This is a genomic window from Rhizobium sp. KNZ2-6A (genome assembly GCF_056755475.1).
On the sequence record NZ_JBNDIC010000045.1, the window covers coordinates 1 to 56,915 of the forward strand.

54 protein-coding genes and 1 tRNA gene are annotated in these 56,915 nt (G+C 60.1%); 31 read left to right on the forward strand and 24 right to left on the reverse strand.

The window, feature by feature from the left end; all coding sequences use genetic code 11:
• A partial coding sequence (locus tag ACPYOP_RS25200) for an FAD binding domain-containing protein (RefSeq protein WP_481413007.1) occupies positions 1-666 on the forward strand: 666 nt, incomplete at its 5' end.
• 3 nt (positions 667-669) lie between these two features.
• The gene (gene xdhB, locus ACPYOP_RS25205) at positions 670-3,006 is read left to right on the forward strand and encodes a xanthine dehydrogenase molybdopterin binding subunit (RefSeq protein ID WP_481413008.1); all 2,337 of its coding nucleotides are present in this window, start codon (positions 670-672) and stop codon (positions 3,004-3,006) included.
• Between the two features lie 403 nt (positions 3,007-3,409).
• Here the strand turns inward: xdhB and ACPYOP_RS25210 are convergent, their stop codons facing one another.
• Positions 3,410-3,613, reverse strand: a complete 204-nt coding sequence (locus ACPYOP_RS25210; RefSeq protein ID WP_481413009.1) for a hypothetical protein — start codon at positions 3,611-3,613, stop codon at positions 3,410-3,412.
• Between the two features lie 102 nt (positions 3,614-3,715).
• Between ACPYOP_RS25210 and ACPYOP_RS25215 the strand changes: the two genes are divergently transcribed.
• Positions 3,716-4,612, forward strand: coding sequence for a LysR substrate-binding domain-containing protein (locus tag ACPYOP_RS25215; protein ID WP_481413010.1), 897 nt, complete (start codon positions 3,716-3,718; stop codon positions 4,610-4,612).
• 3 nt (positions 4,613-4,615) lie between these two features.
• Here ACPYOP_RS25215 and ACPYOP_RS25220 read toward each other — a convergent pair whose 3' ends face one another.
• Positions 4,616-4,951, reverse strand: coding sequence for a hypothetical protein (locus ACPYOP_RS25220; RefSeq protein WP_481413011.1), 336 nt, complete (start codon positions 4,949-4,951; stop codon positions 4,616-4,618).
• Between the two features lie 215 nt (positions 4,952-5,166).
• Between ACPYOP_RS25220 and puuD the strand changes: the two genes are divergently transcribed.
• The 5 genes from puuD to ACPYOP_RS25245 all read left to right on the forward strand — a co-directional run bounded on the left by puuD (position 5,167) and on the right by ACPYOP_RS25245 (position 9,693).
• The gene (puuD, locus tag ACPYOP_RS25225) at positions 5,167-6,405 is read left to right on the forward strand and encodes a urate hydroxylase PuuD (RefSeq protein WP_481413012.1); all 1,239 of its coding nucleotides are present in this window, start codon (positions 5,167-5,169) and stop codon (positions 6,403-6,405) included.
• A complete protein-coding gene (gene guaD, locus ACPYOP_RS25230; RefSeq protein ID WP_481413013.1) occupies positions 6,402-7,709 on the forward strand; it encodes a guanine deaminase in 1,308 nt (435 codons plus the stop codon). Before puuD ends, guaD begins: the two co-directional genes overlap by 4 nt.
• Before the next feature lie 31 nt (positions 7,710-7,740).
• Positions 7,741-8,058: a type II toxin-antitoxin system HigB family toxin gene (locus tag ACPYOP_RS25235; protein WP_481413055.1), complete on the forward strand. Its 318-nt coding sequence runs from the start codon at positions 7,741-7,743 to the stop codon at positions 8,056-8,058.
• Positions 8,055-8,477, forward strand: a complete 423-nt coding sequence (locus ACPYOP_RS25240) for a DUF1508 domain-containing protein (protein WP_481413014.1) — start codon at positions 8,055-8,057, stop codon at positions 8,475-8,477. Before ACPYOP_RS25235 ends, ACPYOP_RS25240 begins: the two co-directional genes overlap by 4 nt.
• A 76-nt stretch (positions 8,478-8,553) precedes the next feature.
• Positions 8,554-9,693 (forward strand): alpha-hydroxy acid oxidase, encoded by a 1,140-nt coding sequence (locus ACPYOP_RS25245; protein WP_481413015.1) that lies wholly within the window; start codon positions 8,554-8,556, stop codon positions 9,691-9,693.
• Here ACPYOP_RS25245 and ACPYOP_RS25250 read toward each other — a convergent pair.
• From ACPYOP_RS25250 to ACPYOP_RS25285, 8 genes are all read right to left on the reverse strand, one after another.
• Positions 9,690-10,430, reverse strand: a complete 741-nt coding sequence (locus tag ACPYOP_RS25250) for a metallophosphoesterase family protein (RefSeq protein ID WP_481413016.1) — start codon at positions 10,428-10,430, stop codon at positions 9,690-9,692. The two genes, ACPYOP_RS25245 and ACPYOP_RS25250, sit on opposite strands and share 4 nt — an antisense overlap.
• Positions 10,431-10,433: 3 nt before the next feature.
• Positions 10,434-10,790, reverse strand: a complete 357-nt coding sequence (uraH, locus tag ACPYOP_RS25255) for a hydroxyisourate hydrolase (protein ID WP_481413017.1) — start codon at positions 10,788-10,790, stop codon at positions 10,434-10,436.
• A complete protein-coding gene (locus tag ACPYOP_RS25260) occupies positions 10,787-11,287 on the reverse strand; it encodes an ureidoglycolate lyase (protein ID WP_481413018.1) in 501 nt (166 codons plus the stop codon). The genes uraH and ACPYOP_RS25260 overlap by 4 nt, the downstream gene beginning before the upstream one ends.
• Positions 11,288-11,294: 7 nt before the next feature.
• On the reverse strand, positions 11,295-11,657 hold the full coding sequence (locus ACPYOP_RS25265) for a HepT-like ribonuclease domain-containing protein (RefSeq protein WP_481413019.1): 363 nt from the start codon (positions 11,655-11,657) through the stop codon (positions 11,295-11,297).
• Between the two features lie 60 nt (positions 11,658-11,717).
• Positions 11,718-12,215, reverse strand: a complete 498-nt coding sequence (gene uraD / locus ACPYOP_RS25270; protein ID WP_481413020.1) for a 2-oxo-4-hydroxy-4-carboxy-5-ureidoimidazoline decarboxylase — start codon at positions 12,213-12,215, stop codon at positions 11,718-11,720.
• Between the two features lies 1 nt (position 12,216).
• Positions 12,217-13,140: an allantoinase PuuE gene (gene puuE / locus ACPYOP_RS25275; RefSeq protein WP_481413021.1), complete on the reverse strand. Its 924-nt coding sequence runs from the start codon at positions 13,138-13,140 to the stop codon at positions 12,217-12,219.
• A gap of 105 nt (positions 13,141-13,245) precedes the next feature.
• The gene (locus ACPYOP_RS25280; RefSeq protein WP_481413022.1) at positions 13,246-13,953 is read right to left on the reverse strand and encodes a DUF1045 domain-containing protein; all 708 of its coding nucleotides are present in this window, start codon (positions 13,951-13,953) and stop codon (positions 13,246-13,248) included.
• A gap of 102 nt (positions 13,954-14,055) precedes the next feature.
• Positions 14,056-15,240 carry an NAD(P)/FAD-dependent oxidoreductase gene (locus tag ACPYOP_RS25285; protein ID WP_481413023.1) on the reverse strand — a complete coding sequence of 395 codons (1,185 nt, stop codon included), beginning with the start codon at positions 15,238-15,240 and terminating at the stop codon, positions 14,056-14,058.
• Here ACPYOP_RS25285 and mnmC2 point away from each other — a divergent pair.
• The gene (mnmC2, locus tag ACPYOP_RS25290) at positions 15,239-15,973 is read left to right on the forward strand and encodes a tRNA (5-methylaminomethyl-2-thiouridine)(34)-methyltransferase MnmC2 (protein WP_481413024.1); all 735 of its coding nucleotides are present in this window, start codon (positions 15,239-15,241) and stop codon (positions 15,971-15,973) included. The genes ACPYOP_RS25285 and mnmC2 overlap by 2 nt on opposite strands.
• Positions 15,974-16,018: 45 nt before the next feature.
• On the opposite strand, the gene ACPYOP_RS25295 is transcribed toward mnmC2, so the two are convergent.
• Positions 16,019-16,954, reverse strand: coding sequence for an AraC family transcriptional regulator (locus ACPYOP_RS25295; RefSeq protein WP_481413025.1), 936 nt, complete (start codon positions 16,952-16,954; stop codon positions 16,019-16,021).
• 77 nt (positions 16,955-17,031) lie between these two features.
• On the opposite strand from ACPYOP_RS25295, the gene ACPYOP_RS25300 reads away from it, so the two are divergent.
• Positions 17,032-17,859, forward strand: coding sequence for an oxidoreductase (locus ACPYOP_RS25300; RefSeq protein WP_481413026.1), 828 nt, complete (start codon positions 17,032-17,034; stop codon positions 17,857-17,859).
• Between the two features lie 67 nt (positions 17,860-17,926).
• Here the strand turns inward: ACPYOP_RS25300 and ACPYOP_RS25305 are convergent, their stop codons facing one another.
• Positions 17,927-21,175: a response regulator gene (locus ACPYOP_RS25305; protein WP_481413027.1), complete on the reverse strand. Its 3,249-nt coding sequence runs from the start codon at positions 21,173-21,175 to the stop codon at positions 17,927-17,929.
• A 216-nt stretch (positions 21,176-21,391) separates the two neighbouring features.
• Between ACPYOP_RS25305 and ACPYOP_RS25310 the strand changes: the two genes are divergently transcribed.
• From ACPYOP_RS25310 to ACPYOP_RS25320, 3 genes are all read left to right on the forward strand, one after another.
• Positions 21,392-22,978, forward strand: a complete 1,587-nt coding sequence (locus tag ACPYOP_RS25310; RefSeq protein WP_481413028.1) for a trimethylamine methyltransferase family protein — start codon at positions 21,392-21,394, stop codon at positions 22,976-22,978.
• 145 nt (positions 22,979-23,123) lie between these two features.
• The gene (locus ACPYOP_RS25315) at positions 23,124-23,441 is read left to right on the forward strand and encodes a hypothetical protein (protein WP_481413029.1); all 318 of its coding nucleotides are present in this window, start codon (positions 23,124-23,126) and stop codon (positions 23,439-23,441) included.
• 331 nt (positions 23,442-23,772) lie between these two features.
• A complete protein-coding gene (locus ACPYOP_RS25320) occupies positions 23,773-25,476 on the forward strand; it encodes a DEAD/DEAH box helicase (protein ID WP_481413030.1) in 1,704 nt (567 codons plus the stop codon).
• Positions 25,477-25,525: 49 nt separating this feature from the next.
• On the opposite strand, the gene ACPYOP_RS25325 is transcribed toward ACPYOP_RS25320, so the two are convergent.
• Positions 25,526-26,419: a DMT family transporter gene (locus tag ACPYOP_RS25325; protein ID WP_481413031.1), complete on the reverse strand. Its 894-nt coding sequence runs from the start codon at positions 26,417-26,419 to the stop codon at positions 25,526-25,528.
• A 398-nt stretch (positions 26,420-26,817) separates the two neighbouring features.
• Between ACPYOP_RS25325 and ACPYOP_RS25330 the strand changes: the two genes are divergently transcribed.
• The 3 genes from ACPYOP_RS25330 to ACPYOP_RS25340 are packed head-to-tail and all read left to right on the forward strand — an operon-like array spanning position 26,818 to position 30,007.
• Positions 26,818-28,227, forward strand: coding sequence for a circularly permuted type 2 ATP-grasp protein (locus tag ACPYOP_RS25330; RefSeq protein WP_481413032.1), 1,410 nt, complete (start codon positions 26,818-26,820; stop codon positions 28,225-28,227).
• Between the two features lie 7 nt (positions 28,228-28,234).
• Positions 28,235-29,176 (forward strand): alpha-E domain-containing protein, encoded by a 942-nt coding sequence (locus tag ACPYOP_RS25335; protein WP_481413033.1) that lies wholly within the window; start codon positions 28,235-28,237, stop codon positions 29,174-29,176.
• Positions 29,177-29,188: 12 nt separating this feature from the next.
• Entirely contained in the window at positions 29,189-30,007 is an 819-nt protein-coding gene (locus ACPYOP_RS25340) for a transglutaminase family protein (RefSeq protein ID WP_481413034.1), read from the forward strand.
• Between the two features lie 12 nt (positions 30,008-30,019).
• Here ACPYOP_RS25340 and ACPYOP_RS25345 read toward each other — a convergent pair whose 3' ends face one another.
• From ACPYOP_RS25345 to chvE, 8 genes are all read right to left on the reverse strand, one after another.
• Entirely contained in the window at positions 30,020-30,430 is a 411-nt protein-coding gene (locus tag ACPYOP_RS25345; RefSeq protein ID WP_481413035.1) for a type II toxin-antitoxin system VapC family toxin, read from the reverse strand.
• Entirely contained in the window at positions 30,427-30,672 is a 246-nt protein-coding gene (locus tag ACPYOP_RS25350) for a type II toxin-antitoxin system Phd/YefM family antitoxin (protein ID WP_481413036.1), read from the reverse strand. Before ACPYOP_RS25350 ends, ACPYOP_RS25345 begins: the two co-directional genes overlap by 4 nt.
• 131 nt (positions 30,673-30,803) lie before the next feature.
• The gene (gene araD / locus ACPYOP_RS25355; protein ID WP_015340744.1) at positions 30,804-32,549 is read right to left on the reverse strand and encodes an L-arabinonate dehydratase; all 1,746 of its coding nucleotides are present in this window, start codon (positions 32,547-32,549) and stop codon (positions 30,804-30,806) included.
• 63 nt (positions 32,550-32,612) lie between these two features.
• Positions 32,613-34,046 (reverse strand): aldehyde dehydrogenase family protein, encoded by a 1,434-nt coding sequence (locus ACPYOP_RS25360; protein WP_481413037.1) that lies wholly within the window; start codon positions 34,044-34,046, stop codon positions 32,613-32,615.
• 65 nt (positions 34,047-34,111) lie between these two features.
• The gene (gene araD1, locus ACPYOP_RS25365) at positions 34,112-35,110 is read right to left on the reverse strand and encodes an AraD1 family protein (protein WP_481413038.1); all 999 of its coding nucleotides are present in this window, start codon (positions 35,108-35,110) and stop codon (positions 34,112-34,114) included.
• 118 nt (positions 35,111-35,228) lie between these two features.
• Positions 35,229-36,437: a multiple monosaccharide ABC transporter permease gene (gene mmsB / locus ACPYOP_RS25370; protein ID WP_149634652.1), complete on the reverse strand. Its 1,209-nt coding sequence runs from the start codon at positions 36,435-36,437 to the stop codon at positions 35,229-35,231.
• Positions 36,434-37,972 carry a multiple monosaccharide ABC transporter ATP-binding protein gene (mmsA, locus tag ACPYOP_RS25375; protein ID WP_481413039.1) on the reverse strand — a complete coding sequence of 513 codons (1,539 nt, stop codon included), beginning with the start codon at positions 37,970-37,972 and terminating at the stop codon, positions 36,434-36,436. Before mmsA ends, mmsB begins: the two co-directional genes overlap by 4 nt.
• 105 nt (positions 37,973-38,077) lie before the next feature.
• On the reverse strand, positions 38,078-39,142 hold the full coding sequence (gene chvE / locus ACPYOP_RS25380) for a multiple monosaccharide ABC transporter substrate-binding protein (protein WP_168838479.1): 1,065 nt from the start codon (positions 39,140-39,142) through the stop codon (positions 38,078-38,080).
• 273 nt (positions 39,143-39,415) lie between these two features.
• Here chvE and ACPYOP_RS25385 point away from each other — a divergent pair, with 273 nt between their 5' ends.
• Together ACPYOP_RS25385 and ACPYOP_RS25390 are read left to right on the forward strand one after the other, a co-directional pair.
• On the forward strand, positions 39,416-40,423 hold the full coding sequence (locus ACPYOP_RS25385; RefSeq protein WP_481413040.1) for a LysR family transcriptional regulator: 1,008 nt from the start codon (positions 39,416-39,418) through the stop codon (positions 40,421-40,423).
• A gap of 75 nt (positions 40,424-40,498) precedes the next feature.
• Positions 40,499-40,966 (forward strand): hypothetical protein, encoded by a 468-nt coding sequence (locus tag ACPYOP_RS25390; RefSeq protein WP_481413041.1) that lies wholly within the window; start codon positions 40,499-40,501, stop codon positions 40,964-40,966.
• Here ACPYOP_RS25390 and ACPYOP_RS25395 read toward each other — a convergent pair whose 3' ends face one another.
• The gene (locus ACPYOP_RS25395) at positions 40,967-41,218 is read right to left on the reverse strand and encodes a hypothetical protein (RefSeq protein ID WP_481413042.1); all 252 of its coding nucleotides are present in this window, start codon (positions 41,216-41,218) and stop codon (positions 40,967-40,969) included.
• 232 nt (positions 41,219-41,450) lie between these two features.
• On the opposite strand from ACPYOP_RS25395, the gene iolG reads away from it, so the two are divergent.
• The 4 genes from iolG to ACPYOP_RS25415 all read left to right on the forward strand — a co-directional run bounded on the left by iolG (position 41,451) and on the right by ACPYOP_RS25415 (position 43,939).
• Positions 41,451-42,443: an inositol 2-dehydrogenase gene (gene iolG / locus ACPYOP_RS25400; RefSeq protein WP_481413043.1), complete on the forward strand. Its 993-nt coding sequence runs from the start codon at positions 41,451-41,453 to the stop codon at positions 42,441-42,443.
• A gap of 157 nt (positions 42,444-42,600) precedes the next feature.
• Positions 42,601-42,915: an ArsR/SmtB family transcription factor gene (locus ACPYOP_RS25405; protein WP_481413044.1), complete on the forward strand. Its 315-nt coding sequence runs from the start codon at positions 42,601-42,603 to the stop codon at positions 42,913-42,915.
• Entirely contained in the window at positions 42,912-43,271 is a 360-nt protein-coding gene (locus ACPYOP_RS25410; protein WP_481413045.1) for an SRPBCC family protein, read from the forward strand. Before ACPYOP_RS25405 ends, ACPYOP_RS25410 begins: the two co-directional genes overlap by 4 nt.
• A 44-nt stretch (positions 43,272-43,315) precedes the next feature.
• On the forward strand, positions 43,316-43,939 hold the full coding sequence (locus ACPYOP_RS25415) for an ATP-dependent Clp protease proteolytic subunit (RefSeq protein WP_481413046.1): 624 nt from the start codon (positions 43,316-43,318) through the stop codon (positions 43,937-43,939).
• 54 nt (positions 43,940-43,993) lie between these two features.
• Here ACPYOP_RS25415 and ACPYOP_RS25420 read toward each other — a convergent pair whose 3' ends face one another.
• A complete protein-coding gene (locus tag ACPYOP_RS25420) occupies positions 43,994-45,235 on the reverse strand; it encodes an ROK family protein (RefSeq protein WP_481413047.1) in 1,242 nt (413 codons plus the stop codon).
• 222 nt (positions 45,236-45,457) lie between these two features.
• On the opposite strand from ACPYOP_RS25420, the gene xylF reads away from it, so the two are divergent.
• The 8 genes from xylF (at position 45,458) to ACPYOP_RS25460 (ending at position 55,892) form a co-directional block, all read left to right on the forward strand.
• Positions 45,458-46,498 carry a D-xylose ABC transporter substrate-binding protein gene (gene xylF / locus ACPYOP_RS25425; RefSeq protein ID WP_481413048.1) on the forward strand — a complete coding sequence of 347 codons (1,041 nt, stop codon included), beginning with the start codon at positions 45,458-45,460 and terminating at the stop codon, positions 46,496-46,498.
• A 291-nt stretch (positions 46,499-46,789) separates the two neighbouring features.
• On the forward strand, positions 46,790-48,103 hold the full coding sequence (locus ACPYOP_RS25430) for a sugar ABC transporter permease (RefSeq protein ID WP_481413056.1): 1,314 nt from the start codon (positions 46,790-46,792) through the stop codon (positions 48,101-48,103).
• A gap of 15 nt (positions 48,104-48,118) precedes the next feature.
• Positions 48,119-48,901, forward strand: a complete 783-nt coding sequence (locus ACPYOP_RS25435; protein WP_112340578.1) for an ATP-binding cassette domain-containing protein — start codon at positions 48,119-48,121, stop codon at positions 48,899-48,901.
• Between the two features lie 161 nt (positions 48,902-49,062).
• A tRNA-Arg gene (locus tag ACPYOP_RS25440) sits at positions 49,063-49,136 on the forward strand.
• A gap of 900 nt (positions 49,137-50,036) precedes the next feature.
• Entirely contained in the window at positions 50,037-50,888 is an 852-nt protein-coding gene (locus ACPYOP_RS25445; RefSeq protein WP_481413049.1) for a HamA C-terminal domain-containing protein, read from the forward strand.
• Entirely contained in the window at positions 50,885-52,978 is a 2,094-nt protein-coding gene (locus ACPYOP_RS25450; RefSeq protein ID WP_481413050.1) for a DEAD/DEAH box helicase, read from the forward strand. The genes ACPYOP_RS25445 and ACPYOP_RS25450 overlap by 4 nt, the downstream gene beginning before the upstream one ends.
• 95 nt (positions 52,979-53,073) lie before the next feature.
• Positions 53,074-53,709, forward strand: a complete 636-nt coding sequence (locus tag ACPYOP_RS25455; protein ID WP_481413051.1) for a hypothetical protein — start codon at positions 53,074-53,076, stop codon at positions 53,707-53,709.
• Between the two features lie 497 nt (positions 53,710-54,206).
• Positions 54,207-55,892, forward strand: a complete 1,686-nt coding sequence (locus ACPYOP_RS25460) for a flagellin N-terminal helical domain-containing protein (protein ID WP_481413052.1) — start codon at positions 54,207-54,209, stop codon at positions 55,890-55,892.
• On the opposite strand, the gene ACPYOP_RS25465 is transcribed toward ACPYOP_RS25460, so the two are convergent.
• Positions 55,876-56,466, reverse strand: coding sequence for a recombinase family protein (locus ACPYOP_RS25465; RefSeq protein ID WP_481413053.1), 591 nt, complete (start codon positions 56,464-56,466; stop codon positions 55,876-55,878). The genes ACPYOP_RS25460 and ACPYOP_RS25465 overlap by 17 nt on opposite strands.
• A gap of 34 nt (positions 56,467-56,500) precedes the next feature.
• Between ACPYOP_RS25465 and ACPYOP_RS25470 the strand changes: the two genes are divergently transcribed.
• Positions 56,501-56,915 (forward strand): hypothetical protein (locus ACPYOP_RS25470; protein WP_481413054.1); only part of this gene is annotated, 415 nt, incomplete at its 3' end.

The window sequence follows — 56,915 nt, forward strand, 5'->3', positions numbered from 1 at the left end:
ACCTATAGCCGCGCCTTTGCTGTGATCAGTGAAAAGATCCCGGCATTTACCAAGCTCATCAACCGCATCGGCGGCGAGCAGGTGCGCAATATGGGCACCATCGGCGGCAATATCGCCAACGGCTCGCCGATCGGCGACATGCCGCCGCCGCTGATCGCGCTCGGCGCAACCGTCAAACTTCGCTCGACGGCAGGCACGCGCAGCCTGCCGGTGGAGGATTTCTTCATCGATTACGGCAAGCAGGATCGCAATCCCGGCGAGTTCGTGGAAAGCATCTTTGTACCCTACCCCGCCGATGATGCGCATTTTGCCGTCTACAAGATCTCCAAGCGCCGCGACGAGGATATTTCGGCCGCTTGCGGCGCTTTCCATCTGTCATTGGATTCAGCCGGTAATGTCGCAGATATCAGCATCGCCTTCGGCGGCATGGCCGGTACCCCGAAGCGCGCCCGCACCGTCGAGGCCGAATTGATCGGCAAGCCGTGGACGGAAGCAGCCGTTATGGCCGCACGCGACGCCTTCGACGCCGACTACACACCGCTCACCGATTGGCGCGCCTCGGCCGAATACCGCCAGCTAACCGCCAAGAACCTCCTCATCCGCTTCTATCTGGAAACATCGGGTGCGCCGCAGGAATTGAAGCGTTTCGCGACGGCGGAGGTCTGAGCCATGGACAAATCCACCTTCGAAGAGCGCAAGGTCATCAACGGCTCGATGCATGGGTCGCTGAAGCATGATTCGGCACATAAGCATGTGACCGGAGCCGCCGATTATATCGACGATATTCCCGAGCCCGCTGGCCTGCTGCACGGCGCGCTCGGCCTTTCCGATCGCGCCCATGCCGAGATCGCCGGCATCGATCTGTCGGCCGTCAAAGCCTATCCCGGTGTCGTCTGGGTCTTCACCGGTGCCGATATCCCCGGCGTCAACGATACCAGCTCCAACGGCATGCATGACGAACCGCTGCTTGCCGAGACCAAAGTCGAATTCCACGGACAGCCGATCTTCGCTGTCATCGCGGAGACCCGCGATGCTGCCCGCCGCGCCGCCCGCCTCGTCAAGATCGATTATCGCGATCTGCCGCATTGGAGCGATATCGATGGTGCGCTCGCCAATGGCGCACCGCTCGTCTACGAGCCGATGACCCTGAAGCGCGGCGAGCCCGAAACCGAGATGGCCAACGCCAAGCACCGGATCAAGGCGCAGATGCGCATCGGCGGTCAGGAGCACTTCTATCTCGAGAGCCACATCGCCATGGCAATCCCCGGCGAGGACGATGAAGTCGCCGTCTGGTCATCGACGCAGCATCCGAGTGAGATCCAGCATATCGTCGGCCATGCGCTGAACATTCCGTCCAATGCCGTGACAGTCAATGTGCGCCGCATGGGCGGCGGCTTCGGCGGCAAGGAAACGCAGGGAAACCAGTTTGCCGCACTCGCAGCCGTCGCCGCCAAAAAGCTCGGCCGTGCCGTGAAATTCCGTCCCGACCGCGATGAGGACATGAGCGCGACCGGCAAGCGGCACGACTTCCTGGTGGATTACGAAGTCGGCTTCGACGACGAAGGCCACATCCATGCCGTCGATGCCAACTATGCCGCACGCTGCGGCTTCTCCTCCGATCTTTCCGGCCCGGTCACCGACCGTGCGCTCTTCCATGCGGATTCCAGCTATTTCTATCCGCATGTGCATCTGGTCTCGAAGCCGCTGAAGACGCATACCGTCTCCAACACCGCCTTCCGTGGCTTTGGCGGCCCGCAGGGCATGGTCGGCGGCGAGCGCATGATCGAGGAGATTGCCTATGCGCTGGGCAAGGATCCGCTGGAGGTCCGTCGCGCCAATTTCTATGGCCAGCCGGGCTCCGGCCGGACGCTGACCCCCTATCATCAGGAGATCACCGACAACATCATCGACCGCGTCGTGGACGAGCTGGAACAGACCTCCGACTATCAGGCACGCCGCAACGCCATCCTCGAGTTCAACCGCTCCAGCCGCTTCATCCGCAAGGGGATTGCGCTGACGCCGGTAAAATTCGGCATCTCCTTCACCATGACCGCCTTCAACCAGGCAGGCGCTCTGGTGCATATCTATCAGGATGGCTCCATCCACCTGAACCATGGCGGCACCGAAATGGGCCAGGGCCTCTATACGAAGGTGGCCCAGGTTCTGGCCGACAGTTTCCAGGTCGATATCGACCGCGTGAAGATCACCGCGACGACCACAGGCAAGGTGCCGAATACATCGGCGACGGCCGCATCATCCGGCTCCGACCTCAACGGTATGGCGGCCTATGACGCCGCGCGGCAGATCAAGGAGCGGCTTATCGCCTTCGCGGCCGAGAAATGGGGCGTGGGTGCCGAGGAAGTGCAATTCCTGCCGAACCGCGTGCGTGTCGGCGAAGAGGAAATTCCCTTCCCGGATTTCGTCAAGCAGGCCTATTTCGCCCGCGTGCAGCTTTCGGCCGCCGGCTTCTACAAGACGCCGAAGATCCATTGGGATCGGAAGGCCGGCCGCGGCACGCCCTTTTATTACTTCTCCTATGGCGCCGCCTGCTCGGAAGTGTCGATCGACATGCTGACCGGTGAATATCTGATCGACCGCACCGACATCCTCCACGATGTCGGCCGCTCCCTCAACCCGGCGATCGATATCGGCCAGGTCGAAGGCGCTTTCGTACAGGGCATGGGCTGGCTGACGACCGAAGAGCTCTGGTGGGATGCCAAAGGCCGACTGCGCACGCACGCGCCGTCGACCTACAAAATCCCGCTCGCCTCCGACCGTCCGAAGATCTTCAACGTGCGGCTGACGGAATGGTCCGAAAATACGGAGGCCACCATCGGCCGCTCCAAGGCCGTCGGCGAGCCGCCCTTCATGCTCAGCATATCCGTGCTTGAAGCGTTGTCGATGGCGGTGGCCAGCGTCGCGGATTATCGCATCTGCCCACGCCTCGATGCCCCGGCAACGCCTGAACGGGTGCTGATGGCGGTCGAGCGACTGAAGGGGATGTGAGGCCTTCCCGGCAAAGGCTTTCTCTCACTGCGATAGTGGCCAATAGCGTGCCGAGAACCGCAAGAGAAGACCGCATGTGCCGCAAGTATACCCCCCTCTGTCACTGACGTGACATCTCCCCCACAAGGGGGGGAGATTGGTAACTCGTAGCTTCTACGCGTACCAAACGAGCATTGTGCCTGTAGAAACTATGTTGCGATGTTTTCTTAGGCGGTACGGTAAACTCCCAACGATCTCCCCCCTTGTGGGGGAGATGTCACGAAGTGACAGAGGGGGGTGCACACTCTCCACACCTCAGCCCTCTCATCTCTTGTCGCCGTTCCTCAAAGCCTTCCGTACCAGCGCCGCACGCCATCCTCATCCAGATCGGCGCTAAAGGACCAGATCCGGAGGGCCATTCCGCCTACAGCACCTGCCTGTCATCATAACGCGGCTCGCGCCCGTCGAGAAATCCAAGGTCACGCTTCAGGCGGTCCGGCATCTCGTCGAGATCGAGATGCGGCGACGGCTCTGCATGCTTCCCAAAGGCCTGCGTTAACGATTCCAGAAGACGTTCCAGAACCGTGGGCCTAGCTGCTTGCACCTGCTCCACAACATAGCAATCCATGACAACACCTCAATCAGATCAGCGATATGAATTGCAGTTTGTCGCGAAAAATGCTGAAATTCCAATCGAACTATCATCTACATACATAAAGAGAACTTATCCATGAAGCTATCGAAGCGCTTCCCGCTGAATGCCCTGCGCGTCTTCGAAGCCGCGGCCCGGCTCGGCAGCTTCACCCGCGCCGGCGAGGAACTCGGCATGACGCAGACGGCTGTCAGCTATCAAATCAAGTTGCTTGAGGAGACGACGGGCGAGCCCCTATTCCTGCGCCGTCCACGGCAAATTCTATTGACCGAGGCCGGAGAGCAACTCGCACCAAAAGTCGCGGAAGCCTTTGGCATGCTGCAGGAGGCCATGGCCTCCATCAGCGGCGACGCCGAGACCACCCTCCATATCCATTCTACCCCCACCTTCGCATCCCAATGGCTGGCACGTCATATCGGTACGTTCCAGCTCAAGCACCCCAAGATCGCCGTTCGCCTCGCTACGTCAGCCTCGATCATCGATTTCGCCCAGGAGCCTGCCGATATTGCCATACGCGTCGGGCGCGGAGCATGGCCCGGCTTGCGCGCGCACCTGCTGATGAGGATGCATTTCACGCCCATGCTGAGCCCGGCCCTGGCCGAGACGATCGGCGGCGTGCACGAGCCTGCCGATCTCCTCAAACTGCGCATCATCGATGCCGGTGATCCATGGTGGGTCCAATGGTTCCAGGAGGCAGGCGTACCGGATCCCGGCCTTCAGGGCAGGCCGCGCAGCCGCCTCGGCGCACAATCATTCGAAGCAAGTGCGGCCATAGCCGGCCAGGGTGTCGCCGTGCTGACCCCTGAATTCTACGCGGATGATCTGGCCTCCGGACAGCTTATCCAGCCCTTCGATCTTCTTTCGACAGACGGGTCCGACTATTGGATCGCCTATCCGGAGAACAGGCGTCATACACCGCGCATCCGCGCATTCAGGGACTGGATCCTCGGCGAATTCGGCATGCCGCTGGAATAACGCTCAATCAGACATATCGGGCGCATAGAAACAGCGCGGCGTATTCTCGTCCGGAAACAGGCAAAGGTGATAGGCTCCATCCGGCGAGCGCATCGTCTTGCCCTGCGGCAGATTGAAGATATGCGCATGCGTTACGTAGCGATGGTCGCCAGGATTGAGCGTCACTCGATAGCCTCCCGGCACGATGGTGACGGTGCGCGATGGGATCATCTCGCAATCGCCTGTCTTGCTGTCGCCACTGCAACAATAAGGATCGTAGGACCAACCGGAGGGCGCCTCATGCGCCAGGGCGAAGGCTACGGAGAGAAGAAAAAATACGAACGCCAGAATACCACGCATGGGCAATTCTCCGTCGAAAAAATAGACGGCTGCCGCGGACACGGCCCGCTCCAAGCAGCCGAAGGCATTTTAATAAAAACTACCATAATCTGATCTAATGCGCCCTGGGCGCCAGACAAGGCCGCGGCTTTTTACCCGCACATCAAACGCCCCCTCTTCCATACGCTGTTAACATTCTGCAAGGTGTCGAGTCGGAGGAAGAAAAGGGGAACTGAATGTATGAATACGCCATAGCGTGGGAGTGGCTGGCCTTTGCTGCCCGCTGGTTCCACGTCATAACCGCCATTGCCTGGATCGGTTCGTCCTTCTACTTCATTGCGCTCGATCTCGGGCTGGTGAAGCGCCCGCATCTTCCGCCCGGCGCCTATGGCGAGGAATGGCAGGTTCACGGCGGCGGCTTTTATCATATCCAGAAATATCTCGTCGCCCCCGCGCAGATGCCGGAGCATCTGACCTGGTTCAAATATGAGAGCTATTTCACCTGGCTTTCCGGCTTCCTGATGCTGTGCATCGTCTATTACGGCGGCGCCGATCTCTTCCTCATCGACCGGCATGTGCTCGATGTCAGCGTCCCCGTCGCGATCCTGATTTCACTCGCCTCGCTTGCCGGCGGCTGGATCGTCTACGATCTGCTCTGCAAATCGCCGCTCGGCAACAATACTTGGGGGCTGATGATCGTGCTCTATGCCGTGCTGGTCTTCATGGCCTGGGGCTATACGCACCTTTTCACCGGCCGCGCCGCCTTCCTCCATCTCGGCGCTTTCACGGCAACGATCATGTCCGCCAACGTCTTCATGATTATCATTCCCAACCAGAAGATCGTGGTCGCCGATCTCATTGCCGGCCGCACACCGGACCCCAAATACGGCCGCATCGCCAAGCAGCGCTCGCTGCACAACAACTACCTGACGCTACCTGTCATCTTCTTCATGCTGTCGAACCATTATCCGCTGGCCTTCGGCACGGCCTATAATTGGGTGATCGCGGCGCTGGTGTTCCTGATGGGTGTCACCATCCGCCATTGGTTCAACACTACGCATGCCCGCAAGGGCCGCCCGACCTGGACCTGGATCGTCACAGTCGTCCTCTTTATCGTCATCATGTGGCTTTCAACCGTTCCGAAGGTGCTGACTGGCGAAAAAGAAGCCAACGCCGTCTCTCCTGCCTTCCAGCAGTTCGCCTCTGACGTCCATTTCCCAGCCGTCAAGCAAATGGTCTCCGCCCGCTGTTCCATGTGTCATGCGGCCGAGCCCGTCTATGAGGGGATTGTGCGCGCGCCGAAAGGCGTAACGCTGGAAAATGACGCGGAAATCGCTATGCATGCCCGGGAGATCTATATCCAGGCCGGCCGCAGCCACGCCATGCCGCCCGGCAACGTCACCGACGTCACGCCGGAGGAGCGCAAGCTGCTGGTCGCCTGGTTCGAAAGCTCCATCGGAGAAAAGAGCCAATGACCACCCTTCTGCGCGGCCGCCTGCTTTCCTTCAAGCGCCTGCCGCAAAGCCTCGACGACACGGACAGCTACGCTTACGAAAGCGATGGCGGCCTGCTGGTCGAGAATGGCATAATCGTCGCCACCGGCCCCTATGCTGATATCAAGGCGCAGGCGCCGGACGGCGTCACTGAAATCGACCATCGTCCGCACCTGATCCTGCCGGGTTTCATCGACATGCACCTGCATTTCCCGCAGATGCAGGTGATCGCCTCCTATGCCGCCAACCTCTTGGAATGGCTGAATACCTATACTTTCCCCGAGGAATGCCGCTTCGTCGAAAGCGCGCATGCGCAGCGTATAGCCACCCATTTCTACGACGAGATGATCCGCCACGGTACGACGACGGCCGTCGCCTATTGTTCGGTGCACAAGACCTCCGCCGACGCCTATTTTGCCGAAGCCATGCGTCGCAACATGCGTATGGTCGGCGGCAAGGTGATGATGGACCGCAACGCTCCCCAGGGTCTGCTCGACACGCCCGAGATGGGCTACGACGAAACCCGCCAGGTGATATCAGACTGGCACGGCAAGGGCCGCAACCACGTCGCCATCACGCCGCGCTTCGCCATTACCTCCACGCCGGCGCAGATGGAGGCGACCGCGACCCTCGCGCGCGAATTCCCGGATCTGCATATTCAGACGCATCTTTCCGAGAACCACGACGAGATCAAGTTCACCTGCGAGCTCTATCCGGACGCGATCGACTACACCGACATTTACGCCCACTACGGGTTGCTCGGTCCTAAAAGCCTGTTCGGCCACGCGATCCACCTTTCCGAGCGCGAAGCCGATGCCATGAGCGAGGCCGGCGCCGTCGCCGTCCACTGCCCGACCTCCAACCTCTTCCTCGGCTCCGGCCTCTTCCCGCTGAAGGTGCTCGCTCGCCGCGAAAAGCCAGTGCGCATCGGCGTTGCCACCGATATCGGCGGCGGCTCCAGCTATTCGATGCTCCGCACCATGGATGAAGCCTACAAGATCCAGCAGCTTCTCGGCGAACGGCTGAACCCGCTGGAAAGCTATTACTACATGACGCGCGGCAACGCCGAGGCCCTGTTACTTGCCGACAAGATTGGCACGCTCGACCCCGGCACCGAAGCCGACTTCATTGTCCTCAACGCCGCCGCAACGCCGGCCATGGCGCTGAAGATGGAGGTGACGAAGAGCCTCACCGAAGAGCTGTTCCTGCTGCAGACCATGGGCGACGACCGCGCCGTCGCCGAAACCTACGTCGCTGGAAAGCCGATGAAATCAGCTTTAGGTTGAACAAAATTACTCAAAATGATATCGCGTGGCGATGCGAATTATCTCACGCCGAACACTAAAGGAATTTACCGCGAGTTTGGCGGGACACCGGGATCACGCCGCGGTTAAGACTGCCATTGACAGCTGGTTTGCCGAAGTGAGTAAGGCAACCTGGAATAGCGCCTCGGATGTGAGGAAATTGTTTGCAACAGCAAGCATCATCAATGCTGAGCGCATTGTCTTCAACATCAAGGGAAATGACTATAGGCTTGTCGTTGCGATTGACTATGAAAAATCCATTATTTGGATAAAATGGATTGGTTCGCACAGAGACTACGACCGGATTGATGTCTCGAAGGTGAAAATATGATTGAGTTGAAGCCCATCCGTTCCAGCGACGATTACGAGGAAGCCTTGGAACTGTTTTCGACGCTTTGGGGCGCCAAGAGCGGCACTCCGGAGGGGGATAAGCTTGACATCCTTGCAACCTTGCTAGACGCCTACGAGACCGAACACTTTCCGATGGACAAGCCCAGCCCAGAGGCTATCGCAGCGTTCCGTGCCGAGCAAAGAAACGACGGAGAATCTAGCTCCGTAACGTCAAACGGCAAACATGTTTTCCGGGTGGTCAGAAATGAGGATGGTGGCTTCTTCTATCTCTTTGTCTCTCCGAATGGCGAAATCATTCTCCAGTCGGAGATTTTCAACTCCAAAGCTGCCGCGTTGAAAGCAATCGAGGCATTGAAAGCGAGCATTCCGGATTCGAAAGTATCCGATCAAGCCGCTTGAGCGGGCTTCCAAGCGCAGTTGTCTCCCCCCAATTCCAAGCCTCGCTCAGAGCACAAATCTATCGAGAAATATTGCCATGACCGCGCCGCTTACCATCGCCGAACTGAAGACGCTTGCCCGGCGGCGCGTCCCGAAAATGTTCTTTCAATATGCCGATTCCGGCTCCTGGACGGAATCGACCTATGAGGCGAACGAGGCGGATTTCGCCAGGATCAAGCTGCGCCAGCGCGTTCTCGTCGACATGTCCGACCGGTCGCTGGCGACCAGCATGGTCGGCCAGAAGGCTTCCATGCCGGTTGCGCTGGCACCGACCGGCCTTACCGGCATGCAACACGCCGATGGCGAGATGCTGGCGGCGCGCGCGGCGGAGGAATTCGGCGTTCCCTTCACGCTCTCGACAATGAGCATCTGCTCGATCGAGGACATCGCTTCGGTGACGAAACAGCCCTTTTGGTTCCAGCTCTACGTGATGAAGGATCGCGATTTCGTCCTGAACCTGATCCATCGCGCCAAGGCGGCGAAATGCTCGGCGCTGGTGCTGACGGCCGACCTGCAGATCCTCGGCCAACGCCATAACGACATCCGCAACGGGCTTTCAGCGCCGCCGAGATTCACGATGAAGAATCTCTGGCAGATGGCGACGCGGCCGGGCTGGTGCATGAACATGCTGAAGACCAAGCGCCATTCCTTCGGCAATGTCATCGGTCATGCCAAGGATATTTCCGACATGACGACGCTGTCGCATTGGACGCATTCGCAATTCGACCCCAAGCTGTCCTGGGACGATGTCGCCTGGGTCAAGAAGCAATGGGGTGGCCCACTGATCATCAAGGGCATTCTCGACGTCGAGGATGCGAAAGCGGCCGTCGATACCGGCGCCGACGCCATCATCGTCTCCAACCATGGCGGCCGGCAGCTCGACGGCGCCCCCTCCTCCATCAGCATGCTGCCAAGGATCGTCGACGCGGTGGGCGACCAGATCGAGGTGCATATGGATGGCGGTATCCGCTCCGGCCAGGACGTGCTTAAGGCCGTCGCGCTCGGCGCCAAGGGCACCTTCATCGGCCGCCCTTTCCTCTATGGTCTCGGCGCCATGGGCAAGGAGGGCGTCACACTCGCGCTCGAGATCATCCGCAAGGAACTGGATATCTCCATGGCGCTGTGCGGCAAGCGGGATATCAAGGCAGTGGATCGGACTATTATCGCTGATCTCTAGCGCAGCCAGCCCGTCGCCAAGCCGCTCGCCCACTCCGCACGGCCATTCTGCGCCGCCAGTCTCGCCATCGCCATGTGATCGTAGGCGACCTGCCGGAAGATCGGCAGCCAGTTATCGCCGGTCTTCTCCAGAATGGCGTAGGAGGCAAAGCGGTTTCCGACTTCAACCTTGTGATATCTAGGTAGGTCGTCGTCATAGGCGGGGCAGCCGACGCTGCCGGGATTGACGATCAGGCGGCCATCGGAGAGCTGGACGGCACGCGGAATATGGGTATGTCCACAGAGGATCAGCGGAAAATCGATGCCGGCGGCCAGCGCCTCGATTTCCTCGATCGGCTTCAGATGGACATGACCGTCCACTGAGACGGATTCCAGCCAGTAGACGTTATCGGACGTCGGCGTGGCGTGGCAAAGATAGGTCTCGTTTTGATAAATCGTGCTGAAGGGCAAGCCGCGCAGCCAATTGAAATGGTGCTCAGCAAGTTCCGAATGTGCGGCCCGGTCCGAAACATGCATGGCCTCAGGGGCTTGCTCGATCAAATACCGGTCATGATTGCCGCATACCGTCAGCGCATTCAGCGCCAGCAGCATATCGGCCGTCTTGCCAGCCGTCAGCGGCCCGCTGAAGCAATCGCCGAGATTGACGATCTCCGTGATGTCCTGCTTCCTGATATCCTCAAGCACCGCCTCGAGCGCCAGATGATTGCCGTGAATGTCCGCGATCGCAGCAAAGCGCAAGTCTCAGCTCCCGCGATAGGTGGAATAGCCGTAGGGCGATATCAGCAGCGGCACATGGTAATGCGCCGTCGTATCGGCGATGCCGAAGCGGATCGGTACGAGATCTAGAAAAGCCGGCTCCGGCAGCTTGGTGCCGCTGGCCCGCAGATAATCTCCGGCGCGGAACAGCAGTTCGTAAGTGCCGGCAATGAAGCTGTCGCCGATCAGGATGGGGCCGCCATCCACGCGTCCGTCGGCATTGGTCGTGACCGTCTTCAGATGCTTACGGGCGTCGCCCTCGATCCTGAAGAGATCGATCACCAGGCCTTCGGCCGGCTTGCCGAGGGCGGTATCGAGCACATGAGTGGTCAGTCCGGTCATAGCGTTGGCGCTCCGATGATGTAGGGCGTTTCGAAGAAATATTCCTCCAGATTGTTTCCTGCTCCGTCGCGATCGACAACAAGGAAATCACTCTGCTCTCCGAGCGCCATCAGCGGATAATGCCAGCTATTGACCCGATAGTTCACACCCTGGTCGCCGCTCGCCAGGAAAACCTGTGGCTTGCCGGGCCTGCCGCTCTCATCCTGAGCGACGACGACCAGAAACGGCCGGCCTTTCAGCGGCACGAAACATTGGCTGCCGAAAGGATGGCGCTCCATCATCTCGATCGTGAAGGGAAAGGCGCGCGGCTGGCCGCGAAAGAGGTTCAGGATGACCCGTGCCCCGTCGCCTATGGCTTCGGCAGCGGACAGCGCATGGAAGCGCTCCGTCGTACCGCCATTGATGAACCGCATCGTTGCGGGATCGGCCTCAATCACATCGCCGAAAGGTGCAAACGCGGCCTTCGTCAGTGGATGAATTTCAAGATGCTGTGTCATTCTATGATCATTCGCCTTCCGCTCGCCAATGGCGAATGGAATCCAGTTGTGAGAGCAATTCCGGAAGAGATTTTTGCGCGATGTCCCACAGGGCCGTCACCTCGATGTCGAAATAGCCCTGCGCAATTCTACTCCTGAAGTCGTGCATCTCATGCCAAGGCAGTTCTGGATGGTCAACGACGAATTCCGGATACTCCTCCGCAATGCGCGCGGCCGCCTCGCCGATCATCAGGAGGGTCATGCCGACGGCGCGCTGCTTCCCGACATTCTTGAAAAACGCGCCTTGATCAATTCCGCGAAGGAACTGACCTGCCTCGGATACAGCTCGCTGCATGTGATCTAGGTGGGCGATTAGCCGATCCAGGCTCATAGGACACAGCCCCAGTTTGTGAAATACCAAGTCATGAGCGGCGTGGAAAACAGCTCGCCGTCAGCCTACGGGAAGCATGGATTGCAGGCGCAGCAAAGCGATCTTTTCGACCTGAGCCGCCGCGGTCGCGAATTCCGCATCCCGATCATTGTCAACACGCGTTTCGAAGGCAGCGAGGATATCGTCCTTGCCGAGCCCCTTGACCGCGATGATGAAGGGAAAGCCGAATTTCGTCACATAGGCGGCATTGAGTTCGGTGAATCGCGCATGCTCCTCGGGGCTTAGCCGATCGAGGCCCGCACCGGCCTGCTCCTTGCGGCTGTCTTCCGTCAATTCGCCGGCAATAGCCAGCCGGCCCGCCAAGTCGGGATGGGCCCGCAGTACGCCAAGCCGCTCCTCCTCGCTGGCGGCACGGAAGAACTGCACCAAAGCGGCATGCACGCCGCTCGAGGTCAACGGCTCGGCAATGGCACCGGCATCATAGGCGCGCTCGGCGATGAAGGGAGAATGCTCGAAGACGCCGCCGAAGCGGCCGACAAAATCGGCCCGCGATATCATGTCAACGCTCGCCCCCTGGCATATGATGCTCATGCCAGTGGTTGGCGATGTCGATACGCTTCGGCATCCAGACCTTGTCGTGCTTCTGCACATATTCGATGAAGCGCCGCAACGCGGCAGCACGGCCGGGACGGCCGACCAGGCGGCAATGCAGGCCGACGGACATCATCTTCGGGCTGCCCTGCTTGCCCTCTTCATAGAGCGTGTCAAACGCATCCTTGAGATAGGTGAAGAACTGGTCGCCGGAATTGAAGCCCTGCGGCGTGGCAAAGCGCATATCATTGGTTTCGAGCGTATAGGGGATGATCAGGAACGGCTTGCCGTTCAAACCATCGACCCAGAAGGGCAGATCGTCGGCATAGGAGTCGGAGGAATAGAGGAACCCACCCTCCTCCATGACGAGCCGCAGCGTATTGTCCGAAGGCTTGCCCTGATACATTCCGTAGGGCCGCTCGCCGGTGAGTTCGGTGTGCAGCCGCACGGCCTCGAGAATGTGCTTGCGCTCCAGATCCTCCGGGAAATCCTTGTATTCCAGCCAGCGATAGCCGTGGCTGGCAATCTCCCAGCCGGCTTCCTTCATCGCGGCAACCGCCTCCGGATTGCGTGCCATGGCAAGCGTTACACCATAGACGGTAGCCTGCACCTTGAGCTCCGTGAACATGCGCCACAACCGCCAGAAGCCGGCACGCGCGCCGTATTCGTAAATCGATTCCATGTTGAGATTGCGCTGGTTCGGCCAAGGTGCCGCGCCAACGATCTCGGAGAGCAGGTTTTCGGAAGCCGGATCGCCGTCGAGAATGCAGCTTTCACCGCCCTCTTCGTAGTTGATCACGAACTGCACCGCGATGCGGGCATCACCGGGCCATTTGGGATCCGGCGTGTTACGGCCGTAGCCGATGAGATTGCGGGAGTAATTTTCCGACATTGAAGCACCTTCTCTGATCAGCGGACGGTAGCATCCATGCCAGGAAAGTCGAGACGGAAAGTGGGAAAATCACTTTCTCTTCAATGGCGAGCCCGCCGCGCTAGCCTACGCGATCTTCCGGGCGCTGATCTTTCCCATCGGGTGCAGCGAATGCACACGGAAGGGACCACCGGAACCGTCTTCCATCATCAACGCGATATTGGATACCGGGACCGGTGCGGCAAGCGCCGGCTCGAAGAAGTCGCGCAATGACCGCTCCATGCGCTGCAGATCAGCCGGGCCGACAGTGCCCGTCAGCATCATCTGAAAGCGGAACTCGTCCATTACATGCGGATGACCCCAGCGGTGCAGGTTGGCGAATTGCGTCGCCGAAAGGCCGTCCGGATCGATGCGCTCGATCTCCGCCTCGGTCAATGGCGCGCGATACTGGTCGAAGGCCTGAACCAGGGATGCCGCCAGGAAATGCATCTGCTGACTGGGGGCGGATGCGACGAGGCCCAGCGCTCCGCCAAGCCGCGCGACCTCCAGCCGAGGGATTTCAAAAGGCGCGACGGAGCCGGAAAACCGCATGAGATCGCGCAACATCGCGGCCTCGGACATATCTTCCACCAGCCGGAAGGGCGCCTTCAGCAAGCCCATGAAACCATAACGGCGGGGAACGGCGGTATAGAAGGCAATCTCGTGTATGCCGAGCCCGCGAATGGCAGGCGGATCGACCATCTCGCCGGAATAGACATTGCGGCCGAGCCAATTTGCCGCCGCAAGCGTCAGCGGATCACTCGCGGACGGCGTGAAGCAAATGGCGTAACGCATAAATTCCTCCAAGGCACGATAGACCGGCTGACCGGCATGGGCTCACGGCCAAGGAGATAGGTGATTTGCGTGACAGATTGACGACCCAAAAGGAGCATGAATTCACGTTTTATGTGATATGACTGAAATATGACTTGCTAAAGTGAAACTCTGCGGCAACTGGAAGCTACAAGGCATGTCCGCCGCCTCCCGCACCGCCGCCTCGGCCAGCCGATGCGCCAATCCGAAACTCACCTTGAAGCCGCCCGTCAATGCGATCAGCGACGGGTGGTCGGGATGCGCGCCCACCATCGGATCGCGATCGACCGCCTTCGGCCGCAGGCCGGCCCAGCGTTCCACCACCTCCGCGCCGGCCAGCATCGGCGCCATGGCGCGCGCTGCGATAAGCAGATCGTCTAGCTGCCCATCGGTCGACAGCGGGTCGTCAAAACGATTCTCGCTCGTGCTGCCGACCGCGACCAGTCCGTTCTCATGCGGAACGATGTAGAGGCCATCCCGGAAAATAACCGGGAGGCCCCCATCGACATCGGCCTTCAGCATGGCCGCCTGTCCCTTGACCGGTTGGCCAAGCGAGGACTTGCGGCCTGCCGTCAACGCGTCGAGGATCGGAAACGACCGATGCCCCGCGGCAAGGATACAGCGTCCGAAGCGGATATCGCCCTCGCTCGTCCGCGCGAGCCCCCCATCCGGATCGATGCTTTCGACTGCAACGCCCTCGGCCAGCCGGACATGTAGTGCCCCCATAAGAGATCTCTGAAGCACATTCAGCAAAGCACGCGGAGCAACCCGCGCCGCAAGCGTATCGAAGACGAAGCCGCTTTCGCCGGCTGCGGGATCGATCCAGCCTGGAACAGGCGCCGCATCGAGCACATGCCAGTGAAACCGGCGCTCCTCATGCTGCCAATGCGTTTCCGCATCCCGGGAATGCCCAAATGCGATCTGCCGTAGATGCGGTTTCGGCAGCGGGATCAGCCGGCCGGCGCGACGGTAGCCCGCCGAAAGCCCCGTCTCCGCCTCCAATGTTGCGACTTCCTCTTCCAGAGCCACCAGCGCATCAAACTGAAACTGCTTCTTCTCAGACCATTTATCCGGCATGTGCGGCATCAGCGCCCCAAGCAGGCCGCCGCTCGCCCCTTGCCCGAAATGGCCGGCTTCGACGAGCAGGGCCTGAATGCCGAGACGCTCGGCGTGAACGGCTGCCCACAGGCCCATGATCCCTCCGCCGACGATCAACAGATCGACGGACGATTGACCGACGGGTCGTGTGGGATTATCGGCTCTTTCCATGACAGATCCAGTTTCCGATCGGACTGAAGCGTCCGAAACCAATGCGGCAAGCCCGGAGCTCGAATGGCGCGACGGCGATATGCCCTATTCGACGGCCTTTGGCGACCATTTTTATTGCCAGACCGACGGCCGGCTGGAATGCGGCCACGTCTTCCTGGCCGGCAATGGCCTGCCCGCCCGCTGGCAGGAGCAGCAAAACTTGCTCATCGGCGAGCTCGGCTTCGGCACCGGCCTGAACTTCTGCGAGACCTGGCGCCAGTGGCGGCAGCAGGAGGGATCGGGTTCGCAACTGCATTTCATGTCGTTCGAACTCTATCCCATGCGTGCGGACGAGATCGACCGTGCTCTGTCGCACTGGCCGGAAATCGATCGCGAACGTCAAGCCCTTGTTGCCGCCTGGCCTGACGATCCGCAAGGCATAGTCTCGCTGGCGCTCGATCAAAACACGCGCCTCAGCGTCGTCTGCGGCTCGGCGCTGGAGGGAGTGAACCTCGCGCAATCAGGCTTCGATGCCTGGTATCTCGACGGCTTCGCACCGTCGCGCAATGCCGACATGTGGTCGCCCGAGCTGATGCGGGCCCTCTACGACAAGACAGCTCCCGGCGGCACCTTCGCCACCTACGCAGCCGCGGGCTTCGTGCGCCGAAACCTGCAGGCGGCTGGATTTATCGTCGAGCGACGCAAGGGCTTCGCCGGCAAGCGGGAAATGCTCTGCGGCGTCAAGCCGGCCTGAGGTCGGGGCTCATTTCGCAAGCGGGACGATGACCGTCGCCGGGGATCAAGCCAGCTCACCCAAATGCTGGCGAACCCAATTGGCCTCCTCCGATGCCGTACGCCGAAAGTGCCGTTTAAAGTCACGGCTGAACTGGGCGGGACTGGCGTAGCCGACCGATGCCGCGACCTCCGAGATCGTCCTGTCGTGGCGCGCGAGCATCAGCCGCGCCTCATGGAGCCGCATCGCCTTTAAATACTGTATCGGACTGCTGCCCGTCAGAACCTTGAAATGGACGTGGTAGGAGGGGACGCTCATGCCTGCTTCCCGCGCCAGTACGGCGACCGAAATCTCGGAACTGTAGGTTTCGCGCAGCCGGGCCAGGCTTCGCACGATCCTCCCGGACGTGCCCCGTTGCTGCAGGGCAGAAATCACCGCACCGCCCTGCGGGCCGACAAGCACCCGGTAATGCAGCTCGCGCAGGATTCCTGCTCCCAGAACCGCGAGCTCGACGGGATCACCCAGCACCCGCAGCAGACGCAGCACGACGTCCTCGATAACCGGCTCCATTGTGCTCGATATCAGACTTCGCACCTTGTCGGCCTTCGGTTCGGAAACCCTCATCCCCATTTCCGAGGCGATCTCCGCAGCCAGAAGCATGTCGAACTCGACATAGACGGCAAGCAAGGGGCGTTCTGCGCTGGCCGAGGACTCCATCCGAAACGGAACAGGCACCGATACTGCCAGATAGTGCTCCTCATCGTAGAGATACACCTCGCCCTCAAGCATACCCTGCTTTCGGCCTTGCAACACGAATACCGCACCCGGTTTATAGAGCACGGGAACGTCGTGAAGGACCGTCTCGGTCCTGAGAATGCGCACGCCGGCAAGCCCAGTCGGGTTGTATCCCTGGCGAGGAGCAAGAAGTCCCGCCAGCTCCACCAGTTCCTGACGCTTCGACTTCCCATTCTCCATCTTCATAGGATTTGGCAAGGTATTCATAGTTTTCGCGATCGCCGACAGCAGTTTCGAAGATTATCAGTCATCAGCATCAACCAATCAAGAAGAGAACGCCAAACATGTCACGAAAAACCTTCTTCATCACCGGCGCGAACTCCGGCTTCGGCTTCGCGATCGCAGCGGCCGCGAGCCGCCAAGGCCATAAGGTTATCGGCACCGTCCGCTCTGAACAGTCGCGGGCAGCTTTTGCGGAACGCCTGCCGGCGGCACGGTCCGTCCTATGTGATGTGACGGAGTTCGACCGGATAGCCGACATCGCTCAACAGGTCGAAGACGAGCATGGACCGGTCGACGTGCTGATCAACAATGCCGGCTACGGTCACGAGGGGATCCTCGAGGAGTCGTCCCTCGAGGAAATGCGGCGTCAGTTCGACGTGAACGTCTTCGGCGCCGTCGCGGTCGCTAAAGCCTTTCTGCCGCGCTTTCGCGAAAGGTGCAGCGGCTTCATCGTCAACGTGACCTCGATGGGCGGCATGATCACCATGCCCGGCATCGCCTATTACTGCGGAAGCAAATTCGCCCTTCAAGGCATTTCGGAAGTCATGCGTGCGGAGATGGCGCCATTCGGCGTTCGAGTAACCGCCCTATGCCCCGGCTCTTTCCGGACGGACTGGGCCGGGCGCTCGATGATCCGGACCGAGCGCTCGATCGCGGACTATGACGCGCTGTTCGATCCGATCCGGCAGGCCAGGCAATCTAAAAGCGGCAAGCAGCTCGGCGATCCGGACAAGCTCGCAGCAGCCGTATTGGACCTGATCGAGTCCGATACGCCTCCGCCGCAGCTCCTGCTCGGCAGCGATGCCCTCGGCCTTGTGACGGACAAGATCGAGCGCCTCAAACAGGAGATCGAAGCATGGAAATCCGTGACCGTGTCGACGGATGGCTGAGAGCACCCGCCGTCGCGATGGCCGAAAGCCGTCATCGAGCCTTGCGCTCGGCCTATCGAGCTGAATCTTAGCTGTTGGAGCGATCGGCCTGGAAAACCGCGTCGCCGAGATAGCGCTCAATCTTCGCCTCGAGAAGTTCGGGGCTGATCGGTTTCGACAGGCAGTCGTCCATGCCCGCCTGCATGCATGCGATGCGATCGACGTCCAATGCCTGTGCAGTCACCCCGATGATGGGCACATGCCGTCCCTGCTCGGTCTGCGCTTCGAATTGCCGGATCATGCGCGTTGCCTGATGGCCGTTCATGACCGGCATGGAAACATCCATCAGGATCAGCGACGGCCGCAATTGACGCCATGTGTCCACCGCCGCCTGGCCGTTCTCAACGACGAGGAAGCGAAGCCCGGTCGCCTGCAGGATCTGCGTGAAGACGATCTGGTTCACCTCGTTGTCCTCGGCCACGAGAACGTCGATGGCGTTGCCGGGGCTGGTCGGCGTTATCCGGTCGGTGGCCTCGATCGCAGCTGCAGCCTCGGCCTCTAGCGGCAACGGCCGGGCAGCGGAGCCCGGCTGCTCGTCTGCGTTTTTCCGCCGCGACGCGCGCACGACATCGATGATCGTGTTGCGCAGCACATTGGCACGCACGGGTTTCATCAGATGCGCCTGACCGTTGACGGTGGTAAAATCCTTGTCGCGACCGGCGACGCCCATCGATGTCAGAAATACGATCGGCAGCGCCTCGAAGCGTGGGTCGGCGCGCACCGCATTTGCGATCTGATAACCGCTCATGCCGGGCATGCTGTAGTCGACGATGATCGCGTCGACCGGTACGCCCATGTCGAAAGCGGCATCCAGAATGGCAAGCGCGGTCTTGCCGTCCTCGGCCGCGTGGCTGTCGAAACCCCATTGCGCCAATTGCTCAGCCAATATGCGCCGATGGATCTCGTCGTCTTCCACGATCAGGATCCCGGCGCGCTTCACGTTGGCCGGCAGTTCCGGGACCTTGCCGCGTGGGGCGACCAGCGGCATGGGCAGATGAACCGTGAAAACCGATCCCTTGCCCCATTCGCTCTCGACCGACAGCGAACCGCCGAAAAGATCGACGAGGCCTGCCGTAATGGCAAGGCCCAGACCCGACCCTTCGAGGCGCCGCGCAAAGGAAGAATCCGCCAGCGAGAATTTATCGAAGATCGTATCGAGCTTCTCGGCGGGAATGCCGATCCCGGTATCTTCGATGCGGAGCACGAGCAATATGTCGTCGTCCGGCGCGGATTGGCTGTCCAGCTCCACCAGCACGTGGCCGCGTTCGGTGAACTTGATCGCATTGCCGACGAGATTGGTCACGATCTGGCGGAAGCGGCCGGCATCGCCAAGCGTTGCCGCCGGCACGCCCGGAGCAATGCGCACCATCAGCTCGATATTCTTTTCAGACGCGGCGGCGGCCAGTAGCGTCGCTATGTCTTCGACCGCTTCGGCGGGGTCGAATGCCATCTTGCGCAGATGCATATCGCCGGTGTCGATGCGCGAAAAATCGAGAATGTCGTTGATGATGGTCAGCAATGCATTGCCCGATTTGACGATGATATCGACAAAGGTCTTTTGCCGCGGATCGAGATCCGTCTTGCCAAGCAGCTCCGCCATGCCGAGCACGCCGTTCATCGGCGTGCGGATTTCATGGCTCATATGGGTCAGGAATTCGGATTTCGCCCGATCTGCGGCATTGCTGCGCGCCAGCAGCAGCTGCAGGTCCGCCTCGCGTTCCTTCATCTCGGTGACATCGGTAAACACCACCGTCCAGCGGCGATGCTCGCCGATCGCGGCGCCGAGCTGTATCCAGCGGTCGCCGACGACCTGGAACACGCACGAGATCGGCTTGCCCGCCGCAACGCTCTCCGCCCATGATTCCCTGAGACCCTCGGAACCATTGCCAAAGTCACCGCGTTCCGCGCAATAGTCGAACGCCGCTGACCAGTCCCTGCCCACCTCGGTGAGCTCGGCCGGCAGTTTCAGCATGTCCTTGAGCCGATCGTTGGCCAGCAGGATCGCGCCATCCTGGACGATCAGCAGGCCTTGCGACATGGCCTGCATGGCATCCGCCATCAACTCACCGAGGTGTTCCAGCGCCAGCCGCGTCTCGGTGATCTCCCTGGATTGCTGCTTCACGGAAGAAATATCCATGTAGGACATCAATGTCCGGCCATTGGAAATCTGGCGCGCATCGATGATGACGGATTTGCCGTCGGCAAAGTTCACTTCCGTCTGTAGATGCTCGCCGCCCTTGCGCAGCTTGGCCAGCCACGCCTGATATATGTCGTCGACGCTGCGGCCATCGGCACCGAAGCGTGCCAACTCGTAGTGCTTTGCGATGATATCGCGATAGGGGCGGCCTCCGAAGTGCTCGTCCTTCGAATATTCCCAGATGTCGTAGAAGGCATCGTTGACGTATTCGACGATATGGTCGCCGTTGTGGATCAGGACGCCGATCGGCATCGAGCGGAGGATATTGTCGAGATCCTGATGCAGCGCTTCGGCACGGGCCTGCGCCTCGATGAGCTGCATCTCGCGCTGCTTCAGCGCCGAAGTATCCGTGACCGAACCCACGGCGTAATGCTTGCCATCCGCCGTCGTCGCGCGGTTGAGGCAAATCTTCACCGGATGCGTCACCTGCTGCCGGTCGACGATTTCACTTTCGAATTCATGCCTCCGCCCTTCCTGCAGCACGGCTTCGTTTTCCACGAAGAAATCGTCGGCGCCGACGTCGAACATTTCATGCTCAGTCTTTCCGAGCATTTCGTCACGATCGAGCCCGGTAATATCGGCATGGGCCGCATTGGCATAAATCAAGCGATGGCTGGAATCGCGCACGAAGGTGGCAACCGGCAAGCCTTCCAGAACGCTGCGGAAAAAACCGGGCTCATCGGCCTCCCGTTGCACTGCCCCGGCAGCGGGGGCATCGCGCGCGACAGCCGGTGCGGCGAGGAACACCCCGAATATGTAGACACGGTCTTCAGACGGGGAAAAGCTCTCGATTTCCACGCGCAAACGCTGGCGGCCCGACGCATCGAAGCACAGCGCGACCTCCTCCGAACCGAAGACGAGAGCGCGACGCTCCTTGTCCTCCCTGTCGGCGCTCTCGCCAGCATCGAGGAGGTCCTGGCTACGATTGCCGATGAAATCGGAAATATCGCCGCCGAAAAAACGCGCATAGGCATCGTTGACGGCGACGTACCGAAGCTCGCTGTTCTTGATGTAGGCGGGCCTGTCCAGATTGGCGATCCGGCGGCACACTATGTCAAGCAGTTCACCGTCCAGGGTCAAACGGAGCCCCTCTTCTCACCGCGCATGATAGTTCATGAAACGACGCTCTAACACATTTGGCTTTAACAAGGCGTTAACCATGTTTAACCGCCACCGAAACGTCGCGTTCAGACTATGCACTATCCTATAACGGCCATGTCTTGGTCGCAAACGACGGCGGCACGCCGAGGCAAACTCTGCCAAGAATCCGTCAACGGATCATTGGGAGCGAGCGGTATGAGCGACGAAGCAAGCCTGACCTTGAACGAAGCGCAGGCCGCGGCAGTGACGGGCGAACGGCGGCGGCGGGCCGGCGGTCGCGGGGCCGAGCGCGGCCGCAAGCCGAGCGGCACGAAGTATCTCAATTTGGTCAATAATCTCGCTCGCACGGAACTCCTGTCGCCCGAGGCCCTGGACGATATTCACGAGGCGTCGCTGACCATCCTCGAAGAGATCGGCATGGATATCATCCTGCCGGAAGCGCGCGAGCGCATGAAGGCCGCCGGCGCCGACGTGACGCCCGGCAAGGAGCGCGTACGCTTCGACCGCGACCTAATCCTGGAGCTGATCGCCTCCGTTCCATCGACCTTCACCCTGCATGCCCGCAATCCGCTGAGAAACGTCGAGATCGGCGGCCGCAATCTCGTCTTCGCCCAGGTCGCCTCCGCGCCCTTCGTCGCGGACCGCGAAGGCGGCAGGAGAGCCGGAAATCAGGAGGATTTCCGCAAGCTCATCAAGCTCGCCCAGTCCTACGACGTCATCCATATGACCGGCGGCTATCCGGTCGAGCCCATCGATATCCATCCCTCGGTGCGCCATCTCGATTGCCTCTCCGATATCGTGAAGCTGACCGACAAGGCCTTCCACTGCTATTCGCTCGGCCAGCAGCGCAATCTCGACGCGATCGAGATCGCCCGCATCGGCCGCGGCATCGGCATGGAGCAGATGGAGCGCGAACCCTCACTCTTCACCGTCATCAACTCCTCATCGCCGCTGCGTCTCGACGGGCCGATGCTGCAGGGCATCATCGAAATGTCGTCGCGCGGTCAGGTGGTGGTCGTCACGCCCTTCACGCTGGCGGGCGCCATGGCGCCGGTGACGATTGCCGGCGCGCTGGTGCAACAGAATGCCGAGGCGCTCTGCGGCATCGCCTTTACGCAGATGGTGCGCAAGGGCGCGCCGGTCATGTATGGCGGCTTTACCTCGAATGTCGACATGAAGACGGGCGCGCCCGCTTTCGGCACGCCGGAATATATGAAGGCCGTCATCGCAGGCGGCCAGCTCGCCCGCCGCTACGGCATCCCCTACCGCACATCCAACACGAACGCCTCGAACACGCTCGATGCCCAGGCGGCCTACGAATCGGCGCTTTCTCTCTGGGCCTTGACCCAGGGCGGCGGCAATTTCGTACTCCATGCCGCCGGCTGGAGCGAGGGCGGCCTGACCGCCTCTTTCGAGAAATTCATCCTCGACGTCGACATGCTGCAGATGGTCGCCGAATTCCTGACGCCGCTCGACGTCAGCAGCGACGCCTTGGCGCTCGACGCCGTGCGCGATGTCGGTCCCGGCGGGCATTATTTCGGCACGGCCCACACGCTCGCCCGCTATGAAACCGCCTTCTATTCGCCGATCCTGTCGGACTGGCGTAACTACGAGACATGGACGGAAGCCGGACGGCCGACAACCTACGATCATGCCAACCGTATCTTCAAGGAAACGCTCGCGCGCTACGAACAGCCGCCGCTCGACGCTGCCATCGAGGAGGAGCTCGACGCCTTTGTCGCCAGACGCAAGAAGGAAGGCGGCGTCCCCACCGATTTTTAGTTGAAAATCAAAGGCTTTTACCGCCTCATCATGAACGAAATTTAATGTCGCGGCTCTCTTTTTAGTCGCGACTTCGCCCCCTTTCCCACGCACCTTCAAACTCGGCTTCGGCTGGGAGGCCGCTGTTTTTTGGAAAGGGATATCAATGTCTGTGCTTCGCACTTTAATGACGGCCGGTTTGATCGCGCTGACGCTTGGCAGCGCCACGGCCGTAACCACCACCAATGCCGGTGCCTCCGAACGCGGCGCCATTTTCGGCGGCCTTGCAGCCGGTGTCATCGGCGGCGCGCTGGCCGCCGAGGCGGTAAGACCTGCCTACCCGGTCTATCCTTCATACTATCCGGCTTATCCGGCCTATCGCACGTATTATGCTCCGGCCTATGTCCGCGCCTATCCGAGCTGCTATTGGGCATGGCGCCATGATGGCTGGGGTCGGCCCTATCGGGTCGAAGTCTGCCGCTGACGACGACGCAAGCTGCTTATGGCTTTCGCTATCGCCGTATCCGATCTCGATGCCGCCGGATTTCCGGCGGCATTTTCGTCTGCCTGTTGAAAGCTTTTTGCCCACACCTCTTGACTTTGGTCGCGAATAAGACCAAATGCGCCTCAGCTTTCACCTTCCGGCCGCCGCGTGAGCGTGCCCTGCGGGACAATCTGTACGCAAGAGAAGGACAAAAGCGCTTTTATGAATAAGGCCGCGCCAAGCGCTGCGGCCGATGCGCTGGAAAGCTATTTCCAACTTACAAGTTCCCACTTCACGCGGGGTTCTTGACGCCAGAGACAGACCGGACCGCATGGTGCGACCCGGCCTATTTGCTTTGGCGCCCCCGAAAGGTATTGAATTGACCGATTTTCACTCGCTTGGTCTCTCCAAGCAGATCGTCGATACGCTGTCGCAGAACAACTTCGCCACGCCGACGCCGATCCAGGCGCAGGCCATCCCCCTCGTTCTCCAGGGCCGCGATCTCATCGGCCTCGCCCAGACCGGCACTGGCAAGACTGCCGCCTTCGGCCTGCCGATCATCGAAATGCTGTTGAAGGATGCCAAGCGCCCCGACAACCGTACCGTCCGCACCCTGATCCTCGCCCCTACCCGCGAACTGGTGAACCAGATCGCCGATAACCTCCGCCTCTTCGTCCGCAAGACGGCGCTGAGGATCAATGTCGTGGTCGGCGGCGCTTCGATCAACAAGCAGCAACTGCAGCTCGAGCGCGGCACCGACATTCTGGTTGCTACCCCCGGCCGCCTGCTTGATCTCATCAGCCGCCGCGCCCTGTCGCTCGGCCAGGTCAGCTACCTCATCCTCGACGAAGCCGACCAGATGCTGGATCTCGGCTTCATCCACGATCTGCGCAAGATCTCGAAAATGGTCCCGGCCAAGCGCCAGACTATGCTGTTTTCAGCCACCATGCCGAAGGCGATCGCCGATCTCGCCGCCGACTATCTGACCAACCCGGTCAAGGTCGAAGTATCGCCTCCGGGTAAGGCCGCCGACAAGGTGGAGCAGCATGTCCACTTCGTTTCCGGCCAGAACCACAAGACCGAAATCCTGAAAGAAACGATTTCCGCCAATCCAGATGGCCGCGCCATGGTCTTCCTGCGCACCAAGCATGGTGCCGAGAAGCTGATGAAGCATCTCGAACACGTCGGCTTTGCCGCCGCCTCGATCCACGGCAACAAGAGCCAGGGTCAGCGCGAGCGCGCCCTCAAGGGCTTCCGTGACGGCGAAATCCGCGTTCTCGTCGCCACCGACGTTGCCGCGCGCGGCATCGACATCCCCGGCGTTTCACATGTCTATAACTACGACCTGCCGGAAGTGCCTGACGCCTATGTCCACCGCATCGGCCGCACCGCGCGTGCCGGCCGTGACGGCATCGCCATCGCCTTTTGTGCTCCTGATGAAATCCGCCTGCTGCGCGACATCGAGCGCCTGATGGGCATCGAGATTGCCGTTGCCAGCGGCGAAGCTCCGGCCGATCGCGGCCGCCCGGCTCGCGGCAACAACCGCGGCGGTAATCGTGGCGGCCAGGGCCAAGGTCAAGGTCGTGGTGGCGCAGGTCAGGGACGCCAGGAAGGCCGTCCCGCTCGCCCGGCTCGTCGTCCATTCCATGACAACGAAAACGGCGAAGCTCGCGGCCAGGCCGGTGAGCGCCAGGATCGCCGTCCCCGCGAAGATCGTCCGCAGCGTGAGAACAACCGCAATGCCGATTTCCGCGGCCAGCGCCGCAACGAGCAGACACCGCGCCCGGAAGTGGACAACGATCTCGTCTCCACTTCGGACTTTCGTCCCGCTCGCAAGCAGCACAACGGCCAGGCCAACGGCAATGGCGCCTCGCATGAGGGCGGCGCCCATCGCGGACAGCGCCACGCCCACGGCCGCCCCACGGGCCGCCACAATGAAGAGCGCAGCGCCCAGGGCGAACAGCGCAATGGCGGCAACGGCCGCATGAAGCGCCGCGGCCCCGGCAACGGTGGCCAGCGCCGCGAACGCGCCTGATACAGCAAGAGGGGGCCGATTGGCCCCCTTTTCGTTTCAGTAAACCAACCTATTCCGGGACCACAGCCGCCGCGCGCCGGTTGGTGAGATAGACGCCGATCACGACGATGACGGTGCCAATGATGATCGGCAGTGTCAGCGGCTCGCCGAAAGCAATGGCCGCTTCGATGGCGACGGCTGGCGGCATCAGGTAGATGAGCGATGCTGCGCGCGACACCTGCCCCCTGCGGATCAGGTAGAGCAGCAGCCCGACGGCCCCCATGGACAGGCCGAAGACGGACCAGAGCATCGCAAGAATGGCTTCATGCGTGCCGTCGAAGCGGACACCTTCGAACAGGAAGGCGAGCGGCACGGTGACGATCAGTGCGCCGACATATTGCAATGTCGCGATAGTTCTGAGATCGCCGGTCTGCAGATGGCGCTTCTGGTAAAGCGTGCCATAGGTCGCGGAGACCATCGCCAGCAGATTGACGACCAGGGGAACGGCAGACTGCCAGAGATCGGCCGTATCCGTCGCCAGAAGCTTCGGCGAAATCGCGATGGCGATGCCGAGGAAACCGAGCAGCAGGCCGACCTTCTGGATCGGCTGCAGTCGTTCGCCGACGAGGAACGGCGCGGCCATGGCGGTCATCAGCGGCTGCAGCGCCGCGATGATGCCGGAGATACCGGCCGGCACGCCTTCGGCAATCGCCCACCAGAGACCGGCGAGATAGATGCCGTGCAGGAAAATGCCGGAATAGATGGCCCGGAACACGCTCGACCAATCGCGCGGCCACCGGGCGCCGACGATGGAACAGAGCAGCACAAAGGCGAGAGCCGATAGGCTGTAGCGGATCATCAGGAAGGTGAAAGGGCCTGCATGCTGCGAGGCATATTTTGCGACGATCCAGCCGGTGGACCAGAGAAGGACGAAGATCGCCGGCGCGAGTTTATCGAGGGACATGGAAATCGGACCGATATGTTTCGCGCGTCGGAGCCGGAATCCTGGTCGAATTCGGGGTTTCGCGCTGAGAGGTTGAAGGCTGATAGCCGATGGCGGCGGAGCGGTCAAAATCGATCTGCTGAAAACAGCCATCAATTTTTCTTCACAGCCGGCGAACCATCGCTCTGGTTTTAGAAACTCCGGTTACTATCCAGGGGCTCAGTCCGCAAAATAAGCAGATGCTCAAATTTTGACCCAAGCATTGCGGCGAAAGCCGGCGGGTGACGATCGGATTATTCTTAAATGCCTGTAAATCCGGCATTTTTCGATGTTGCGAAATTCGCAACGGCAACTGCGCATAGTTCTTGCATTGTAAAAACCGTTGTATTCAAATGGGTAAAAACACGGGGACCGCACCTTTGGCATTTGATGAAATGATTACTGCGGATGAAAGTCCGCGCGCGCCTTACGAGAAATACTTCGAGTGGTACTCAGGCCAGGACAGGGGCCACCTTATTGCCAAATCCCGCGATGCGGAAACCATCTTCCGGAAAACGGGCATTACCTTCGCGGTCTACGGACACGCAGACTCCTCCGAAAAGCTCATCCCCTTCGACATCATCCCCCGCATCATATCAGGCCGCGAATGGCGCAAGCTCGCCCAGGGTATCGAACAGCGGGTCATCGCCCTCAACGCCTTCCTCGACGACATCTACCACAAGCAGGAAATCATTCGCGCCGGCCGCATCCCGCGCGAGCTGATCGAAAGGAACGACGCCTTCCTGCCTGAAATGATCGGCTTTCGTCCGCCGGGCGGTGTCTACACCCATATCGTCGGCACCGACATCGTGCGCACCGGCGAAGACCAATTCTATGTGCTTGAGGACAATGCCCGCACGCCTTCCGGCGTCAGCTACATGCTGGAAAACCGCGAAACGATGATGCAGATGTTCCCCGAACTGTTTCACCAGAACAAGGTGCAGCGCGTCGAGGACTATCCGTTGCTGCTGCGACAGAGCCTCGCGTCGCTCGCCCCTCCCGGCTGCAAGGGCAAGCCGCGCGTCGCCGTGCTGACGCCGGGCATCTACAACTCCGCCTACTACGAACACTCCTTCCTCGCCGACATGATGGGCGTGGAACTGGTGGAAGGCTCGGATTTGCGCGTCATCGACGGCAAGGTGAAGATGCGCACGACGCGCGGCTACGAGGCCATCGACGTGCTCTATCGCCGCGTCGACGACGATTTCCTCGATCCCCTCACCTTCCGCCCGGATTCCGCGCTCGGCATTCCCGGCATCATGGATGTCTATCGCGCCGGCAATATCACCATCGCCAATGCGCCGGGCACCGGCATTTCCGACGATAAGGCGATCTATTCCTACATGCCCGAGATCGTCGAATTCTACACCGGCCGCAAGCCGATCCTCGAAAACGTGCCGACCTGGCGCTGTTCCGAGCCAGACAGCCTGAAATATGTGCTGGAAAACCTGGCCGATCTCGTCATCAAGGAAGTCCACGGCTCCGGCGGCTACGGCATGCTGGTCGGGCCAACGGCCTCCAAGAGGGAGCGGACGGAATTTGCCGAGAAGTTGAAGAGCAGGCCGAACAACTACATCGCTCAGCCGACGCTTTCACTGTCGACGGTGCCGATCCTGGTCAATAAGGGCATCGCGCCACGGCATGTCGACCTGCGCCCCTATGTGCTGGTCTCAGACAAGGTGCGGATCATCCCCGGCGGCCTGACCCGCGTGGCGCTGAAGGAAGGCTCGCTGGTGGTCAATTCCAGCCAGGGCGGCGGCACCAAAGACACCTGGGTTCTGGAGGACTGAGACGGACATGCTTGGAAGAACCGCCAATGGCCTCTACTGGATGTTCCGTTACATCGAGCGCGCCGAAAACATAGCCCGCCTGGTCGACGCCGGTCAGCGTATGTCGCTGACGCGCAGCGACGCCATCGATGACGATTGGGATGGAGTCCTGCAAAGCGCCGGTGTGCGCGAAGCCTATAATGAAGTGCATGGCAAGCTGACCGGCGCCGACGCGATCGACTACCTGATGCGCGACCGCTCCAACCCGTCGAGCGTCATGTCCTGCATCGAATACGGCCGCAACAATGCCCGTATGGTGCGCACGGCGCTGACGCGCGACACCTGGGAGGCGACCAACGAATGCTGGATCGAGCTGAAGACCCTGCTCGGCAAGCGGCTGAAAACGGCCGAATTGCCGGAGACGATCGACGTGATCAAGCGGCGGGCCGGATTGATCCGCGGTGCCTTCCACGGCTCGATGTTGCGCAACGAGCTCTATAATTTCGCCCGCATCGGCACCTTCATCGAGCGCGCCGACAATACCGCCCGCATCCTCGACGTGAAATATTACGTCCTGCTGCCATCCGTCTCGCATGTCGGCTCTTCGCTTGACAATGCGCAATGGGAATCGATCCTGCGGTCCGTCTCGGCGCACCGGGCCTATAAATGGGCCTACGATCCCGAATACAAGCCGGCCAATATTGCCGACTTCCTGATCCTGAACGGGCAGATGCCGCGTTCGCTTGCCTATTGCTACGAGAAGATCGTCAGCAATATCGGCTATCTCAGCGCCGAACATGAAAAAAAGCTGCCGGCGCACGATACCGCGGAGGCCATCCGCCAATCGCTGCAGAAGCTGACGATCAAGCGCATCATGGACCAGGGCCTGCATGAGTTCCTCGAGGATTTCGTCGCCCACAACAACAAGCTGGGCGCCGAAATCTCCGACGGCTACCGGTTCTACGAATAGGCGGGCGATATCATGAGACTGACGATCAGCCATATCACGGAATATCGCTACGACGAGCCGGCGCAGTTTTCCCTGCAACGGCTTCACCTGACGCCGCTGACGGGCGTGGGACAGACGGTTATCGACTGGAAACTCTCGGTCGAAGGCGCCAAGCCTGAGGTTGAGTATGACGACCAGTTCGGCAATCGCGCCACGCTGGTTTCCCTCGACGGGCAGCAGGACGCAACGAAGATCATTGCCTCAGGCGAAGTCGAGACGCAGGACCTCAACGGCGTCGTCGGGCTGCATCAGGGCTTCAGCCCGCTCTGGCTCTTCCTGCGGGACTCGCCGCGCACCAAGGCTGGCAAGCTGACGAAGGAACTGCTGCGCGGCGTTTCAGGTGACGACGAGCTCGGCAAGATGCACGCGCTGATGAAGGCAATCCACGAGACCGTGGAATACAAGCCGGGCACTAGTGACACCGAGACAACGGCGGAACAGGCGCTGGAGGCGAAGAGCGGCGTTTGCCAGGACCATGCCCATATCTTCATCGCCGCCGCCCGCGCATTGCGCATACCGGCGCGCTACGTCTCCGGCTATCTGATGATGGACGGCAAGAACGAGCAGGCGGCAACCCATGCCTGGGCCGAGGCGCATATTTCCGGCCTCGGCTGGGTCGGCTTCGATCCGGCCAACGACGTCTGCCCCGACGCCCGCTATGTCCGCGTCGCGACCGGCCTCTGCTATCGCGACGCAGCCCCCGTCTCCGGCATGCGGGTCGGCACACCGGGCGAAACTCTTACGGTCAAGGTGACGGTGGCAAGCCAGGGGCAAAGCCAGAGCCAGAGCTGATAGAGACGCAATTCATCCCGCAGGGAAAACGTCGACATGGCCCTTGCCGCCATAATGAAGGATCGCATGGTCGGCGGTCAGTAGCGGGACACGGTGGAAGCGTGCCGTCGCCACAATAATCCGGTCGGCCGGGTCGGCGTGGAACTCGCCCGGCAGGCGCACGCTATCCACCGCAATCTGTGGCTCTATGGGAGCAAGCTGCAAGCCAGGTAAAGCAAGTGCCGCGTCGAGCCAACGACCAACGTCGTAACCAAGCGCGATGCGTCCCTTCTGTGCGAGCATAGCGACTTCCCACGGCGTGATCGCCGAGATCAGAACGCGACTGCGCGCCGTAGTTTCATCGATAAGCTGCCGAGCCCCCGCATTCAGCCGCGGATCGTCATGCATAGCCCAGATCAGAATATGCGTATCAATGACGATCAACGCGTCGCATCCCATTCTTCAGCATCGATGGCGGGCAGGAACGGATCGTCATATTGGAGTACGCTACCCTTCATCGCGCCGATGACACTGGGGCGATCTGATTTCTCCGGCGCGGGTGTCAGCACAGCAACGGGCTTTCCACGCTTCGTAATGATAATCGGCTCGCCGTCGTCGCCCATTTGATCGATCAGATGAAGGCATTTTGCCTTGAATTCGGCTGCGCCGACAGATTTGATAGACATGGCCATTATTCCTGTACAGATGTACATGAAATATGGTCATCTAGCTCACGACAGTCAATACCACCCCAAAGTGCGGCAGTGAAAAAGAGGCGGAACTCTCGTCCCGCCCCTTCCAATTCCAGACACCAATCTTAGTGGCTGTCGCGATTGTTCGGGATTTCCGAGCCGCGCGGGCCGACGAGGAAGTCGAGGTCGGCGCCGGTATCCGCCTGCATGACCGACTTCACGTAAAGGCCGCCATAGCCGCCGGTGAGCGGCTTGACCGGCGAAACCCAAGCGGCGCGGCGCTTTGCCAGTTCCTCATCCGACACTTCGAGCTGGATGGTACGGGCGGGAACGTCGACGGCGATGATGTCGCCGTTCTGGACCAGCGCCAGCGGGCCTCCATCGGCAGCTTCCGGAGCCGTGTGCAGGATGACGGTGCCGTAGGCCGTGCCCGACATGCGCGCATCGGAAATGCGGATCATGTCGGTGATGCCCTTCTTCAGCACCTTCGGCGGCAGGCCCATGTTGCCGACTTCGGCCATGCCCGGATAACCCTTCGGGCCGCAATACTTCAGCACCATGACGCAGTTCTCGTCGATGTCGAGATCGTCGCGGTTGATGCGGGCGTGATAATCCTCGATGCTTTCGAAGACCACGGCACGGCCCTTGTGCTGCATCAGATGCGGCGAAGCGGCTGACGGCTTGAGGACCGCGCCCTTCGGCGCGAGGTTGCCGCGCAGAACGGCGATGCCGCCCGACTGCGTCAATGCCTTCTCGCGCGGGACGATGACGTCGTCATTGTAGTTGACGACATCCTTGACCCCTGCCCAGATCGTGTCGCCCGTGACCGTGATGGCGTCCTTGTGGAGCAGGCCCATTTCTCCGACTGCCTTGATGACGACGGGCAGACCGCCGGCATAGTAGAACTCTTCCATCAGGTGCTTGCCCGAAGGCTGCAGGTTGACGATGGTCGGGACTTCGCGGCCCAGACGATCCCAATCGTCAAGCGACAGGTCGACGCCGATGCGGCCCGCGAGCGCGAGGAGGTGCAGAACGGCGTTGGTCGAGCCGCCGACGGCGCCGTTGACGCGGATAGCGTTTTCGAAGGCTTCCTTGGTCAGAATGTCTGATGGTTTCAGGTCTTCCTTGACCATGTCGACGATACGGCGACCTGACAGCTGCGAGATAACACGACGGCGCGCATCGACAGCCGGGATGGCGGCATTGCCGGGCAAGGTCATGCCGAGCGCTTCGGCCATAGACGCCATGGTCGAGGCCGTACCCATGGTCATACAGCTGCCGGCCGAGCGGGCCATGCCCTGCTCCGCATCCATGAATTCATCCAGCGACATCTCGCCGGACTTGACCATTTCCGAGAACTGCCAGATTGCCGTGCCGGAGCCGACATCCTTGCCGCGCCACTTTCCGTTCAGCATCGGGCCGCCGGAAACGAGGATGACCGGGATGTCGACGGAGGCAGCGCCCATCAGCAGGCTCGGCGTGGTCTTGTCGCAGCCGCCGAGCAGCACGACGCCATCGACCGGATTGCCGCGGATCGCTTCTTCCACGTCCATGGCCGCCAGGTTGCGGAACATCATCGCCGTCGGACGCAGTGTGCTTTCGCCGACAGAGAAGACCGGGAATTCCACGGGGAAACCGCCCGCCTCGTAGACGCCGCGCTTCACGCGCTCCGCAAGATCGCGCAGATGCGCGTTGCAGGGCGTCAGCTCCGACCAGGTGTTACAGATGCCGATGATCGGACGGCCGTCGAACGTATCGGCCGGCAAGCCCTGGTTCTTCATCCAGGAGCGATGCATGATCGCGTTCTTGCCGGTGCCACCGAACCAATCGTAGGAGCGCAGCTTGCGCGGCCATTCAGCTTTCTTTTTCATTGTCTCAGTACCCTTTGCGTCGCCCAGGCCGCCTCGTTCGCGCCTGGGCTTTGAAATCGATGATCAGGCGAGCGTGTAAGCCGTCTTGACGGTGGTGAAGAATTCGGCGGCATATTTGCCCTGCTCGCGCGAACCGAAGGACGAGCCCTTGCGACCGCCGAACGGCACATGGAAATCGACGCCGGCGGTCGGCAGGTTGACCATCACCATGCCGGCTTCCGCATTGCGCTTGAAATGCGTCGCATGCTTCAGGCTCGTCGTGGCAATGCCGGAGGACAGACCGAACGGCGTGTCGTTGGCCGTTGCCAAGGCTTCCTCGTAATCCTTCACCCGGATAACCGAAGCGACCGGCCCGAAGATCTCCTCGCGGCTGATGCGCATCTGGTTCGTCGCCTCGGTGAACAGCGTCGGCTGCAGGTAGAAGCCGGGGGTGTCGCGGTTGACGAGCTCGCCGCCGAAGGCAAGCTTGGCGCCTTCTTGGCGGCCGATCTCGATATAATCGGTATCCGTCTTCAACTGCTTGGCATCGACGACCGGACCGATATGCGTGCCGGACTTCAACGCGTTGCCGACGTTCAACGTCTTCAGTTTCTCCGTCAGCGCCGCCACGAACCGGTCATGGATGCCTTCGGTGACGATCAGGCGCGACGAGGCCGTGCAGCGCTGACCGGTCGAGAAGAAGGCGGAATTGGCAGCCGCTTCGACGGCAACGGTCAGATCGGCATCGTCAAGCACGACCATCGGGTTCTTACCGCCCATTTCCAGCTGGTACTTGCGGCCATGCTCGACGGAGGAAAGCGCCACGCGCTTGCCCGTGCCGACCGAGCCGGTGAAAGTGATGCCGGAAAGAACTGGGCTATCCAGCATTGCTTGGCCGACGACCGAGCCCTTGCCCATGACAAGGTTCAAGACGCCCTTCGGCAGGCCGGCGCGGTTCAGGATATCGACGATCGCCCAGGAGCAGCCGGGCACGAGATCGGCCGGCTTGAAGACGACGGTGTTGCCGTAGCAAAGCGCCGGCGCGATCTTCCAGGCGGGAATGGCGATCGGGAAGTTCCAGGGCGTGATGACACCGATGACGCCGAGCGGCTCGCGGGTGATCTCGACACCGATGTTCGGGCGCACGGAAGGCACGACCTCGCCTGCAAGGCGCAGCGCCTCGCCGGCAAAGAATTCGAATATCTGCGCGGCACGGATCGTCTCGCCGATCGCCTCGGGCAGCGTCTTGCCTTCCTCGCGAGCCAGCAGCGCGCCGAGCTCGTCCTTGCGCGCCAGGATTTCCTCGCCGGCCTTCTTCAGGATCGTGTGGCGCTCCAGAATGCCGGAACGCGACCATGCCGGAAAGGCCGCCTTGGCCGCTGCAATCGCGTCAGCGACATCCTGCGTGCTGGCGCTCGCATAGAGGCCGACGACTTCGTTCGTGTCCGACGGATTGATGTTCTCGGTGCCGTTCGTCCCGGTCCACTCGCCGGCGATCAAGTTCTGATGAATGGTCATGGCGTCATGCCTTCCTGGATCGTATTGAAAATGCCCGGCCGAACCTCGCGGCCGGGCTCGACGAATTACAGCTGGCGAACAGCCACATTTTCTTCGGCGTCGACCGCCAGCGGATTGCGCAGCGGCAGGCCGAATTCGGCAACTTCGATTTCAAAGACGTCACCGGCTTCCGGCTTGATGCCTTCCGCGAACGAAAGCGTCGCCGTGCCGAACATGTGGACATGCACATCGCCGGGGACACGGAAGAGGCCATACTTGAAGTGATGATATTCAAGATTGGCGAAGGTGTGCGACATGTTCGCTTCCCCGGAAAGGAAAGGCTTTTCGAAGATTACCTTGTCGCCGCGCTTGATGCGGGAGGTGCCACGGATATCGTCAGGCGCCGCACCAATGCGGATTTCCGGACCGAAGCTTGCCGGGCGCAGCTTGGAATGGGCGAGATAGAGATAGTTGATCCGCTCGGTGACGTGATCGGAGAATTCGTTCGAAAGCGCGAAGCCGATGCGGAACGGCGTGCCGTCCTTGGCGATGACATAGATGCCGGCCATTTCAGGCTCTTCGCCGCCGTCGAGCGCGAAGGACGGCGACACGAGCGCAGCGCCCGGGGCAGCAGAGCCATAGCCGTTGCCCTTGTAGAACCATTCCGGCTGAACGCCCTTCTCGCCGGCTTTCGGCTTGCCGCCCTCGATGCCCATCTTGAACATCTTCATGGAGTCGGTCAGCGTCTCTTCGGCCGCTTCCGTGGTCTTCTTGTGCATGGAATCACGCGTCGCGGCCGAGCCGAGATGCGTCAGGCCAGTGCCGGTCAGATGCAGGTGAGCGGCGTCGGGATGCGTGATTGGCGGCAGGAAACGGCCTTCGGCATAGACCTTTTCGAGGTCGACCGTTTCGCCGAGACCATGTGCTTCGATGACCGAAGCGAGCGACTTGCCGCTGTCGGCTGCTTCCATCGCAAGCTTATAAACGCTGCCGGCATTGACGACGGCCTTGGCAACTTCGCCAGGTCCGCTGCGAACGGCAACGACGATATTGCCGTTCGAGCCCTTGATCTGCGAAATGAGCATGTCTTTCATCCTTTCCTAACAGACAGAGATCGGATGCAGTTTACCGTTCCGGCTCTCAGCGAGAGCCGGACTCTGTCATGGATTTGGTTTTTAAAGTCTCGGCTGGTCGCTTAAGCGATCAGCCCTTGTTCTTGTTGTAGACGTCGATGAACACGGCAGCGAGCAGGACCGCACCCTTGATCATCTTCTGCGAGTCCGTCTGGTATCCGAGGATCGACATGCCCTGGTTCAGCACGCCCATGATCAAGGCGCCGATAACGGCACCCGTCACCTTGCCGACGCCGCCGGAAGCCGAAGCGCCACCGATGAAGCAAGCCGCGATCACGTCGAGCTCAAGGCCGTCGCCGCCCTTGGCCGTTGCCGAATTCAGGCGGGTGGCGATGATGATGCCGGCGATGCTGGCGAGAATGCCCATATTGATGAAGGTGTAGAAGGTCAGCCGGCGGGTATCGATACCCGAAAGCTTCGTCGCCTTCTCGTTGCCGCCCATGGCATAGATGCGACGGCCGATCGTGGTGCGCTGGGTGGCGAAACCGTAGAGGGCGATCAACAGCAGCATGAGGACCAGAACGTTCGGCAGTCCTCTGTAGGAGGAAATCTGGTAGCCGATAAAGATGGTCGCGGCGGCGATTACCAGATTCTGGCCGATAAAGAAGCTGAAAGGTTCGACATCGATGCCATGCTTCTCATTCACGCTGCGACCGCGCCACGCGAGGAGGAACATCACAATCGGGATGGCAATGGTCAGGAAGATCGACGTCGAATGGATGCCGCCCATGTCGACGAAATCGGGAATGAAGCCGGTCGCGACGATCTGGAACGCCGGCGGGAAAGGACCGATACTGCTGCCGTTGCCCGTCGTGTTGATGATCGTATAGGTCAAGCCGCGGAAAACCAGCATGCCGGAAAGCGTGACGATAAACGACGGGATGCGGTGGTAGGCGATGAAATATCCATGCCAGGCGCCGACCGCGGCCCCCATCAGAAGACAAATAACCGTCGCAAGCGCCAGGTTCATATGCATCTGCACGACCAGCACGCCCGCAACCGCGCCGACGAAGCCGACCACGGAACCGACCGACAGGTCGATATGGCCGGCCACGATGACCAGCAGCATGCCAAGCGCCATGATGACGATGAACGAGTTCTGCAGCACGATGTTGGTCAGGTTCTGCGGCCTGAACAGAACGCCGTTGGTGAGGTACTGGAACAGCAGCATGATGACGACGAGCGCAATCAGCATGCCGTATTCACGGATGTTGTTGCGGATGTGATCGCCGATCGAAACGACGTGGCTGCTTTCCGTGGCTGGGTTGGCCGAACTCATTGATGCTTCTCCCCTGAGCGCATGATAGCGCGCATGATACTCTCCTGGCTTGCCTCTGCCTTCGGCAGCTCGGCAACGATTCGACCCTCATTCATGACATAGATGCGGTCGCAGGTACCGAGAAGCTCAGGCATTTCCGATGAGATCATCAGAACGCCCTTTCCGTCGGCGGCAAGCTGGTTGATGATGGAATAAATTTCGTATTTGGCGCCGACGTCGATGCCGCGCGTCGGCTCGTCGAGGATCAGCACGTCCGGATCCGAGAACAGCCACTTCGACAGCACCACCTTCTGCTGGTTGCCGCCGGACAGGTTGCCTGCTTCCTGGAAAACGCCGGACGAACGGATGCGCAGCTTGGCGCGATAGTTCGTCGCCACCTGCAGCTCGCGGACGTCGTCGATGACCGTTGCCCTGGAGACGCCCATCAGATTGGCAAGCGTCGTATTGTGCAGGATATTGTTCGTCAGAACGAGACCGAGCTGCTTGCGGTCTTCCGTTACGTAGGCGAGACCGGCGTCGATCGCTCTGCGAACGGTGCTGGTATCGACCTGCTTGCCGTCGACGAAGACTTCACCGTGGATCTTGTGACCGTAGGACTTGCCGAAGACGCTCATGGCGAATTCGGTGCGTCCCGCGCCCATCAGGCCGGCAATGCCGACCACTTCGCCCTTGCGCACATTGATGTTGATATTGTGCAGAACCTGGCGGTCACGGTGCTGTTGATGGAACGCATTCCAGTTCTTGACTTCGAAGATGGTCTCGCCGATCGGCACCGAGCGCGGCGGATAGCGGTCGGCGAGCTCGCGCCCGACCATGTTGCGAATGATAATGTCTTCGCTGATCTCTTCCTCGTGACAGTTCAGCGCCTTCACCGTCATGCCGTCGCGCAATACCGTGATCTGATCGGCCACCTTGCGCACTTCGTTGAGCTTGTGCGTGATGATGATCGAGGTGATGCCCTGGTTGCGGAACTCCATGAGGAGATTGAGGAGAGCATCGGAATCGCTTTCGTTGAGCGATGCCGTCGGCTCGTCGAGAATGAGAAGCTTGACGCTCTTCGACAGGGCCTTGGCGATCTCGACGAGCTGCTGCTTGCCGACGCCGATGTCGGTCACGAGCGTATTCGGAGATTCCCTGAGGCCGACCTTGGCAAGAAGCTGCTTGGTGCGGGTGAAGGTTTCCTGCCAATTGATCATGCCATTGGCGACGACCTCGTTGCCCAGGAAGATATTTTCGGCAATCGACAGAAGCGGAACGAGCGCCAGCTCCTGATGGATGATGATGATGCCGATTTCTTCGGAGTCCTTGATGGTCCTGAACTGGCGGACCGCGCCATCATAATAGATGTCGCCGTCGTAAGTGCCGGCCGGATAAACACCCGAGAGCACCTTCATGAGAGTGGATTTGCCGGCTCCATTTTCGCCGACCAAAGCATGAATCTCGCCCTGACGGACCTTCAGATTGACATTTTCCAGGGCGTTCACACCGGGGAACGACTTGGTAATGCTCCGCATTTCGAGGATGGTATTGTCCATTGTCCGTATCCAACGCCGCGATCGAACATAGCAGACCGCGCGATCGTCTTAAATATCAAAGCCAGGGCCCGCGTTTCGGCGAGCCCTGACCGCTATGTCGGAAAATTACTTCAGCTGATCAGCCTTGTAGTAACCGCCTTCGACGAGGATCTTCTCGTAGTTGGTCTTGTCGACTGCGACCGGGGTCAGCAGATAGGACGGAACAACCTTGACGCCGTTGTCGTAGGTTTTGCTGTCGTTGACTTCAGGCGTCTTGCCTTCCATCAGAGCGTTGACCATGCCGACGGTGACCTTGGCGAGGTCACGGGTGTCCTTGAAGATCGTGGAGTGCTGCTCGCCGGCGATGATCGACTTGACCGACGGAATTTCGGAGTCCTGACCGGTAACGATCGGGAGCTTCACGCCGCCGGAACCGTAACCAACGCCCTTGAGCGAGGAGAGGATACCGATCGACAGGCCGTCATACGGAGACAGAACAGCATCGACGTGGCTGTCGGTGTAATAAGCCGACAGCAGGTTGTCCATGCGAGCCTGGGCCGTTGCCGGGTCCCAACGCAGCGTGCCGACCTTGTCCATGCCCATCTGGCCGGACTTCACGACCAGCTTGCCGCTGTCGATGTAGGGCTTCAGGACAGACATTGCGCCGTCATAGAAGAAGAAGGCGTTGTTGTCGTCAGGCGAACCGCCGAACAGTTCGATGTTGAACGGACCCTTGCCGTCCTTGAGGCCGAGGGCGTCGACGATCGAGCCGGCCTGAAGAACGCCGACCTTGAAGTTGTCGAACGTCGCATAATAGTCGACATTGCCGCTGTTACGGATCAGGCGGTCATAAGCGATGACCTTGATGCCTGCATCGTGTGCCTTCTGCAGAACGTCGGACAGCGTGGTGCCGTCGATCGAAGCGATGACGAGAACCTTGTCGCCCTTGGTGACCATGTTCTCGATCTGCGAGAGCTGGTTCGGAATGTCGTCGTCGCCATATTGCAGGTCGGTGCCGTAACCGGCAGCCTGGAGCTGCTTGACGATGTTGTTGCCGTCATCGATCCAGCGGGCCGAAGCCTTGGTTGGCATGGCGATGCCTACCGTGCCCTTGTCCGCCGCGAAGGCAGGTACCACCAGCGTAGCGACGCCGAACGCAGCGCCGGCCATCAATGAGATAATGGATTTCATTACTCTCTCCCTTGTTGTTAATGTGGCGGACAAAAAATGCCCGCCCGAAACTGCGGCAGGTTCCGTAGAAGGAATGGTTTACTTCTAATTGTGAGAAACGAAGTAGGTCTCCTCCACGCTCTCACGGTTTATGAGCTGTAACCAGCGCACGATCGGCAAACTCGTACGATTTCGTATAACTGTCAAATAGAATAACTGGTAAAACATATACCAAGTTTGATATAATGTTAAAAAATAGTACTTTTTTGCCGACGAACGGGAAATTTGGCCGTCATGGAGAAAATATATAACGACTATTTGAGCGAAGGCATTGAGATTCATTCCGACAATTTTCGCGACGACACGTTGCTGAAAGCCGGTTTGAAGCTCAATCACCTGCGAATGATCGTCACGATCGAGGATCATGGGCAAATTTCGGCCGCCGCTGAGTCCATGAACATGTCACAACCTGCGGCTTCACGCATGCTCTCCGAAATGGAGTCGATTGTCAAAAGTCCGCTCTACGAACGCGTCGCCCGGGGCGTCATGCTGACCCCATTCGGTCTTGCGCTCGCGAAACGGGCGCGCAAGATCCTGCTGGAGTTGCGCGAGGCTGGCCGGGAGCTCGGCGCGCTGCGGACCGGCAAGGGCGGCTCCGTCTTTCTGGGGGCCGTGACAGCGCCGGCGATCAGCCTCGTGGTGCCGGCGATCCAGCGGGTAACGAGCACCTATCCGGGCATCGAGATCAACATCGAGGTGGAAAACAGCAATGTCCTGGCGCGCGAGCTATTGGCCGCCCGCCACGACTTCATCATCAGCCGCATACCCGACGATCTCGATCCGCGCCTCTTCACCGCCCACGAAATCGGCGTCGAGAAAGCCTGCCTTGTGGTCCGCAACGGCCATCCGCTGCTTGAAAAGCAAGTGGCCAGCCTGCCGGATCTCGCCGGCTACGACTGGGTTTTCCAGCCACCCGGCACATTGCTGCGGCGCAAGGTAGAGGACATCTTTCTCGCAGCGGGCGTGCCCCTGCCGGAAAATGTCATCAACACCTCGTCCCTGCTGCTGACGCTTGCCGTGGTCTGCAAGACGGATGCGATCGCCCCCATCGCGCTGGACATGGCGCAATTCATCTGCGGGCAGACATCGCAGGCCGGCGAATCCAGCATCCTTGCGATCGACTTCGACATTGACGTCAGGCCCTACAGCCTGATCACCGCGCGCGAACGCGCCATGCCGCCAAGCGCCCGGCTGCTGCACGACATGATCCTGGAAGAGAGCCGGAACCTTTCGCTGACATAACGTTACGTTCGCGGCCGCGCGTCCATAAGCTCCACGCCAACTTCCGCTCTTATGAAACGTGGCGTGGAGACCCGAATGTTGTTCAGGCAATCATTGTTTCAATCCGTGCTCGACCGCCTCGATACCGAAGAGGACACGTCGGAACAGGAAGAGGCGGCGCATCGCATCCGCGGCCTCAACGTCAGTTTTGCCGCGACGGTGCTCGGCGGCGAGACGCCTGAAGCGCATCGGCCAGATGAAGCCTATCGCGACAATCTCGGCAACCAATTCATCCCGCCCGAACCGGAGCCCGAATCCACGCCGCAAGAGCCGGAGCCGCCAGCCATGCCGGAACATCTGGGCCGGACCTCGCGAGAAGAAATCGCGGCGGAGCTTGCAATCACCACCGAACACACACGCGAGATCCTGCAGGAGAAGCGTCGCGGCTTTGCCAAGGCCAATCATCCCGATAGCGTCGACGCCCCGTTCCGAGAACAGGCGACCATCCGCATGACGCTTGCCAATCAGCTGATCGACGAAGCCATACACCGCCTCAAGCGGTGATTATTTCTTGTCCTCGGCGGGCTCTTCGGCATCGGCCGGCGCGGGCGTATCGTTGTCTGCCACGGGCGGTTGTGGCTTGAAATTCAGAAGCAGCATCCAGGCGGAATAGACGCCGAGCGCGCCTGATAACATGGCCCAGAACGGCTGCGAGCCGAAGGTTTCGACGGCTGCCCAACCAAAACAGACGGCCACGATGAGAATGCGCACCCAAAGCGGCTTATAGAGCGGGTGGCTGGGATCGATCAGTTTCATGGGTCTCTTTTGCCTGTTCAAGAAGACTTGTCTTTAGCGCATCATCGGGAAAATTGTGAAGCGGTCTGGATAAAATAAGGTGCCTTGGGCAAATTCCGAATATGCCGGCATGACATTATGATTTTCGGGAATTGTGAAGTCCGGGCGGCTTGACGCCGCTGTCGGAAAATGGAATGAAAATTCCACAGATGTTAATATTCGGTCCATTTGTTCCGAATCCAGGGAGGTAAGAATGACTGTCAGATTTGGTCTGCTCGGTGCCGGACGCATCGGCAAGGTGCATGCGAAGGCCGTCAGCGGCGATGCCAACGCCAAGCTCGTCGCCGTCGCGGATGCCTTTCCGGCGGCGGCCGAAGCAATTTCGGCTGCCTATGGCTGCGAAGTGCGCATCATCGAGGCGATCGAAGCGGCAAACGATATCGATGCTGTCGTCATCTGCACGCCGACTGATACGCATGCCGATCTGATCGAGCGCTTCTCCCGCGCCGGCAAGGCCGTCTTCTGCGAAAAGCCCGTCGATCTCGACGTCGCGCGCGTCGAGGCCTGCATCAAGGTCGTCAAGGAAACCAAGGGCAAGCTGATGGTCGGCTTCAACCGTCGCTTCGACCCGCATTTCATGGCCGTCAAGAAGGCCATCGACGAAGGCCGCATCGGCACCGTCGAAATGGTGACGATCACCTCGCGCGATCCCGGCGCCCCGCCTGTCGATTATATCAAGCGCTCCGGCGGCATTTTCCGCGACATGACCATCCATGATTTCGACATGGCCCGTTTTCTGCTCGGCGAAGAGCCGGTGGCCGTGACCGCGACCGCCGCAGTCCTGGTTGACAAGGCGATCGGCGAGGCCGGCGATTACGACAGCGTCTCCGTCATCCTTCAGACGGCATCGGGCAAGCAGGCAATCATCTCCAACTCGCGCCGCGCGACTTACGGCTACGATCAGCGCATCGAAATCCACGGCTCGAAGGGCATGGTATCAGCCGAAAACCAGCGCCCCGTCTCCATCGAAGTCGCCAATGGCGATGGCTATACCCGCCCGCCGCTGCATGATTTCTTCATGACGCGCTACACCGAAGCCTATGCCAACGAGATCGCAAGCTTCATCGCCGCGGTCGAAAAGGGCGCCATCATCACCCCGTCGGGCACCGATGGCCTCGCCGCGCTGAAGCTGGCGGATGCCGCCTTGCAGTCGGTCAAGGAAGGCCGTCTGGTAAAGGTCGGCTAAACAGCCTCGATTCCCGCAAGGAATACGATCCTCCCCAAAAGTCCGCCGCGAATCGCTTCGCGGCGGACTTTTTCTTTGGTCGGAAGGCCCGGGCTATTCTCGTTCCTCGTCACCGAAACCTCTTGCGAATAAGATAAGTACATGCTTATCTGTTCTCATGATAGAGAACGAGATATTCCGGGCGTTGGCGGATCCGACCCGACGCGCCATTTTTGAAAAGCTGGCTGCGGGCGGCATGAACGCCAGCGCCCTGCGCGAAGGCATTGATATCAGCCAGCCGGCGATGTCCCAGCATCTCGCGGTTCTGCGGGGCGCCGGGCTGGTCAGGGAAGAACGACAGGGGCGGTTCGTGAATTACGAAGTCGATCCGGAGGGGCTTGCCCTCATTGCGCAATGGCTGGCGAAATACCGCGCCTACTGGCCTGCCCGCATCGAATCTCTCAAGGTCTTGCTGAAGGATATGGACCAATGAACGACCTGAAGATCCCTGTGCGAAAACCCGGCATCGAACTTGAGTATGATCTCGACGAGCCTCCTCACAAGGTCTGGCGCGCGGTCAGCACCCCCGAGCTTCGCGAAAACTGGCTGCCGAAAGAAGCCTTGGCCGATCCCCAGGCAATATCCGTCACGCCGGGTGAAGAGGTGCGCTACCGCCTGCGCGATGACGCGCCGCCATTCCTCGAAAGCACCGTGACCTTCAGGATCGCCCCGAACGCAAATGGCGGCACGAGCCTGCGGATCATCCACGAACTTGATGATGTGCGGCTTCGCCAGACTGAAAAGGCTGCGGCAAACAATAACAGCGTGACCGTCATGCGCGCCGCCTGACACTCAGAATAGATCAACAATTTCAAGAACATTGGAGTTCGCCCATGCGCGAAGCGATGCAACTCGTCCCTATGGTCGTGGAACAATCCAGCAGAGGAGAGCGATCTTTCGACATCTATTCCCGCCTGCTGCGCGAGAGGATCATCTTCCTCAACGGCGAGGTCAACGATGACGTCTCGGCCCTCGTCTGCGCGCAACTGCTGTTTCTCGAGGCGGAAAACCCCAAGAGACCGATCCATCTCTACATCAATTCCCCCGGGGGCGTGGTGACCAGCGGTCTCGCGATGTATGACACGATGCATTACATCCGTGCGCCGGTGCATACGCTTTGCATGGGAACCGCCCGTTCGATGGGCTCCTTCCTCTTGATGTCGGGCCAACCGGGTGAGCGCACCGCGCTGCCCAATGCCAGCATCCATATTCACCAGCCATTAGGCGGCTTCCAGGGACAGGCATCGGACATCTTTATCCATGCTGAAGAAATGAGACGAACGAAACACCGCATGACGCGGCTCTATGCCGAACATTGCGGCCGTTCCTATGAGGAATTCGAACGCGCCATGGATCGCGACCACTTCATGACGGCGGAGGAAGCGCTGGAATGGGGATTGATCGACCGCATCCTGCACATCCGCGAAGAAGAGCAACCTTTGGGCCTGACGGATTGATTTCAACAGCAGGTGCGGCCGGTCGCACGGCCGCACCTTGCCTGTCGCGGCGTTTCAACCGGCCCGGTCGCGCAATTCCACGACCGAAGCTCCCCGTCTCACGATGTAATTGTCGATGATCGAAAATGCGCGGTTCAGATGCCCTTCGAAGACGAGCGTCGGCTCGTCGACGATGACGCGCAGCTCCGGCATGCCCTCCATGCGCACGACGTGCGATTCCGCCAGCCCCTCGATTATGCCCTCGATCAGCAGATCGTAATAGCGCACGCCCGGACCGGTGATGACGATCGGCATCCGCTCATGCAGGCTCAAGACGCGCGAAAGGCCGTTGCCGAGCGCCAGGCCGGCCTGGCGGAAGGCCAGCACATTGCGGCGCCCGCCATGCCGCGCACTCGCCGCGATCTTGTCGAGTTCGGCAATCGGAACGAACTTCGCCGGGATGGTGTCGAGCGGCACGTCGAAAGCCGTGCGCAGCATGGCGTAGAAACCCGCATAGGCCTCGATGCAGCCGCGCGCGCCGCAGCGACAGAGACCGCCGCCGGGCACATGCATCATATGCCCGAAATTCGGCGCCGATATATGATGATTGCCTTCATGATCCCGGCGCACGATTCCGAGCCCGATACTATGGCCAAGCGACAGGGCCGCCATTGCGCGGAATTCGCCATGCGTGCTGATTTCCTCCTGCCTCCCGAGGGCAGCGGCCACCAGCAGCGTTTCGTTGCCGAGAATGACTTGCGCCGACCATTCGTCGCGAAGCACGGCGGCAAAATCGATTTCCTCACGCCCGAAGATCGGCGACCAGCGCAGCACCGGCCCGGACGCATCGACGAGCCCCTTGCTGCTGATCGAGATCATCAGCACCTTGTCGCGCGCCAATTGCGAGCGGGTGACGATCCGGTTCAGCGCATCCCGCAGGCCGGCCACGAAGCGGTCGACATCGACGACATTCTGCTGCCTGTCCTCGGTGAAGCGGTCGATCAGGCGGCCGGTATAATCGACAAGGGAATATTGCACGGCATCCGACGAGATGACGACGACGATCAGATAGCCGCAATCGCGCCGCTGCGAAAACAATACACGCGGCCGGCCGCGGCCGCTGGCGGCCTGCTGCTCCGCCTTTTCGATGATCTGCGCCCGCTCGAGATCGGCCGTGATGACCGATACGGTCGCGGAGGAAAGCTTCGTGAAATCAGAAAGCTCGGTATGGGCGAGCGGACCGTGCCGGCGCAGCGCCGACAAGACCAAAGCGCTGTTCTTTTGACGGACCAATTCGGTGCTCGATTTGGCCAGCATCGGCAAGCTCCCCGCTCATCAACCCTCCCCTTCCGCAGCCCTGATAGCTCATGTCGGATGACCGATGAAAGCCGGCTATGCGGGTGTTGACAGTTGAAAAAATCTCTGACACTAAATTTCTCGACTGTCGAGAAAAAAATCCAAAGCTTTTCTCGCCAGCATTTTCGCCGCGGCCGACGGGAGTTCAGGATACGTGCGGTCGCATTCAATCGGGAGGATTACATGAAAGCTTTCATCAAGCTGGCAGCGGGCGCGGCCATCGTTTTGACCATGCAGACGACCGCCTTCGCCAAGGATCTCGTCGTCGGCGTTTCCTGGTCGAACTTCCAGGAAGAGCGTTGGAAGACGGACGAAGCAGCCATCAAGAAGGCGCTTGCGGCAGCCGGCGCCAAGTACATTTCCGCCGACGCTCAGTCGTCCGCTTCCAAGCAGCTGACCGACGTCGAGTCGCTGATTTCCCAGGGCGCCAATGCCCTCATCGTCCTTGCGCAGGATTCCGACGCCATCGGCCCGGCCATTGAAAAGGCCGCCGACGAAGGCATTCCGGTGGTCGGCTACGACCGCCTGATCGAAAATCCGGCCGCCTTCTACATCACCTTCGACAATAAGGAAGTGGGTCGCATGCAGGCTCGCGACGTGCTGAAGGCAAAGCCGGAAGGCAACTACGTCTTCATCAAGGGCTCGTCTTCGGACCCGAATGCCAACTTCCTATTCGCGGGCCAGATGGAAGTGCTGAAGTCCGCCATCGACGCCGGCAAGATCAAGAATGTCGGCGAAGCCTACACGGACGGCTGGCTGCCGCAGAACGCGCAGCGCAACATGGAGCAGTTCCTGACCGCCAACAACAACAAGGTTGACGCGGTCGTCGCCTCCAACGACGGCACGGCCGGCGGCGCAGTCGCAGCACTCGACGCCCAGGGCCTCGCAGGCTCCGTGCCGGTTTCCGGCCAGGACGCCGACAAGGCCGCTCTGAACCGTATCGCGCTCGGCACGCAGACCGTTTCGGTCTGGAAGGACTCGCGCGAGCTCGGCAAGCGCGCCGCTGAAATCGCGCTCTCTCTTGCCGGCGGCAAGACCCAGGATCAGATCGAAGGCGTCCAGACCTTCGATGGCGGCCCGAAGCACGTTGCGATGAAGTCGGTCTTCCTGACCCCGATCCCGATCACCAAGGACAATCTGAACGTCGTCATCGACGCCGGCTGGATCAGCAAGGCTGAAGCCTGCCAGGGCGTCAAGGCCGGCAGTGTCGCTGCCTGCAAGTAAACACTTGGCTGACGGGTTGACCCGAAGATAATACCGACGCCGCAAGGGGCTCTCCGTTGCGGCGTCGAATGCGGATAAGGGGCCTGCAACTCCACCCAGAATGGAGACGCGAGGCTTCCCGCATGTGTTGCGTCATCGCATATCCGATCGGCTTGCCGGATGGCGGTCGTGGAACCGGGGAAACCCGGCTGGGCGAGCGATGACGTCTATTGTGACCAGCGCGGATACTGCCCAGCGATCAACGAGAAACATTCGCGGGCCTGCGCCCAACAGTGGGAGAACGGCAAAGCGATGGCCGACCTGACGCATTCCACAACATCGAGCGGTCCGCGCAATGCAGAGGAAGGCGTCATCACGCGCTTCCTGCGTGCCACCGAAATCGATACCCGCCTGCTCGGCATGGTCGGCGCACTGCTGATCATCTGGATCGGCTTCGACCTTTATACCGGCGGCCTGTTCCTGACGCCCCGAAATCTCTGGAACCTTTCCGTTCAGACCTGCGAAATCGCCGTGCTCGCCACCGGCATGGTGCTCGTCATCGTCACCCGCAACATCGATCTTTCCGTCGGCTCGCTGCTCGGTTTCGTCGCCATGGTCATGGGCGTCGTCCAGGCGAAATATCTGCCGGCCTATCTCGGCTTCGACAGCTCCTGGACCTGGGTCATCACGCTGATCTGCGGCCTCGCCGTCGGCACGCTGCTCGGCACCTTCCAGGGCGTGATCATCGCTTTCTTCAATGTCCCCTCCTTCATCGTTACCCTCGGCGGCTTCCTCGCCTGGCGCGGCCTTGCCTGGTATGTCACCAGCGGCCAGACGGTTGCCCCGCTCGACGCGACCTTCCGCATCATGGGCGGCGGCGCGGAAGGCTCGATCGGCGCGACATGGAGCTGGATCCTCGGCGGGCTCTCCTGCCTGTTCATCGTTTTCGGCATCATCGGCGGACGCCATCAGCGCAAGCGCTTCAACTTCCCGCGCCGGCCGCTCTGGGCGGAATATTTCCTCGCTGCTCTCGGCTCGGCCCTCGTCCTCGTGACGATCTACGTCTTCAACATCTATTACTGGCCCATCGGCATCGCCAAGAAATACGCGACCGAGCACAATATTCCCTGGCCGGAAACCGGGCTCGATATTCCCTACGGCATTGCCGTGCCCGTGCTGATCGCCGTCGGCATCGGCATCATCATGACCTTCATCGCCACCCGCCTGCGCTTCGGCCGCTATGTCTTCGCGATCGGCGGCAACCCGGAAGCGGCCGAACTCGCCGGCATCAAGACCCGCTGGGTGACGGTGCGCATCTTCGCGCTGATGGGCCTGCTTGCGGCGGTTGCCGCGGCCATTTCCACGGCCCGCCTCAACGCCGCCGCCAATTCGCAGGGCACGACCTACGAGCTTTTCACCATTGCCGCGGCAGTCATCGGCGGCACCTCGCTTGCCGGCGGCAGCGGCACGATCGCCGGCGCCATGCTCGGCGCCCTGGTCATGCAGTCGCTGCAATCGGGCATGGGGCTCGCCAATGTCGACACGCCGATCCAGAACGTCGTCGTCGGCGTCGTCCTGGTCATCGCCGTCTGGCTCGACATCGTCTACCGCTCGCGCGCCAAGTAAAAGGAATTCTGAACCATGACGGATCAAACCACTCCGCTTGTGGAAATGAAGAACATTTCCATCTCCTTCGGCGGCATCCACGCGGTGGACAATGCCTCGGTGGATCTCTACCCCGGCGAAGTCGTCGCACTTCTCGGCCATAACGGCGCCGGCAAATCGACGCTGATCAAGATCCTCTCCGGCGCCTACAAGCGCGACAGCGGCGATATCCTGATCAACGGCGAACCCGCCGATATCCGCACCCCGCGCGACGCCAAGAAATACGGCATCGAGACGATCTACCAGACGCTCGCCGTCGCCGACAATGTCGACGCCGCCGCCAACCTCTATCTCGGCCGCGAGCTGCAGACCCGCTGGGGCACGCTCGACGACGTCGCGATGGAAGCCAAGGCCCGCGAAGTCATGGGGCGCCTCAACCCCAACTTCAAGCGCTTCAAGGAACCGGTGAAGGCCCTTTCCGGCGGCCAGCGCCAGTCGGTCGCGATCGCCCGCGCCATCCTCTTCGATGCCCGCATCCTGATCATGGACGAGCCGACCGCGGCCCTCGGTCCCCAGGAGACGGCGCAGGTCGGCGAGCTGATCAAGCAGCTAAAGAAGGAAGGCATCGGCATCTTCCTCATCAGCCACGACATCCACGACGTCTTCGACCTCGCCGACCGCGTCTCGGTCATGAAGAACGGCCAGGTCGTCGGCCACGCCCGCACCGAAGACGTCACCAAGGACGAAGTGCTGGGCATGATCATCCTCGGCAAGGTCCCCCCGAAGGCCACCCCCGGCCCCGGCGCGATGAAAGAATAAGCCGATACGGCCACCGAAAACGAGGCCGCGCGCCAAAAGCCCGCGGCCTCCCCCATCAAAACGTCCGATCTCACGCTTTCCTGAATTTTCCGCATTGAAGCCAAGCGCTTCCTAGGCTAAGAACCAGCCATCGGACAGGCGATTCAAAACCGCCAAGGCATGCACCCGTAGCTCAGCTGGATAGAGTGTTGGATTCCGATTCCAAAGGTCACAGGTTCGAATCCTGTCGGGTGCGGTTCCGATCCCCTCTCTGTGTCGCCACATAAACGCGAACTGACGCCACTGCTTCGCGGATTCTCGACACCATAAGTGCGAACTGGACCATCCGGAAGGGCCGTTTTCGGCGTAAATTGGCAACTTTCATTCCTCGTAAAGCGGCGACCGCGGACGCCGCGACCAATCACCGGCCTTCGCGACAGTGTGTCGAGGCGCCATGCAAGGGAGAAGCGTGGCGTGAACGCAACCGTATTCCGGCAGCATCTCCTTGATCACTCCGCGCGGCCTTGTCTCGTACAAACATCGCTCGGAACCCGCCACGTCCGTACCGAATTCTCTCCCCACTCCCCCAATCCACACCTCATTTATAATTGTTGACAAGCTTCTGAAGCCCCCAAAAAGGTGCCAAAAGAGGCCCCATACACGCCTTGCGGAATTATAATAACCGATCGGTTAATGCCCCAAAAAACACCGTAAAACTCGAAAACTGCGCTTGTATAGCGCGTTGACATCGGCATTTCTGGATACCATCTCGCAACAACGCATGAGTATATGGCCCAAAGACCAGAGGTACGAAACTGTATAAAATACTATCGTTACGTTATGGTGCTTGGATATACGAGGTTAATACTCAGTCGAGATTTTCTCGGAATGGATTCATCGACGTGTCCTTCCGCTGCTTCCGAAGATGCGTTTGAGCGAACACAGGACTCAGTCCTATGCGCCATGGGTACATGAATCCTTGAGACGCCCCCGCTCTGATCAAGATCCGACGCCATGTCCTTCAGGGCGCAGCTTTGCTTTTCCGGATGTAATGACGGTTTTCGTGCAACTTCACGACCGCAGATCATGTGTTGAGAGGTCAACTCATGATAGCATTACGCAGTGATTCTTATTTTCTGATCTTACAGAGACTGTTGTGACGAAGTACTCGATCAAGCCGAACAGACTGCTCAGACACGTTCTTCAGATCGATATTCCGTTCAACCACGACAGTTACTGCGCAGGCTTCGAGCTCTCTGCGTGGCGCTGCGACGCACTCGCGAGACACCTGATCGAGTGGATCATGGACTACGCGCTCAAGGAAGACGAACTCGATGTCAATCACTCGAACTCGTACGTCAAGATGCAGCAGGCGGCCGTGCGTGTCTACACGAGCGAGAAATACAAGCGGCGGGGAGAGATTGGCGAAATCTTGCTGCATGCGATCTGCCGTGACTTCTTCGATACGATTCCGATCGCGCCGCGGGTGTTCTATCTGACATCCTCGAACGACGTCGTGAAGTCGTTCGACATGGCACACGTCCGGTACCTCGGCGACGGCAAGTTCGAGCTCTGGCTTGGCGAAGCGAAGTTCTACGAGACCGGATCGGAGGCGGTCGCAGCCGCCATCGAATCCGTCGAGACCCATATTGAACAAGGATTCCTCAAGAACGAGAAACTCATCATGGGGCCGCAGATCTCGAAGGACATCGAGCACCACGCGGAAATCCGGGCGCTCTTCGCAAGTGAAACGTCAATCGACGATCTGATATCGGCTGCGGTGTTTCCCATCTGCATTGCCTGTGAAAGCCCAGCCGCTGCCGAGCACAAGAAGCTCGATGACGCCTACATCGAGGCGCTTAAGCCCGAGCTGAAGGCGCTTGCCGACAAATTGGAGCAATCCGGGTTGCGGCAGAAGATCCGAATACTGCTGATATACGTTCCGCTCGGATCCAAATCGGCCCTTGCGGATGCATTCGACAGGAAGCTGAAGGGATTGTCCGCATGACATTCGAGGCGGTTAACTGGGCAGAAGTAGGTCGGGCATCCGGTGACGACCTCAAACGAAGCGTCTTCCGACTCTTAAGGAGTGCTTCTGCAGCCATCAATGGCGAAGATCGCGAGGACCCCAAACTGCTGGAAGTCGTTCCCCGGCTTGCCGATCTCATCGCAACCAGGCCCGAACTCAACAGCTTCCGGGAGCCCTACAGTGCTTTGGCCCGGTCGACTGGCCTATGGAACTACATCGACAAGAGTGCCGCCGATACTTCGGATGCAATCGTTGCGGAAGCCGTCACCGCGGACGAGTTGGGTGTCACGTTCCACAGGGAACAGATCGCCGTCCTGAACGATCTCCTCGCGGGCCGCAATGTGATCCTGAGCGCTCCCACGAGTTTCGGAAAGAGCCTGCTGATCGATGCGCTTCTGGCTACCGGCACGTACAAGAGGATTGCGATCGTTCTACCGACCATCGCACTTCTCGACGAATTTCGCCGGAGGCTGCGCAGACGCTTCCGAGGACGTTTCGATGTAATTATGCATCCTGGAGACGTTGTCCGCGACGGCCCTACAATTTTCCTTGGAACACAGGAGCGTCTCCTGAATCGGAACGACCTCGGTTCGCTCGACCTCACGGTCGTCGACGAGTTCTACAAGCTGGACTCGGATCGCAAGGATGAGCGGAGTGCGTCCCTCAATGCTGCCGTCTACAGGCTCCTGGCCCGATCACGGCAGTTTTTCTTCCTCGGCCCGAACATCGACACGGTCCGCGTTTCTGGAGGCGGACGATGGCAGTTCAACTTCATCCGCACGCGCTTCGCGACTGTAGCCGTGGATACCTTCGATCTTCGAGGAAGCGAGGACAAGCACGAGCGGCTTCTGGAAGAGATCGGCAAGGATGAAAACTGGCCTGCTCTCGTATTCGTTTCCAGCCCCGACAAGGCGAACGCGTTGGCATCGGAGGCGGCTGACGAGATGGCCGTTAGTGAGGGCCGTGGAGAGTTCGCCAGTTGGCTGGCGGAAAACGTGGGCGGCCGATGGTCGGTGGTCCGCAGCGTACGGTTCGGCTTCGGTGTCCATCATGGGAGGATACCAAGGGCGATCGCCTCACACATGGTCCGCCTTTTCAATACCGGATATCTGCCCGTTCTGTTCTGCACCTCGACGCTGATCGAGGGCGTGAACACCGCCGCGAAGACAGTGCTGATCTACGACAAGTCGATCAACCGCGCCGACTATGACTTCTTCACATTCTCAAACATCAAAGGAAGAGCGGGACGATTGGGGGAGCACCATGTCGGGCGCGTATTTCTCTTCAACGAGCCGCCAGCACAGGTAGAGATGGAAGTGTCACCGACCGTTTTCTCCGACGATGACAACGCGCCTGATGACTACGTGGTGTTTCTGGACGACGCCGATCAAACGGATGTGGTGGAGGATCGCATCGCGGCGCTGAAAGACAGTCTTGATCTCGACCCCGCCGAACTGCGGGTTGCGGCATCTGTCGGGCTGGAGGTCGTCGCCGAGATAAAACGGAACGTGGAAAACAGACTGCGCTTCAGCAGCACGCTGGCATTCCGAGGCTTCCCTACCTACGACACACTGAAGATCCTCGTGAACGTCATAGCCCAGGTGAAGAGGGTCAGCGAGTATGGGGCGAAATCAGAATCGCAGCTCGCTCTTCGAATAAATCGCCTCCGTCGGGCGAAGACAATCAAGCAGTTCCTTCGCGAGCACGATGACACGCTGCAAGAAAAGGAGCAGGATTTCGACCTTATCTTCAAATTCCTTCGAGCGTGTGAATATGGCCTGCCCCAGATCATTTCGATCATCGAAATCTACGTGAAGCGAAAGCATCCTGACGCTGACTACCACTTTTTCCTTCGGGAGCTGTCTAGGTGGTTCCGCGCCGAAGAGCTCAAGAACCTAGATGAGGAAGGCGTACCGATTCAGATTACGGAACGCTTCCACAGGGGGAATGACACCTACGCGTCGCTCGTGGACAGACTTTCGAGAGCCGTGACGACCAAGTCGCCCGACCTCTCCGACTTCGAGAGAGCTTGGGTTGCCAATGCCTTGGATATACCGCTTCCCGCCTAGCAGTCCTCTGTCCGTTTCGGACAACTCGAAAAGTCCTCGTCCTTTTCCGTTCGATCTGTTTCGCTTGAGACAGGTTCAAAACGGAGACAAACCAGATGCCACAGCGCAAAGCGAAGATTGCAGAAGACAGAGTTCTTCGAGGCTATGATGACGACAAGACGTTGCTTGAGATGGGACTGGGCCTGATCCAAGGCAGATATCAGGACGTGACCGATGCTGCACGCTCGATCGGCGGCAACGACGAGTCCAACATCCATCGCCTCCGCCGGAAGTTTCGCGAGGGTGATTATCATCAGAAGGCCCTGGAAAAGTACACGGAGGATGTCATCCGGAGCCGAGGGCTCGCAGTCAGGCCGCAGTTCTCTTCAGCAGACGACTTCAGGACTTGGTTGATCGGCGGGCTAGGCACGTTGATCGATGGCTACGCCGAATATGGCCGCATGGTGGGAGCGCAGTCGGATTGCGACGGCGACCAGTTCCTCTTCGAGGATTACCTGCACGATTGGGATCGTCACTTCAATTCCCGGCAAGCCGCCGAGCAGCTCCTGGGATCGGTCGTTCCGGCGATCCACAGCTTCCTCGAAGGCAATCTTATCATGAAGGAGCACGGGGGCCGATCCCAATGGAATTTCCGAATTCTACCCAGTTATGCATGTCGTAATGGAAATCGATCCAGGAAAGCCGCTATCACCAAACGTGTCCCTCATCGAGACCGAGCCCGGCGTAAATAAGGGTGATCATCTCACCATCGTCTACAAAAATCCGACAATTCGCGATGCACGGTGGCTAGGTGCGGAAGCGCGGCGGTATGAGTCCTTCAGAGTGGAGCATGATGGACACTGGTTGAAGGATCGCATGTGGAAATGGCCCGCGGAAGCAGGCGTTCAGAAACCTACGGTCACATGGGACGAACAGCCTGAGGTTTCGCTCATGGTTCGGTAATCTGCGGGGCCGCTTTGCGGTCTTCGTCGGCCGGAGGAAGTTGATCGCGGAGGCAACTCCGTGTCCCGCGCGGGGATCGAGTTGCTTCCTCCGGCTATCAAGTGCACGGTCCCAGGAAACAATTTCTGTTTGAGCATATTATCCGCAGTTGCCTTGTAATCGGGTAGTTTCCCCATGCAATTCTGCCAGGTTCGTTAACCTCGCCCCAACATGTTCTGACTGCGGGGTTACCGCATTCCGGTACATGACGATGCCGATTTAAATCGATCCATCCAATGGCATGGTCATGACAAGTATCCTGACAAATACAAGTGCGATATCCTCCGTCGCGATCATGAAGGCTTCAAGCAAGGACCTCGCCCGCTATCAGAACCAGGCGTCCAGCGGGTTGCGCATCGGTGCCGCGTCGGACAATGCAGCCTATTGGTCCATCTCGACGACGATGAAGTCCGACGCAAAGGCCATCGGCGCCGCAAAGGATGCCATGGCGCTCGGATCCGCGAAAACCGATACGGCGTATGCCGGGATCGAGTCCGCCATCGACATCGTCAGCGCTTTCAAGGCAAAGCTTGTCGCGGCAACGGAAGCTGGGGTCGACAGGTCCAAGGTTCAGGACGAACTCGACCAGCTCGCGCAGCAGGCAGTCTCAGTCTCCATGTCGGCGAGCTTCAACGGCCAGAACTGGCTGTCGACCAACATCGAGGATATCTACGACACGGACAAGAACACCGCGACTGTTGTGTCGGGGTTCGTCCGAAACGGTTCAGGCGTGCAGGTGACGACCGTCCCGGTCGACCTGTCGCAGATCACCCTCTTCAACAGCACCGGTGGCGGACTCCTGCAGACGGACGACCGGAGCACAGGTACTATCGGCGGCCTGCGCAATACCGACACCTTCACCAATGGCGGCGGGGCGCTGCTGGACTTCACGTTCAACGGCCCCCTCGTCTTCACCGACGACACCACGGCAATCACGTTCAGCATGGTTCTCGATGCGGATGATCCGTCCAACACACCGTCTCCTGGTGCTGGAACGACGGTCAGCGTCACGATCAACCGATCCCTTGTCGATGACGTCTATCCGACACTGAACGGGGTCATTTCGACCCGCGATCAATTCGCGTGGGTCATGAGGAAGGCGCTCACCCCGGTCGGCGTGCAGTTCGCCATCGACGGCACGACCAACGGCTTTTCGCTGATCACCGCGGAAACCTCGGGCCTTCCCGGCTCGTCCATCCAGGTCACGAGCGTAAGCTCCACATTGGCCAGCGGAAGCACGGGCGGGCTCACCACCACTGGAACGGCCTACGGCAACCGTCCCAAACTCATCAGCTTCTTCGACGGCCCCTTCAACGTGCACAGCTCGGCCGTTCTCTACCTTCCGGTCACCGTCAACGGCACGTCGACGACCGTGTCGATCGACCGCACGGCCGTCGACAACGCACTCGGAACAACCGACGGCATCATCTCGTCGGCCGACGATCTCGTGACGATCCTGAACGCAGCGATGACAGCCCAGAACGTCGGCGTGAAAGCGTCGAACCAGGGCACGTACATCCTCTACGAGATCGATGACACCGTTCATCCGGAGGCGGGCAGCAAGACGTCCTTCGGCATCGGCCCTGCCTACGACAACCTCGGAAATGTTCCCGACTTCGGCCTTCTCGACGTCGACATCACCTCGGGTTCGGCAAACATCGGCTACTACCTGAGCGGTGTGGAGTCGATGCTGCGCAAATTGACTGTCGCAGGATCCACGCTCGGATCGCTGCAGAAGCGCACCAGCCTTCAGGATCAATTCGCAGGCAATCTGATCGACAGCATCAATTCCGGTGTCTCGAAGCTCGTCGATTCCGACATGGAAGAGGCATCTGCGCGCATGAGTGCCTTGCAGGCGCAGCAACAGCTCGTACTCAAGGGCCTTCAAATCGCGAATTCTGAACCCCAGGCCATCCTCAGCCTGTTCCAGTAGCTGAGCTCCTGCATCCTCGTCCAAGGCGCTCCACTCCTCGGGCAATTGTCCTGGGATGAACATTGTACCGACTGGCGATATCCCGGACTGCGGCACCTGCCCCGAGAGCAGCACGGATTTCTTCGCACTGAGCGTCGGTCAGCGCCCGCCGCCTTCCCGGTCGCTTTCCTCGTGCTCTCGCGGCTTCGAGGCCCGCCATGGTGCGCTCGCGGATCAGCGATTTCTCGAATTCCGCCAGCGCACCCAGGATGTGAAAGACCAATTTGCCGCCGGCAGAGGAAGTGTCGATGTTCTCCGACAGAGAGCGAAACTCAATTCCTCGAAGCCGCAGCCGTTCGACCACTGCGAGCAGATGGCTGAGCGATCTGCCGAGACGGTCAATCCTCCAAACGACAAGCGTGTCGCCTCTTCCCAAGGACTTGAGAGCCCTATCCAGTCCACTGCGTTTTCTATCCGTGCCTGACACGCCATGATCCTCGAGGATGCGAATGCAGCCGGCCGCCCGAAGTGCATCCCTCTGCAAGTCGAGGTGCTGATCGACCGTCGATACCCTTGCGTATCCAATCCTCGCCATTGAATCTTTCCATGCCTGTCCGCCCCAGGTCGCCTTGACAGAAACGAACGGTTTCGCGGAGCAGGCATTCGGGAAGGCGGAGAAATCATTATCGACAACAATGACAACGGGTTACGCATGGAACAAAACGGCTCGCCATGTCGTGACAAAACCGTTCGTTTCTGTCGTCAAAAGATGGATTCCGTACTGCCGATCCTGCCTGGAAGCGGCAATGAGGCCACAGGCGACCTTCAAGCAAATTTCCCGGTTGCTCATGGATTCCTGGATTTCCAGTCCCGATGGCCTTGGCAGCCCGGAAGGCATCTACGCCCCGGTTCTTGGGATGCTGCGGCCCAGCATGATCCTGCTCGTCGTGGACACCGGTTCAAGGAATACTCGGGACTTCCGCATCGAGTTCATCCAAACCTATGGTCTGCCGTCTGGGTTTGCCGACATGAGACTGTTGCAGC

Coding starts and splice junctions, on each gene's coding strand:
- puuE (WP_481413021.1), bottom strand. CDS start 13,140: ATGTCGGAAAATTACTCCCGCAATCTCATCGGCTACGGCCGTAACACG.
- ACPYOP_RS25245 (WP_481413015.1), top strand. CDS start 8,554: ATGACCGCGCCGCTTACCATCGCCGAACTGAAGACGCTTGCCCGGCGG.
- ACPYOP_RS25335 (WP_481413033.1), top strand. CDS start 28,235: ATGCTTGGAAGAACCGCCAATGGCCTCTACTGGATGTTCCGTTACATC.
- ACPYOP_RS25310 (WP_481413028.1), top strand. CDS start 21,392: ATGAGCGACGAAGCAAGCCTGACCTTGAACGAAGCGCAGGCCGCGGCA.
- araD1 (WP_481413038.1), bottom strand. CDS start 35,110: ATGCTCATTTCGCAGATCAAGGGCTCGAACGGCAATATCGTCGTTGCC.
- ACPYOP_RS25390 (WP_481413041.1), top strand. CDS start 40,499: ATGTTGTTCAGGCAATCATTGTTTCAATCCGTGCTCGACCGCCTCGAT.
- ACPYOP_RS25295 (WP_481413025.1), bottom strand. CDS start 16,954: ATGAATACCTTGCCAAATCCTATGAAGATGGAGAATGGGAAGTCGAAG.
- chvE (WP_168838479.1), bottom strand. CDS start 39,142: ATGAAATCCATTATCTCATTGATGGCCGGCGCTGCGTTCGGCGTCGCT.
- iolG (WP_481413043.1), top strand. CDS start 41,451: ATGACTGTCAGATTTGGTCTGCTCGGTGCCGGACGCATCGGCAAGGTG.
- ACPYOP_RS25420 (WP_481413047.1), bottom strand. CDS start 45,235: ATGCTGGCCAAATCGAGCACCGAATTGGTCCGTCAAAAGAACAGCGCT.
- ACPYOP_RS25460 (WP_481413052.1), top strand. CDS start 54,207: ATGACAAGTATCCTGACAAATACAAGTGCGATATCCTCCGTCGCGATC.
- mmsB (WP_149634652.1), bottom strand. CDS start 36,437: ATGAGTTCGGCCAACCCAGCCACGGAAAGCAGCCACGTCGTTTCGATC.
- ACPYOP_RS25320 (WP_481413030.1), top strand. CDS start 23,773: ATGGTGCGACCCGGCCTATTTGCTTTGGCGCCCCCGAAAGGTATTGAA.
- ACPYOP_RS25240 (WP_481413014.1), top strand. CDS start 8,055: ATGATTGAGTTGAAGCCCATCCGTTCCAGCGACGATTACGAGGAAGCC.
- ACPYOP_RS25215 (WP_481413010.1), top strand. CDS start 3,716: ATGAAGCTATCGAAGCGCTTCCCGCTGAATGCCCTGCGCGTCTTCGAA.
- ACPYOP_RS25455 (WP_481413051.1), top strand. CDS start 53,074: ATGCCACAGCGCAAAGCGAAGATTGCAGAAGACAGAGTTCTTCGAGGC.
- ACPYOP_RS25325 (WP_481413031.1), bottom strand. CDS start 26,419: ATGTCCCTCGATAAACTCGCGCCGGCGATCTTCGTCCTTCTCTGGTCC.
- ACPYOP_RS25260 (WP_481413018.1), bottom strand. CDS start 11,287: ATGACACAGCATCTTGAAATTCATCCACTGACGAAGGCCGCGTTTGCA.
- ACPYOP_RS25395 (WP_481413042.1), bottom strand. CDS start 41,218: ATGAAACTGATCGATCCCAGCCACCCGCTCTATAAGCCGCTTTGGGTG.
- ACPYOP_RS25220 (WP_481413011.1), bottom strand. CDS start 4,951: ATGCGTGGTATTCTGGCGTTCGTATTTTTTCTTCTCTCCGTAGCCTTC.
- ACPYOP_RS25435 (WP_112340578.1), top strand. CDS start 48,119: ATGACGGATCAAACCACTCCGCTTGTGGAAATGAAGAACATTTCCATC.
- guaD (WP_481413013.1), top strand. CDS start 6,402: ATGACCACCCTTCTGCGCGGCCGCCTGCTTTCCTTCAAGCGCCTGCCG.
- ACPYOP_RS25210 (WP_481413009.1), bottom strand. CDS start 3,613: ATGGATTGCTATGTTGTGGAGCAGGTGCAAGCAGCTAGGCCCACGGTT.
- xdhB (WP_481413008.1), top strand. CDS start 670: ATGGACAAATCCACCTTCGAAGAGCGCAAGGTCATCAACGGCTCGATG.
- uraH (WP_481413017.1), bottom strand. CDS start 10,790: ATGACCGGACTGACCACTCATGTGCTCGATACCGCCCTCGGCAAGCCG.
- mnmC2 (WP_481413024.1), top strand. CDS start 15,239: ATGACAGATCCAGTTTCCGATCGGACTGAAGCGTCCGAAACCAATGCG.
- ACPYOP_RS25430 (WP_481413056.1), top strand. CDS start 46,790: ATGGCCGACCTGACGCATTCCACAACATCGAGCGGTCCGCGCAATGCA.
- ACPYOP_RS25465 (WP_481413053.1), bottom strand. CDS start 56,466: ATGGCGAGGATTGGATACGCAAGGGTATCGACGGTCGATCAGCACCTC.
- ACPYOP_RS25285 (WP_481413023.1), bottom strand. CDS start 15,240: ATGGAAAGAGCCGATAATCCCACACGACCCGTCGGTCAATCGTCCGTC.
- ACPYOP_RS25410 (WP_481413045.1), top strand. CDS start 42,912: ATGAACGACCTGAAGATCCCTGTGCGAAAACCCGGCATCGAACTTGAG.
- ACPYOP_RS25265 (WP_481413019.1), bottom strand. CDS start 11,657: ATGAGCCTGGATCGGCTAATCGCCCACCTAGATCACATGCAGCGAGCT.
- uraD (WP_481413020.1), bottom strand. CDS start 12,215: ATGATATCGCGGGCCGATTTTGTCGGCCGCTTCGGCGGCGTCTTCGAG.
- ACPYOP_RS25235 (WP_481413055.1), top strand. CDS start 7,741: ATGCGAATTATCTCACGCCGAACACTAAAGGAATTTACCGCGAGTTTG.
- ACPYOP_RS25385 (WP_481413040.1), top strand. CDS start 39,416: ATGGAGAAAATATATAACGACTATTTGAGCGAAGGCATTGAGATTCAT.
- ACPYOP_RS25450 (WP_481413050.1), top strand. CDS start 50,885: ATGACATTCGAGGCGGTTAACTGGGCAGAAGTAGGTCGGGCATCCGGT.
- xylF (WP_481413048.1), top strand. CDS start 45,458: ATGAAAGCTTTCATCAAGCTGGCAGCGGGCGCGGCCATCGTTTTGACC.
- ACPYOP_RS25360 (WP_481413037.1), bottom strand. CDS start 34,046: ATGACCATTCATCAGAACTTGATCGCCGGCGAGTGGACCGGGACGAAC.
- ACPYOP_RS25315 (WP_481413029.1), top strand. CDS start 23,124: ATGTCTGTGCTTCGCACTTTAATGACGGCCGGTTTGATCGCGCTGACG.
- puuD (WP_481413012.1), top strand. CDS start 5,167: ATGTATGAATACGCCATAGCGTGGGAGTGGCTGGCCTTTGCTGCCCGC.
- ACPYOP_RS25300 (WP_481413026.1), top strand. CDS start 17,032: ATGTCACGAAAAACCTTCTTCATCACCGGCGCGAACTCCGGCTTCGGC.
- ACPYOP_RS25405 (WP_481413044.1), top strand. CDS start 42,601: ATGATAGAGAACGAGATATTCCGGGCGTTGGCGGATCCGACCCGACGC.
- ACPYOP_RS25280 (WP_481413022.1), bottom strand. CDS start 13,953: ATGCGTTACGCCATTTGCTTCACGCCGTCCGCGAGTGATCCGCTGACG.
- ACPYOP_RS25350 (WP_481413036.1), bottom strand. CDS start 30,672: ATGTCTATCAAATCTGTCGGCGCAGCCGAATTCAAGGCAAAATGCCTT.
- mmsA (WP_481413039.1), bottom strand. CDS start 37,972: ATGGACAATACCATCCTCGAAATGCGGAGCATTACCAAGTCGTTCCCC.
- ACPYOP_RS25415 (WP_481413046.1), top strand. CDS start 43,316: ATGCGCGAAGCGATGCAACTCGTCCCTATGGTCGTGGAACAATCCAGC.
- ACPYOP_RS25340 (WP_481413034.1), top strand. CDS start 29,189: ATGAGACTGACGATCAGCCATATCACGGAATATCGCTACGACGAGCCG.
- araD (WP_015340744.1), bottom strand. CDS start 32,549: ATGAAAAAGAAAGCTGAATGGCCGCGCAAGCTGCGCTCCTACGATTGG.